This is a genomic window from Pseudoalteromonas rubra, assembly GCF_005887095.1.
Taxonomy (GTDB): Bacteria; Pseudomonadota; Gammaproteobacteria; order Enterobacterales; family Alteromonadaceae; genus Pseudoalteromonas; species Pseudoalteromonas rubra_E.
Map to the genome: position 1 here is coordinate 1 of NZ_PNCI01000025.1, position 57,671 is coordinate 57,671.

52 protein-coding genes and 2 pseudogenes (1 of these 54 running past the window's edge) are annotated in these 57,671 nt (G+C 47.1%); 21 read left to right on the plus strand and 33 right to left on the minus strand.

Translation table 11 applies throughout. The features are described from left to right. Window positions 1–65: 65 nt before the first annotated feature. A complete protein-coding gene (locus CWB99_RS11575; protein WP_138549614.1) occupies window positions 66–1,040 on the minus strand; it encodes a helix-turn-helix transcriptional regulator in 975 nt (324 codons plus the stop codon). Between the two features lie 264 nt (window positions 1,041–1,304). Next, on the minus strand, window positions 1,305–3,413 hold the full coding sequence (locus tag CWB99_RS11580) for a neutral/alkaline non-lysosomal ceramidase N-terminal domain-containing protein (RefSeq protein ID WP_249331852.1): 2,109 nt from the start codon (window positions 3,411–3,413) through the stop codon (window positions 1,305–1,307). 429 nt (window positions 3,414–3,842) lie between these two features. Here CWB99_RS11580 and CWB99_RS11585 point away from each other — a divergent pair, with 429 nt between their 5' ends. Then, a complete protein-coding gene (locus CWB99_RS11585) occupies window positions 3,843–4,229 on the plus strand; it encodes a DUF4267 domain-containing protein (protein ID WP_138549612.1) in 387 nt (128 codons plus the stop codon). 63 nt (window positions 4,230–4,292) lie between these two features. Here the strand turns inward: CWB99_RS11585 and CWB99_RS11590 are convergent, their stop codons facing one another. Further along, on the minus strand, window positions 4,293–5,426 hold the full coding sequence (locus CWB99_RS11590) for a fibronectin type III domain-containing protein (RefSeq protein WP_138549611.1): 1,134 nt from the start codon (window positions 5,424–5,426) through the stop codon (window positions 4,293–4,295). 281 nt (window positions 5,427–5,707) lie between these two features. Between CWB99_RS11590 and CWB99_RS11595 the strand changes: the two genes are divergently transcribed. The 11 genes and pseudogenes from CWB99_RS11595 to CWB99_RS11645 all read left to right on the plus strand — a co-directional run bounded on the left by CWB99_RS11595 (window position 5,708) and on the right by CWB99_RS11645 (window position 19,437). After that, complete coding sequence (locus CWB99_RS11595; protein ID WP_138549610.1) at window positions 5,708–6,178, plus strand: GNAT family N-acetyltransferase; 471 nt, start codon at window positions 5,708–5,710, stop codon at window positions 6,176–6,178. Window positions 6,179–6,192: 14 nt separating this feature from the next. After that, window positions 6,193–6,381, plus strand: a pseudogene (locus CWB99_RS11600) (VOC family protein); the annotation flags it as partial. 100 nt (window positions 6,382–6,481) lie between these two features. Beyond that, window positions 6,482–8,200 carry a type I restriction-modification system subunit M gene (locus CWB99_RS11605; protein WP_138549608.1) on the plus strand — a complete coding sequence of 573 codons (1,719 nt, stop codon included), beginning with the start codon at window positions 6,482–6,484 and terminating at the stop codon, window positions 8,198–8,200. Then, window positions 8,190–9,239 (plus strand): PDDEXK nuclease domain-containing protein, encoded by a 1,050-nt coding sequence (locus CWB99_RS11610; protein WP_138549607.1) that lies wholly within the window; start codon window positions 8,190–8,192, stop codon window positions 9,237–9,239. The genes CWB99_RS11605 and CWB99_RS11610 overlap by 11 nt, the downstream gene beginning before the upstream one ends. 59 nt (window positions 9,240–9,298) lie before the next feature. Beyond that, window positions 9,299–10,534: a restriction endonuclease subunit S gene (locus CWB99_RS11615; protein WP_138549606.1), complete on the plus strand. Its 1,236-nt coding sequence runs from the start codon at window positions 9,299–9,301 to the stop codon at window positions 10,532–10,534. A gap of 14 nt (window positions 10,535–10,548) precedes the next feature. Beyond that, the gene (locus CWB99_RS11620) at window positions 10,549–11,838 is read left to right on the plus strand and encodes an FRG domain-containing protein (RefSeq protein WP_138549605.1); all 1,290 of its coding nucleotides are present in this window, start codon (window positions 10,549–10,551) and stop codon (window positions 11,836–11,838) included. Window positions 11,839–11,910: 72 nt separating this feature from the next. Beyond that, window positions 11,911–12,840, plus strand: coding sequence for a COG2958 family protein (locus tag CWB99_RS11625; RefSeq protein ID WP_138549604.1), 930 nt, complete (start codon window positions 11,911–11,913; stop codon window positions 12,838–12,840). A 41-nt stretch (window positions 12,841–12,881) separates the two neighbouring features. Further along, window positions 12,882–16,082: pseudogene (locus tag CWB99_RS11630) on the plus strand (type I restriction endonuclease subunit R); the annotation flags it as partial. 138 nt (window positions 16,083–16,220) lie between these two features. Further along, entirely contained in the window at window positions 16,221–18,254 is a 2,034-nt protein-coding gene (locus tag CWB99_RS11635) for a S9 family peptidase (protein WP_138549603.1), read from the plus strand. Window positions 18,255–18,305: 51 nt separating this feature from the next. After that, complete coding sequence (locus CWB99_RS11640) at window positions 18,306–19,064, plus strand: alpha/beta hydrolase (RefSeq protein WP_138549602.1); 759 nt, start codon at window positions 18,306–18,308, stop codon at window positions 19,062–19,064. Between the two features lie 82 nt (window positions 19,065–19,146). Beyond that, window positions 19,147–19,437, plus strand: coding sequence for an energy transducer TonB (locus CWB99_RS11645; protein ID WP_138549601.1), 291 nt, complete (start codon window positions 19,147–19,149; stop codon window positions 19,435–19,437). A 90-nt stretch (window positions 19,438–19,527) separates the two neighbouring features. Here CWB99_RS11645 and CWB99_RS11650 read toward each other — a convergent pair whose 3' ends face one another. Beyond that, the gene (locus tag CWB99_RS11650) at window positions 19,528–19,881 is read right to left on the minus strand and encodes a MerR family transcriptional regulator (RefSeq protein WP_138549600.1); all 354 of its coding nucleotides are present in this window, start codon (window positions 19,879–19,881) and stop codon (window positions 19,528–19,530) included. A gap of 81 nt (window positions 19,882–19,962) precedes the next feature. On the opposite strand from CWB99_RS11650, the gene CWB99_RS11655 reads away from it, so the two are divergent. Beyond that, window positions 19,963–20,778, plus strand: a complete 816-nt coding sequence (locus CWB99_RS11655) for an aminotransferase class IV family protein (protein ID WP_138549599.1) — start codon at window positions 19,963–19,965, stop codon at window positions 20,776–20,778. 41 nt (window positions 20,779–20,819) lie between these two features. Here CWB99_RS11655 and CWB99_RS11660 read toward each other — a convergent pair whose 3' ends face one another. From CWB99_RS11660 to CWB99_RS11685, 6 genes are all read right to left on the minus strand, one after another. After that, window positions 20,820–21,113 carry a hypothetical protein gene (locus CWB99_RS11660; RefSeq protein ID WP_138549598.1) on the minus strand — a complete coding sequence of 98 codons (294 nt, stop codon included), beginning with the start codon at window positions 21,111–21,113 and terminating at the stop codon, window positions 20,820–20,822. Between the two features lie 171 nt (window positions 21,114–21,284). Beyond that, the gene (locus tag CWB99_RS11665) at window positions 21,285–23,447 is read right to left on the minus strand and encodes a S9 family peptidase (protein ID WP_138549597.1); all 2,163 of its coding nucleotides are present in this window, start codon (window positions 23,445–23,447) and stop codon (window positions 21,285–21,287) included. Between the two features lie 204 nt (window positions 23,448–23,651). Beyond that, complete coding sequence (locus CWB99_RS11670; RefSeq protein ID WP_138549596.1) at window positions 23,652–23,843, minus strand: hypothetical protein; 192 nt, start codon at window positions 23,841–23,843, stop codon at window positions 23,652–23,654. 39 nt (window positions 23,844–23,882) lie between these two features. After that, window positions 23,883–24,053, minus strand: a complete 171-nt coding sequence (locus CWB99_RS11675) for a DUF1328 family protein (RefSeq protein ID WP_138549595.1) — start codon at window positions 24,051–24,053, stop codon at window positions 23,883–23,885. A gap of 70 nt (window positions 24,054–24,123) precedes the next feature. Then, window positions 24,124–24,570: a PA2169 family four-helix-bundle protein gene (locus CWB99_RS11680; protein ID WP_138549594.1), complete on the minus strand. Its 447-nt coding sequence runs from the start codon at window positions 24,568–24,570 to the stop codon at window positions 24,124–24,126. A 147-nt stretch (window positions 24,571–24,717) separates the two neighbouring features. After that, complete coding sequence (locus CWB99_RS11685) at window positions 24,718–25,668, minus strand: mechanosensitive ion channel family protein (protein WP_138549593.1); 951 nt, start codon at window positions 25,666–25,668, stop codon at window positions 24,718–24,720. Between the two features lie 250 nt (window positions 25,669–25,918). On the opposite strand from CWB99_RS11685, the gene CWB99_RS11690 reads away from it, so the two are divergent. Continuing rightward, a complete protein-coding gene (locus CWB99_RS11690) occupies window positions 25,919–26,479 on the plus strand; it encodes a BON domain-containing protein (RefSeq protein WP_138549592.1) in 561 nt (186 codons plus the stop codon). Between the two features lie 49 nt (window positions 26,480–26,528). On the opposite strand, the gene CWB99_RS11695 is transcribed toward CWB99_RS11690, so the two are convergent. The 8 genes from CWB99_RS11695 to CWB99_RS11730 all read right to left on the minus strand — a co-directional run bounded on the left by CWB99_RS11695 (window position 26,529) and on the right by CWB99_RS11730 (window position 35,460). Then, the gene (locus CWB99_RS11695; RefSeq protein WP_138549591.1) at window positions 26,529–28,478 is read right to left on the minus strand and encodes a response regulator; all 1,950 of its coding nucleotides are present in this window, start codon (window positions 28,476–28,478) and stop codon (window positions 26,529–26,531) included. 9 nt (window positions 28,479–28,487) lie between these two features. After that, the gene (locus CWB99_RS11700) at window positions 28,488–28,934 is read right to left on the minus strand and encodes a response regulator (protein ID WP_138544164.1); all 447 of its coding nucleotides are present in this window, start codon (window positions 28,932–28,934) and stop codon (window positions 28,488–28,490) included. Beyond that, window positions 28,906–30,414: a sensor histidine kinase gene (locus CWB99_RS11705; RefSeq protein WP_138549590.1), complete on the minus strand. Its 1,509-nt coding sequence runs from the start codon at window positions 30,412–30,414 to the stop codon at window positions 28,906–28,908. The genes CWB99_RS11700 and CWB99_RS11705 overlap by 29 nt, the downstream gene beginning before the upstream one ends. An 11-nt stretch (window positions 30,415–30,425) precedes the next feature. After that, on the minus strand, window positions 30,426–30,626 hold the full coding sequence (locus tag CWB99_RS11710) for a histidine kinase (protein WP_138549589.1): 201 nt from the start codon (window positions 30,624–30,626) through the stop codon (window positions 30,426–30,428). Window positions 30,627–30,639: 13 nt separating this feature from the next. Continuing rightward, window positions 30,640–32,025: a sigma-54-dependent transcriptional regulator gene (locus tag CWB99_RS11715; RefSeq protein WP_138549588.1), complete on the minus strand. Its 1,386-nt coding sequence runs from the start codon at window positions 32,023–32,025 to the stop codon at window positions 30,640–30,642. Between the two features lie 12 nt (window positions 32,026–32,037). Continuing rightward, window positions 32,038–33,675, minus strand: a complete 1,638-nt coding sequence (locus CWB99_RS11720) for a diacylglycerol kinase family protein (RefSeq protein WP_138549587.1) — start codon at window positions 33,673–33,675, stop codon at window positions 32,038–32,040. Between the two features lie 259 nt (window positions 33,676–33,934). Next, complete coding sequence (locus CWB99_RS11725) at window positions 33,935–34,924, minus strand: tetratricopeptide repeat protein (protein WP_138549586.1); 990 nt, start codon at window positions 34,922–34,924, stop codon at window positions 33,935–33,937. Between the two features lie 80 nt (window positions 34,925–35,004). Then, window positions 35,005–35,460: a DUF6326 family protein gene (locus CWB99_RS11730; RefSeq protein WP_138549585.1), complete on the minus strand. Its 456-nt coding sequence runs from the start codon at window positions 35,458–35,460 to the stop codon at window positions 35,005–35,007. A gap of 197 nt (window positions 35,461–35,657) precedes the next feature. On the opposite strand from CWB99_RS11730, the gene CWB99_RS11735 reads away from it, so the two are divergent. Continuing rightward, window positions 35,658–36,827, plus strand: coding sequence for a helix-turn-helix domain-containing protein (locus tag CWB99_RS11735; protein WP_138549584.1), 1,170 nt, complete (start codon window positions 35,658–35,660; stop codon window positions 36,825–36,827). Between the two features lie 113 nt (window positions 36,828–36,940). Here the strand turns inward: CWB99_RS11735 and CWB99_RS11740 are convergent, their stop codons facing one another. The 7 genes from CWB99_RS11740 to CWB99_RS11765 form a co-directional block, all read right to left on the minus strand. Next, window positions 36,941–37,279, minus strand: a complete 339-nt coding sequence (locus tag CWB99_RS11740; RefSeq protein ID WP_138549583.1) for a hypothetical protein — start codon at window positions 37,277–37,279, stop codon at window positions 36,941–36,943. 145 nt (window positions 37,280–37,424) lie between these two features. Further along, the gene (locus CWB99_RS11745) at window positions 37,425–37,844 is read right to left on the minus strand and encodes a GNAT family N-acetyltransferase (protein ID WP_138549582.1); all 420 of its coding nucleotides are present in this window, start codon (window positions 37,842–37,844) and stop codon (window positions 37,425–37,427) included. After that, window positions 37,831–39,786, minus strand: coding sequence for a methyl-accepting chemotaxis protein (locus CWB99_RS11750; protein WP_138549581.1), 1,956 nt, complete (start codon window positions 39,784–39,786; stop codon window positions 37,831–37,833). Before CWB99_RS11750 ends, CWB99_RS11745 begins: the two co-directional genes overlap by 14 nt. Before the next feature lie 206 nt (window positions 39,787–39,992). Then, window positions 39,993–40,151: a hypothetical protein gene (locus tag CWB99_RS24045; protein WP_171045324.1), complete on the minus strand. Its 159-nt coding sequence runs from the start codon at window positions 40,149–40,151 to the stop codon at window positions 39,993–39,995. A 170-nt stretch (window positions 40,152–40,321) separates the two neighbouring features. Beyond that, the gene (locus tag CWB99_RS11755) at window positions 40,322–41,674 is read right to left on the minus strand and encodes a sigma-54-dependent transcriptional regulator (protein WP_138549580.1); all 1,353 of its coding nucleotides are present in this window, start codon (window positions 41,672–41,674) and stop codon (window positions 40,322–40,324) included. Further along, window positions 41,674–42,213 (minus strand): hypothetical protein, encoded by a 540-nt coding sequence (locus CWB99_RS11760; protein ID WP_138549579.1) that lies wholly within the window; start codon window positions 42,211–42,213, stop codon window positions 41,674–41,676. The genes CWB99_RS11755 and CWB99_RS11760 overlap by 1 nt, the downstream gene beginning before the upstream one ends. Further along, on the minus strand, window positions 42,210–43,619 hold the full coding sequence (locus tag CWB99_RS11765) for a HAMP domain-containing sensor histidine kinase (RefSeq protein WP_138549578.1): 1,410 nt from the start codon (window positions 43,617–43,619) through the stop codon (window positions 42,210–42,212). The genes CWB99_RS11760 and CWB99_RS11765 overlap by 4 nt, the downstream gene beginning before the upstream one ends. A 301-nt stretch (window positions 43,620–43,920) precedes the next feature. On the opposite strand from CWB99_RS11765, the gene CWB99_RS11770 reads away from it, so the two are divergent. The 4 genes from CWB99_RS11770 (at window position 43,921) to CWB99_RS11785 (ending at window position 44,913) form a co-directional block, all read left to right on the plus strand. Then, on the plus strand, window positions 43,921–44,142 hold the full coding sequence (locus tag CWB99_RS11770) for an EF-hand domain-containing protein (protein ID WP_138549577.1): 222 nt from the start codon (window positions 43,921–43,923) through the stop codon (window positions 44,140–44,142). Between the two features lie 26 nt (window positions 44,143–44,168). Further along, window positions 44,169–44,384, plus strand: a complete 216-nt coding sequence (locus CWB99_RS11775; RefSeq protein WP_138549576.1) for an EF-hand domain-containing protein — start codon at window positions 44,169–44,171, stop codon at window positions 44,382–44,384. A 20-nt stretch (window positions 44,385–44,404) separates the two neighbouring features. Next, on the plus strand, window positions 44,405–44,614 hold the full coding sequence (locus tag CWB99_RS11780; RefSeq protein WP_432760832.1) for an EF-hand domain-containing protein: 210 nt from the start codon (window positions 44,405–44,407) through the stop codon (window positions 44,612–44,614). A 95-nt stretch (window positions 44,615–44,709) separates the two neighbouring features. Further along, window positions 44,710–44,913, plus strand: a complete 204-nt coding sequence (locus CWB99_RS11785; protein ID WP_138549575.1) for an EF-hand domain-containing protein — start codon at window positions 44,710–44,712, stop codon at window positions 44,911–44,913. A gap of 110 nt (window positions 44,914–45,023) precedes the next feature. Here CWB99_RS11785 and CWB99_RS11790 read toward each other — a convergent pair whose 3' ends face one another. Together CWB99_RS11790 and CWB99_RS11795 are read right to left on the minus strand one after the other, a co-directional pair. Beyond that, window positions 45,024–45,581, minus strand: a complete 558-nt coding sequence (locus CWB99_RS11790; RefSeq protein WP_138549574.1) for a GNAT family N-acetyltransferase — start codon at window positions 45,579–45,581, stop codon at window positions 45,024–45,026. Window positions 45,582–45,603: 22 nt separating this feature from the next. Continuing rightward, window positions 45,604–46,770, minus strand: a complete 1,167-nt coding sequence (locus CWB99_RS11795; protein ID WP_249331854.1) for an MFS transporter — start codon at window positions 46,768–46,770, stop codon at window positions 45,604–45,606. Between the two features lie 106 nt (window positions 46,771–46,876). Here CWB99_RS11795 and CWB99_RS11800 point away from each other — a divergent pair, with 106 nt between their 5' ends. Further along, window positions 46,877–47,752 (plus strand): LysR family transcriptional regulator, encoded by an 876-nt coding sequence (locus tag CWB99_RS11800; RefSeq protein WP_138549573.1) that lies wholly within the window; start codon window positions 46,877–46,879, stop codon window positions 47,750–47,752. Between the two features lie 199 nt (window positions 47,753–47,951). On the opposite strand, the gene CWB99_RS11805 is transcribed toward CWB99_RS11800, so the two are convergent. Beyond that, window positions 47,952–48,545, minus strand: coding sequence for a hypothetical protein (locus CWB99_RS11805; RefSeq protein ID WP_138549572.1), 594 nt, complete (start codon window positions 48,543–48,545; stop codon window positions 47,952–47,954). A gap of 194 nt (window positions 48,546–48,739) precedes the next feature. Between CWB99_RS11805 and CWB99_RS11810 the strand changes: the two genes are divergently transcribed. Continuing rightward, entirely contained in the window at window positions 48,740–50,923 is a 2,184-nt protein-coding gene (locus tag CWB99_RS11810; RefSeq protein WP_138549571.1) for an OsmC domain/YcaO domain-containing protein, read from the plus strand. Window positions 50,924–51,190: 267 nt separating this feature from the next. On the opposite strand, the gene CWB99_RS11815 is transcribed toward CWB99_RS11810, so the two are convergent. The 5 genes from CWB99_RS11815 to CWB99_RS11835 form a co-directional block, all read right to left on the minus strand. Further along, window positions 51,191–52,708: a YcaO-like family protein gene (locus CWB99_RS11815; protein WP_249331856.1), complete on the minus strand. Its 1,518-nt coding sequence runs from the start codon at window positions 52,706–52,708 to the stop codon at window positions 51,191–51,193. A 487-nt stretch (window positions 52,709–53,195) separates the two neighbouring features. Next, window positions 53,196–55,010: an asparagine synthase (glutamine-hydrolyzing) gene (asnB, locus tag CWB99_RS11820; RefSeq protein ID WP_138549569.1), complete on the minus strand. Its 1,815-nt coding sequence runs from the start codon at window positions 55,008–55,010 to the stop codon at window positions 53,196–53,198. 18 nt (window positions 55,011–55,028) lie between these two features. Then, entirely contained in the window at window positions 55,029–56,939 is a 1,911-nt protein-coding gene (locus CWB99_RS11825) for a YcaO-like family protein (protein WP_138549568.1), read from the minus strand. Continuing rightward, on the minus strand, window positions 56,936–57,607 hold the full coding sequence (locus CWB99_RS11830) for a hypothetical protein (RefSeq protein WP_138549567.1): 672 nt from the start codon (window positions 57,605–57,607) through the stop codon (window positions 56,936–56,938). The genes CWB99_RS11825 and CWB99_RS11830 overlap by 4 nt, the downstream gene beginning before the upstream one ends. Before the next feature lie 32 nt (window positions 57,608–57,639). Then, a protein-coding gene (locus CWB99_RS11835) for a hypothetical protein (protein WP_138549566.1) crosses the window boundary here: on the minus strand, window positions 57,640–57,671 show its 3' end. Its footprint extends 721 nt past the window's final position; only the last 32 of its 753 coding nucleotides appear in the window; its start codon lies beyond the right edge, outside the window; its stop codon occupies window positions 57,640–57,642.

The following is a 57,671-nucleotide window of genomic DNA, read 5'->3' on the forward strand; positions in this document are numbered from 1 at the left end:
GTGTTTTTCAGTGATGACTAATTATCTCGGGGCTTCAAGAGCTACATACATCAACATTGTCAAATCTATCTCTGGCTGTCAACCAGCTGTGCAAGCTCACTGCGGCTGTTGATCCCAATCTTGTCGTAGATACGGTATAAGTGATTAGAAACGGTTGACGGAGCAACATCCAGTTGTCTGGCTACTTCTTTAAAGGTCAGGCCTTTGCACACCCATTTCACAATTTGTGCTTCGCGCTGGCTTAACAAGTCTAAGGGGCCCGGTATTCGCAGTGTTACTGTCATCAGTTCACCCTGTGCTTTAAAAGAGACTGCCAGGTTATTGATCTGCACTGTAGAGTTATCTTTGCCAATAGCAAAGGGCAGGGTAACGCCTGAGCGATTGGGAAAATACTCGTTGAGTAAGGTGACAAAGCGGGGCTGGACCTCGTGAAAACATCCATTTAAGTCGCATATCGCAGATGCGGCGTGTTCCTTGGTGTGGAGCACATTGCCTGCATGTAAGTGCAGAAAAAAGGCATGTGAGGCGGCATTGACCAGATGAAACACAAGTCGCTCCTGTAATTGGCGCTCGTACTCGGTAAATATCTGTGCTCTGTCAAAGCGGTATAAACTGAGCAGCGAATACAGGCCATTGTCCTGATCAAAATGTCCGGCAGCCAGGATACGTTCAATACCATATGGCTGAAACAATTGCTGATATAACGGAGACTGGTAAAAGTCATTATCAGCAATCACGTCCTGCATATTCACCGGCTTGCCGAGGTTATTGATCACGGCGTCTTTGATAGGGTTAATGGGCAGTGTTTTTTGCAGCTGATGGGCATAATGTTCATCCAAACCAATATGGCAAACATAATGAAAGTGAATATCTGCGCTGTTGCCACTGCCCCAAAATGCCGCATCAAAGTCGATGATCCGGGATAATTGTTCCAAAGCCCACACACGATACTCATCCGGTGGTATGCGTGCGGCTTCACGATAAAGAGTGCTGATGAAAGCTTCTGTGCTTTTTGCAGTCTGAGTGATATGTGTTGTCATAATGGCTTTTATTCACCCGGAGCAAGCGCTGAGATGTGACTACTTTGCGTCAGGCTTTTCCAGGTAGAGTAAATATTCAAGTTTTTAAAGTGATGATAGAGGGAATAAGAAATTTTGTATATCCGATGTTGTCATGATATCGCGGTGTCAATCGAGGAGGAGGCAGCGTGACGCTAGGTCGTTATTGCGGCAGAAGCTGTTGAGTGTAGTAAAAGCTGATGCATGAAAAAGGCCATGTAAAACATGGCCGGAAAATAAACGGAATTAGTTCACTGTAAAGGTGCGGCTCTGACCAGAGTAACTTCGTATCTTGCCACCCCAGCCACTTTTCCAGTGACCAGTGTGCTTAATACGGTAGGTACCTGTGGGCATGGCCGGATCGATAGTCCATTCCAGCTGCGCAAAGGAGCAGGCCATACAATCCGCGGCGGTATCGCGGATCCAGGTGAACTTAGTGCTTAGATCATTGTCAGTTAAGACGGTTGACCAGCCACCGTTTTCATAGCGCTGCACCTCCATAAAGCTCGACATGGTTTTAAAGTTATTCTGAGGGTGACCGGAGCGAAACTTTACTTTAACCGTATTACCACGCACGTAACTGCTGTTGGCATCATTCCAGGTTTGTCCGAAAGACTCCCACAACCGCTTATCATCGTAAACTACACCAATGGCATAGACTTTTTGTTTGTTGGACCAGTCCAGCGGGCTCGGACCTGAGTCGAGGGCATCGCCGTTTACCAAAGCATTGGCAAGTCCGCTAAAGATCTGCCGATATGCCGCCAGGCTGTACTGGCCAAACAAAGTGTGCGCACCTTCGTAATACTGGATCTGATATTCCTCTTTGGTCGTGATGTATCCGCCGTAGGCATTAGCCAGCCCGGCAAAAATCACAGTGGTGATGCCACGAGGAGCAAGCGCTTTTTGTAAATCGCTACGCAGGCGACGTGCCGCCATAGTAGTCATCTCACCCGGGATCCCCACAAGTGCCATCTCACCAATCTGAAAGAGCTGAAAAGGTAAGGTATCTGTATACAGGTGTGCGCCGGCGCCTAGCTGAGTGGGCAAAAAGGTGGGTTTAGGGTACTGACATACTTCGTGGGTTTTGCTGCCCAACACGTTTTTATCAAACCCGAGCAGGCCTGCAAAATCATTGATGAATTTAAACGCACCACCCACAGCACCAATCACCGTACTGCGATCCCAGCTGGTGCCTTCGTTATCCTGTGTCATGCCTTCAAATACACCCGACTGGCCAGAAGGGCCATCATAGGTCGCACCCGCAGTCATCGAAAAGCCAATCGCACCTTCACACAAAGACTGCGCTCCATTGCCCGTGTAGTGCCCTGAGATATTCAGGCCGGGCAATTTTACGTACTGAAAGCGTACGTCTAGTGCACCACTGAGCGTGTTTGTTGCATTGTTATAAAGGCTCAGCGCTTTGTTATATTGCTTGTTTGCCGATAGCGCAACATTGGCTTCATTGCTACCCGCACAACCATTTTCAGGACCGCATACATTGGGCGAAACATCGCCTTCTTCACTGTTCGCAAAGGCGGCAACAAACTGACCCGACAGTGGCCAGTTAGCCCCTTTTTGCTTTTCAAATAACTGAGCGGCAACGCCTTTGTTGTCTCCGGTTATAAGGCGCTGACTCTGGTTGCTCGACACATTATGCACGCCAAACCAGTTGATCATCCCAATCTCCTGGCCATTGCTTTTCACCAGTTTTAGCAAGGTCATGGTTTCATTAACCTGAGTGTCGTATTCGTCGGCATCTGGGTTTTGGTTGTAGGCGGTAAGGTTGCGGTTAACTGCCGCGCCGGATAATTGCCCCTGATTGATGTGAATACTGCCTAAGCCTCTGCTCAGATAGGCATTACGGATGGACAGGTAGATACCATTGACTATGGTGTTGTAATTATCCTCGTCATAACCCAGCGCACTCATATTCAGCATAATGTTGTGATCATAACCACCAGGCCCAACGTGAACATGCGTTGCGCTGAGCATCACATTATTCTGGTTAAAAAATGGCGCAATTAGCGGGTCGCTTGCGATTTTTTTGAGCACCCCCTGATGCACACCCTGGGTGATGCTTTGCAGATCTGCACTGACAAAGGTAACAAGTTGATTGGAATTTGGCTTGCCAATGACAAATGCACGAGACCAAAGGCGTGTGTGTATCCCTTTGGTGGTTTGCCCAACATCGCCATAGCCTACCATGCCCCGGTCGGCGGCAGGGCCGGTAATATCATAGATCCCTGAGCCAATGATCCAGTCACTATTTGCTTTTGTACCCAGGCTAACAAGCACCAGCGCTAAACTGCTGACTCTAATCAACCAGGTTTTATATCTTGCGTGTAAAGTAGTCATACTAATCCCCCAACCATACCTGGCAGTACGGCTGTTTTCGTTCATTGTTTAGGATAAGCGCCCATTTGGAATGGGTGCTTTTGATACTCGCGAGATTGAGGGACTATTAAATCTTGGTTATCAATGTAACGAAATAGTAATATTAACCTAACAAGCCGATACGGTGAGAGCTGACCATTTACGTTTTACGAGCGAAAATACAGTCACGGAAGCTGCCAGTCTATTTAGACAATAAATAAGCTTTGCCAGAAATCCACAACACTGCATTCCAGGCGGTAATATCATAGCCAGTTACAAAACATGTTTTGCTAATAGGAACTGTTACATTGTAAATAAGAGACGCGCGACGTGTTATGTAGAAGGGCTTTCACGGACCCTCTGTACATTTAAAGGCAGAGGTTGTGAGTTAGAGACGTTTTGGAAGAAAATATGATGAAGAAAGTAGCTTTTACACTGGTATTACTTATGGCTGTGTTACAAGGTTTTTATGCCATATTCGCCTATATCCAGCCCGTGGATTTTTCTGACATTAGGGGCACTGCGCTGGCCTCTCCACAAGACCTGGACTGGATACACATATATGCATCTCGCACCTTGTTTATTTCTCTCATTATCGGTGTTTTGTTATATTTCAGAAATTATCAAACGCTATTTTGGGCGGCACTTTTGGGCACTGTGATGCCATTAACGGATGGGTGGCTTGCGTACCAATCAGGGGCTGCTGCTGGTGTAATCGCCAAGCATATTGCAACAGTCGTTTATTTGCTTGCTACAGCTTTGGTATTGCGCACTGTAGTGAAAAGAGAAGGGAGATGAATGACTTTAGGCATTTTAATATGGGCTACCCGTTTCCTATGGTAACCCACTTGATATGAAAAGTTAGTTACTTACCACATTAGACGCAGCAGATGCACCGTAACAAACCCCGCTACTCGTGCAGGCTTTTACTCGATATTGCCGATTTCCCGAGCCCAGATTTGACCAAGACATACTCGATGTGTTTGGTGCACTGGAGTATCTAAAGTCGGTCCAGTTATTGTTGTTGTACTTTATGGAAAGTACATATTGGTAAGCGCCAGGCACATCATTCCAATCTACAACGATTGTATTGCCTATGAGCCTTGCCACTGGTGCATTGGGTGTACCAAGACGTGAACTGACTGTGGCCGTATTTGAGATGGGGGAAGGCTCTGAGCAACCGTAACTGTTACAGGCGATGACACGATAGCGACGATTTCCATCGTTTAAGTTTTGCCAACCCATGTAAGACGCTGAGGCAGGGCTTGGAATATATTTATAGTCGGTCCAGCTGTTATTATTGTACTGAATAGCAACTTTATAGGTTGCGCCACTAACAGGTTCCCAGTTTACATTCACATTGTTGCCTGAAACGGATGCATTGATCCAGCCTGGTGCATCTGGCACACCAGGTACTTCATATTCATAATCAACGCCTATGGTGTATTCGAAGTACATATAGTCTTCACACTCAGCCGGATTTCTATTGGCACATCGTAAACTGACACTGTTGTTTAGTTTTGCCTGCAGGTTGAATGACAGATTATCTAAGCGAACACCATTAAAAGGAAGGTGAACCGTTGAAGACCCTAACGAGTTTGCACCGTATGCCGACATAATGGCTTTAACCTGACCAGTTAACGGGTTAGATAAATAGGGGGAAGTTGCGCTAACCGTAAGAATATAATCGCCCAACAGCAGGCCCCGGGTCAGTATTTGTCTATTTGCATAGGCTGTAAAACTGGCGCGAATATTGGTGATGGTCGCATTGTCTGGGACTTCACAGCTCTCAGCGCCATAGGCGGAGTATTTGGCGGTCGTTACGTAGTCATTGTTGTCCCAGCTCATAGGCGGGGCGCCCGGTTGAGTTCTGGATATTTCACAATGTCCACTTTGCGTCGCTGCGGTGGCAGAGAAAGTGGGCAGGAGCCCGAGTGCCAGAGTAGCACTCATACACAGCGCTGAAGCACAGCTTGGTAATAACTTAGAGATCATACTTACTTTCCTTTTAAAGTCTGTCCTAAAAATGTGAGGCTGGTAACTCTTGTCAGCCATGAGGGAAATGCACTTTTAATAACAAAGGCCATTTGATGTTATATTAAAATATTCATCAGGCAATTGATTTAATCGGCATTCCAGATGCGAATTTTCGAAGTTGGAAAGCCTTGAATGTTCAGTACCAACAGACAAAAGGCACTGTGTTATTACATTCTTGCATGTTTGTACCAAGATTGAGACAGTGAACTTACTCAACAGCCAGACAGGGAATGACGCCATTGGAATTTTGTTTTCTCGCCGAGCGGCCTGAGTTTAAGCCGCTGGTGGCAACATGGTATTTTGAACAGTGGGGTGCCTTAGTGCCCGATGCCGCTTTGTCTTCGTTTGAAGACAAGCTCACTGAGTATCTGCAAACGGATGCTATCCCTTTAATCGTACTCTTGATGCAAGGTAATGCGCCCATTGGCGCGGCTCAGCTGCGTTTTCACGAAATGACCATTTATCCGGATAAAACGCACTGGCTGGGTGGGGTATATGTTGCCCCTCATGCAAGAGGCAACAAAGTTGCATCGGCACTGGTACAAAAAATCGAGCAGCTTGCAGCCTCTTTTGGCGTCCGGGAATTGCATTTGCAAACCGAACAGCAAGACGGCGGGCTGTACAAACGCTTAGGCTGGCAGGCGCAAGAGCAAGTTAATTATCGCGGTGTGGATGTGGTTGTGATGTGCAAACGTTTAACACATTCGTAACGATTAGAGGGAGCATGATCACAGGATTAAACCATATCACTTTAGCAGTCAGTGACTTACAGCAATCTATCCACTTTTATATGGACGTATTGGGCTTTACCGGTCACGTCAAATGGGAAACGGGTGCGTACTTATCAGTCGGTGAGCTATGGCTTTGTCTGTCGAGCGATACACCGTGCCCCAAAACGGACTATACGCACCTTTTTTGTATTTAAAACCCCGCCTTAGTTAATACTAAGGTTGACTGGGTTCGCTGATTTACTGGTATCATAGGGTCAATTTTTCGACCTCAAGAAACCCGAAATGAACGAACAAGAACAACGATTTCTCAAAGAGCTGGAAAGTAAGCTCTGGACGGCCGCAGACAAACTGCGTGCATCACTGGATGCCTCTCAATACAAACATGCGGTGCTGGGGTTAATTTTCGTTAAATACGTGTCCGACGCCTTCTCGCTGCGCCAGCAAGAACTGAAACAGGAATTTGCGGACCCGGAACACGAGTATTATCTCGACCCCGAAGGGTTCACACCGCAGGAACTTGAGCAGGAAATCGCACTTGAGCTGGAGCAGCGCGATTACTACAAAGAGAAAAACGTATTCTGGTTGCCAACTGAGTCTCGCTGGCAGTTCCTGCAAGACAACGGCCCTCTGGTCATTGGTGGCGCCGAGTTAGAGTTTGATGGCCCAAACCAGCAAAAAATCACCAAGAAGATCACGTCTGTCGGGCATCTGATTGATAACGCGCTGGAAGGCATCGAGCGCGACAACCAAAAGCTAAAAGGTGTGCTCAATAAGCACTACGCCGCTTTGAAAATTGATCAGGCAAAACTGAACGAGCTGATCAACCTTATTGCGACCATTCCGTTTCATCATAAGTCACTTAACAGTAAAGATATTCTTGGCCATATTTACGAATACTTCTTAGGTCAGTTTGCGCTTGCCGAAGGTAAAAAAGGCGGTCAGTTCTACACCCCAGCGTCTATCGTTTCACTGATTGTAGAGATGATTGAACCGTTTGAAGGCCGCGTGTATGACCCGGCAATGGGTTCCGGCGGTTTCTTTGTGCAATCTGAGAAGTTTATTGAGCGCCGCGCAAACCAAAAAGACATCGACCCGCTTACCCAAAAACAAAGGATCTCGATTTACGGTCAGGAATACAACTACACCACATGGCAGCTGGCTGCGATGAACATGGCGATTCGTGGTCTGGATTACGATTTTGGTAAAGAGCCTGCCAGTACCTACACCAATGACCAGCACCCCGATTTACGCGCTGACTTCATCATGGCAAACCCGCCTTTCAACATGAAAGAGTGGAATACGGGTGTGGATGATAACGACCCGCGCTGGCTATACGGCACACCGCCTTCAGGTAACGCCAACTTTGCCTGGATGCAGCACATGCTTTATCACCTTGCCCCGGATGGCTCTCAGGCTTTGTTACTTGCCAATGGCTCGATGAGTTCAACCACCAATAATGAAGGCGACATTCGCGCCGCCTTAGTTGAGCAGGATCTGGTCGAGTGTATGGTGGCGCTGCCCGGACAACTATTTACCAATACCCAAATCCCGGCTTGTATCTGGTTCTTAACCAAAAACAAAAATGCACGTACGGATAAGTCGGGCCGCAAGCTGCGTGATCGCACAGGCGAGGTGCTGTTTATTGATGCGCGTAACCTTGGCTATATGAAAGATCGTGTACTGCGCGACTTTACCCCAGATGATATCCAGAAAGTCGCCGATCTGTACCACGCCTGGAAAACGGGAGAAGCAGTGAACGGCGTGACTTACGAAGATCAGGCGGGCTTTTGTAAATCAGCAACCTTAGCAGAGATTAAAAAACACGATTGTGTGCTGACGCCGGGGCGTTACGTAGGTGCCGCTGAAGAAGAGGATGACGGTGTGCCTTTTGCACAGAAGATGGCAACGCTAACCGCTAAACTGAGTGAGCAGTTTGCGGAATCCGCACAGCTGGAAGCCCAAATCAAAAAGAACCTCAAAGGGCTGGGCTATGAGCTCTGAGTTAAGCAGCGCATCATTGCTAAACGACATTAAGCAAATCGTTGAGCAGGCAAGAGGGCAAGTTAAACAGGCGGTTAATTCTGCAATGGTGCAAGCCTACTGGCAAATCGGCTGTTTAATCGTTGAGCATGAACAGCAAGGCAATAACCGCGCAGAGTATGGCAAGGCGCAATTAAAGCAGCTTTCTGAGCAGCTGACCCGTGAATTTGGTAAAGGCTTTGATGTGACTAACCTGCGCAATATGCGCCGGTTTTATCTGGCGTTTGAAAAACGAGAGACAGTGTCTCTCGAATTGAGCTGGTCTCATTACAATCAGCTATCACGGATAGAAAAAGACAGCGCGCGCTTATGGTATCAGCAAGAGGCCATTGCGCAGAATTGGAGCGTGCGGGCTTTAGAAAGACAAATTGGCGCGCTGTATTATGAGCGCTTGCTCGCCAGTAAAGACAAGGCACTGGTAGAAGCTGAAGCGGCACAAAAAACAGCGCCTTTAGCTGAAACAGCCAAAGACTACCTGCGCGACCCCTACGTGCTGGACTTCTTAAACCTGCAAGATAAAACCTATCAGGAATCGGAACTTGAGCAGCGTATTATTGAAAACTTGCAGCAATTCTTACTGGAGCTGGGTAAAGGCTTTGCGTTTGTTGAGCGCCAGCAACGCATTCGCTTTGATGATGAAGACTTTTACATCGACCTGGTGTTCTACAACTTCAAGCTTAAGTGTTTCCTGCTGGTGGACCTGAAAATAGGCAAGCTCAAACATCAGGATGTGGGGCAAATGGACACCTATGTGCGTTTGTACGACAACAAACTAAAAGGCGGCGACGACAACCCCACCATAGGTCTGGTGTTGTGCAGCGAAAAGAGCGAAGCGGTAGTGAAATACTCGGTACTGTCGGACCAAAAACAGTTGTTTGCGGCCAAATACCTCCCTTACCTGCCAAGCGAAGAAGAGCTAAAACAAGAATTGCAGCGCGAGCGCGATAAAGCACAGCAAGCCTTACTGACACAGCAGGAAAAAAGCAATGAAGCAGAATAACAAGGTTGAGCTGGTGGTGATAGAAGTTGAGATCAAGAAGAACTTAGCGGGGTTGGGTTATGAGTTTTGATCTGACAACGTTAGGTGAAATTGCACTTGGTAGCGATGGAGCTGTTGATGGTCCATTTGGCTCAAACTTAAAGGCATCTAGCTATACAGAGTCAGGTATACCAGTAATTCGAGGCAGCAACTTATCGTTAGGCTTGGATGAATTTAAATCTGATGAGTTTGTCTACGTAGATGATGATACATATATTCGCTTAGCTCGTTCCGAGTGTTTACCTCAAGACATTATATTTACAAAAAAAGGGACGTTGGGGCAAACTGGTTTTGTGCCTCAAGAGCCATATTCTTCTTATTTGATTTCATCTAATCAAATGCGTTTGAGAGTAGATCCAGCGAAAGCAAATCCAAAGTATGTTTACTACTGGGTTTCTTCAAAGCAGGCGATCGATAAGATTCGAGGCGAGTCAGAATATACTGGTGTACCGAAAATTAATTTAAATTATTTGAAAAAACTGCCTATTAGTCTTCCTCCATTGTCTTATCAAAACTCTGCAGTGAAAATTTTGGATAGTTTGAATGACAAAATAGCACTCAACACTCAAACCAACCAAACCCTAGAAGAAATGGCGCAAACCATCTTCAAGTCATGGTTTGTCAATTTCGACCCCGTAAAAGCCAAGATGAATGGCGAACACCCAGAGGGTATGGATGCGGCTACTGCCTCGCTATTCCCTGACAAGCTCGTTGAGTCTGAGCTGGGGTTGATCCCCGAAGGATGGGAACCGAAGCAACTAAAAGACATCCTCGAATTGGCCTATGGCAAAGCGTTAAAGAAAACAGACCGTGTAGAAGGTAATGTGCCTGTATATGGCTCTGGCGGATTGACTGGTTACCACAACCAAAGTCTTGTTGAAGGCCCTGGAGTTATCGTTGGCCGTAAAGGGACAGTTGGTTCTGTCTACTGGGAACCTAAAGCGTTTTTTCCAATTGATACTGTATTCTATGTTAAGCCCAAAGCAGGTTATTCACTGAAGTATTGCCATTTAGTTCTGCAAAATCTTGGGTTAAAAAACATGAATACTGATGCAGCTGTCCCGGGGTTAAACCGCAAAAATGCATATCGCTTGGGTGTATTAACTCCAAGTCCAGTTGTACTCAACAAGTTTAATATTATTATGCAGTCCTTCCAATGTCAGATAGACGCTAATAATGTTCAAAGTACTAACCTGTCTTTATTGCGCGACATACTTTTGCCAGAGCTGCTTTCTGGAAATTTATTAATACCGTGACCAAGGAGGGATAAATGAGTTCGACATATACCTCGGATGAGCACTACGAGGAGCAAGATGAAAAGTATTACTTAAACCTTCCTCTGTGGCCTAAATTCGCTATTCACAATAAAACTATTGATGGAATGATACCCTCTTGCAGAGTTGAATCTTGGGAAGATTTTGATCAAGTTGTGAAACACTACTGCGATAACGATACAGAGGGAAATTATGTATTTAGAGGGCAGAAACATTACAAATGGCAATTAGAACCGACGTTAGATCGACTCGTAAATGGTGCTGTGACCAGAGATATCGCAGAGAAACAGTTGCATAACTTTCGTCTTTCAACTAGAGGACGGATCAATGATAAAGCGATATTACGTAATGATAGCGAGTTGTGGGCGCTTGGGCAACATCATGGACTAGCAACCCCTTTACTAGACTGGAGTTTATCTCCATATGTGGCTTTATTCTTTGCTTTTGAAGGTGAAGATGACCCAACATGGATTGATGACAATGGTGAAGTATCAAACTATAGTAGAACGATTTTTGTACTAAATAAATCATTTATTCAGGATCTTAACGACATAGAGAGCTCCGAAGATGGAAAAGTACTTAAGATCGTTGAACCATCTATAGATGATCATGGTCGACTCGTTAATCAGGCTGGCTTGTTTACCTTTGCTCCATACGGTGAAATTTTAGAGTCAGCATTAGAGCAGCATTTAATTGACTCAGATGTAGATACTAATGAAGTTGCAGAGTTATCGGAATACATTTGTCGCATTCATATTCCCAATGAGCCTAATACTCGTAATAAATGTTTGAAAAAACTACACAAGATGAATATTCATCACGCAAGTCTATTTCCTGATCTGATTGGAGCTTCTGGTTATTGCAATGATTTAATTCGAGAGGCATTACTTGCACGTAAAGCTAGATCAACAGATGAAGACAACTCTGCAATTGTTGAAGCACCGGCGGTCAGTGTATCAACACCATCTTGGGATAAACATAGGTTAGAGTCGACTACAACAAAGTCAATACTGCTCGAGTCTCTAATTATTGAAGAATCAATCCGAGGGAAAATTTCGCCTAGTGAGCTAAGTAATGTGGTAGATGATTTACTTGAATTTATAAACCAAAAGGCGGGAGTTGATTGGTATAAGAAAGAGCCGGTTTTAGCTCGTTTGCGAAACATCGTTCGTCGACAATTGAGAAAAACAAATTTTCCTGATGATTTTATTTCACCATCAGCAAATGCATTAATTTCAAAAGCCGCAGATATGAGCAAAGCTGTGGAAAGTATTTCTACTAAGTAACAAAGCTGTTCCCAAATTACTTTCCGGCGAAATCGAGTTAGAGCAGACTCAAGAATTAGCAGAGGTCAAATAATGGCAACCCGAGTAGAAATGATTATCGACACGCTTAAGGCGAACCCCGACAAGAAGTTTACTGCTCGGGAGTTAGCCAAAGAATTTGTGCTTCGATATCCACAAGAAATCGCTGAGAAACAAGAAAACCCGCGCTACAACACCGAAGACAAGCTGATTGCCCAGCTGGCGGCAGAAATTGGTGGGGAGCGAACACAAAGAGCGAAAGCGGTTTGTTCTCATGTTGCCACACGTGACAAACCAAGGCCCCGGGTCTACTACTGGGAGCAGGAGCCTAAACCTGCTGATAAAGAGGACGACCTTAGCGACATCGATGAATCAGACGTCGATACGCCGCTTGCGCCGTCTAGCTTAAGCGAGCAGGACCTCTACCCAATGTTGATTGAGTACCTCAGTAAGGATCTGGGTCTTTACTGTCAGCGCATTGATGAGCGTAAATCTAAAAACGCTCATGGCAGCGGTGGCAATCACTGGCTGCATTCCGATGTGGTGGCGTTGGAGCCGCTCGACCAGGGGTGGGATGAAATTGTCAGAAGCTGTGTGCGCAGCGGTAATCACAGCTCGGTGCGGCTGTGGTCTTTTGAGGTGAAGAAACACCTTACTAAAGGCAATGTGCGAAAATACTTTTTCCAGGCGGTATCGAATTCGAGCTGGGCCAATTTCGGCTACCTTGTGGCAACGGGCTTAAACAGCGACGTTGAAGGTGAGCTGCAAATGTTGTCGAGCTTGCACGGGATTGGCGTGCTGATCCTGGATACCGAATCTTTGTTTGACAGCCAGATACTCATTCCTGCTCAGGAGCGAGTCAATGTAGATTGGCAATCTGCAAACCGGATCGTGGCTGAAAATAGGGATTTTCACCATTACATTGAGCAGGTTGGCATTTACAACCAAACCGGGCGGTTAATAAAGAGCGCATGGAATAAATAATAAGGATAAAGGGTTAATGATCACAGAAGACCAACTAGAAATATCAAAATGGCTATGATTTGGCACCGGATGGTCCGCTTCATCCCGCCACGGGCGTCCCCGAGCGTGAAAACTATCAGCAGGTCTTGCTTGTGGCGCGGTTAGTGGCGGCGCTGGAAACCTTAAACCCCAATGTCCCCAGTGACACCTTAATCGAAGTGGCGAAAACGGTCGCCACAGCGCAAACGCCAGTTCTGATTAAAAACAACAAAGCGTTTCACCAATACCTCATTGAGGGTGTGCCCGTTGAATACTCGGTGCTGGAGCACGATCAGCGGGTGACTAAACACACGCATGTCCGATTAATTGATTTTGACAACCCCGAGCATAACGAATTTTTAGTGGTCAATCAGTTTACTATCTCGGGCACCAAAGGCAATCGCAGACCCGATGTGGTGGTGTTTATCAATGGCTTGCCGCTGGCGGTGATTGAACTCAAAAACCCTGTCGATGATCATGCCGACATTTGGCATGCCTACAATCAAATTCAAACTTACAAAGAAGAGATAGCGGATCTCTTTATGTTCAACGAGGCGCTGGTTATTTCTGATGGCTGGACGGCGCGAGTCGGCTCGCTGACCGCGAACAAAGAACGCTTTTTGCCATGGAAGACCATAGAGAGTGAAGACGATAAACCCCTGCTCGAATTTCAACTGGAAACCCTGGTGCGGGGCTTTTTTAAGCCAGAGCTGTTGCTTGATTATATTCGTTACTTTGTGTTGTTCGAAAACGAGGGCGGACAAGGCGACTCGGCCACCGGCACCATCATCAAGAAAATTGCGGGTTATCATCAATTCCATGCCGTGCGTGCTGCGGTAAAAGCGACGGTTATTGCGGCCACAACCGCTGACCAAATCACCGAGCCACGGGCAAATTATGCCAATACCGTGGTGCCCGGAAGTAAAAAAGCCGGCGTAGTCTGGCATACCCAGGGCAGTGGTAAAAGCATTTCGATGGTCTGCTACGCCAGCAAATTGCTGCAACAAGCACAGATGAATAACCCAACCTTAGTGGTGGTAACAGACCGCAATGACCTCGACGGCCAGCTGTTTAACACCTTCACGATGGCGCAGGAAACCCTGAAGCAAATCCCGCAACAGGCAGAAGACCGCGACTCATTGCGCGATTTACTGCTTAATCGGCAGTCCGGCGGCATCATCTTTACGACGGTACAAAAGTTTGCGCTGCTCGATGAAGAAATGGCGCATCCGGTGCTCTCGGAGCGCTCGAATATCGTGGTGGTGTCGGATGAGGCGCACCGCAGCCAGTATGGCAATAAAGCGCGCCTTGTTGATGTGAAAGACGACAATGGCAATGTGGTAGATAAGCGTTATGTGTATGGCTACTCCAAATACATGCGTGACGCGCTGCCGAATGCCGCTTTTATTGGCTTTACGGGCACGCCGATTGCGCAAGATGACAAAGACACCCGGGGTGTGTTTGGAGAGTATGTGTCTGTTTACGATATTCAGGATGCGGTGGATGATGGCGCCACTGTGCCCATTTACTACGAATCTCGCTTGGCCAAACTCGATATTAATCAGGATAAAATTGAAGCGCTTAACGAACAGGTCGAAGAGGAAATTGGCGAAGACGAAGAAACGCAAAGTCGTGAGAAAATAAAATCACAGTGGTCAGCGCTTGAAAAACTGGTGGGTGCGCAGCCGCGCATCGAGCAAGTTGCTCAGGATTTGGTCGCGCATTTTACCACCCGCTGTGAAACTTTTCCGGGCAAGGCGATGATCGTTGCCATGAGTCGCGAGATTTGCGTGGATTTATACGATGCCATTGTGGCCATCCAACCCAAGTGGCATAGCGATGATCCAAATAAAGGCGTAATCAAAATTGTGATGACAGGCAGTGCTGCCGACAAAGCCAAAATGCAGCCTCACATTCATGATAAAAAAACCAAGAAGCTATTCGAAAAACGCTATAAAGATACCAGTGATGAGCTGCAACTGGTGATTGTCCGTGATATGTGGCTAACCGGTTTTGATGCGCCTTGCTGCCATACCATGTATATCGACAAGCCAATGAAAGGCCATAACCTGATGCAGGCGATAGCGCGTGTGAACCGGGTGTTTAAGGATAAACCCGGCGGTTTGGTGGTTGACTATATTGGGATTGCCAATGAACTTAAAAACGCACTTAAGACCTATACCAACAGTCAGGGTAAAGGCAAGCCAACCGTTGATACCGCTGAAGCCTTCGCTGTCTTTATGGAAAAAGTCGATATCATCCGCGGTATGTTTGCCACCCCCGTGGATGGGGCAGTCTTTCATTATCGTCCGGACTTTGAAACCAAACCTCTACAACTGCTTCCGGGCGCCGTAAACCATATTTCAGGGCTCTGTAATCGCAACAGCAAAGGCGAAGAAGTCCGTGATGGTAAACGCCGATTCCTGGATGTGATGGCGGCATTGATGAAAGCGTTTTCTTTGTGTAATACCCTGGATGAGGTAGGCGGATATAAGAGTGAAATTGCTTTTTATGGTGCGATAAAAACAGCCTTCTTAAAGCACTCTACCGTAGACAAAAAACGTAACGACGAGCTACGCAATTCTGCCCTGAGGCAGATCCTCAATAACGCCATTGTGGCTGATGGCGTTGATGACATCTTTAAAACGGTCGGGTTAGATAAGCCGAACATAGGGTTGCTATCAGAAGAATTCCTTGAAGATGTAAAGCATATGAAGGAGAAAAACCTGGCCGTTGAACTGCTGGAAAAGTTGTTGCGGGATGAGATAAAAGCACGGATGAAAAATGATGTGGTGCAGGAGAAAAAGTATTCAGACCGCATTATGTCGACACTGCAAAAGTACCATAACCGCAATATCGAAACCGCTCAGGTCATTGAAGAGCTGATCCAGTGGGCCAAAGAAATGCAGGCCGACAGCGAGATGATGGATAAGCTGAACTTGTCGAGCGATGAAATTGCATTTTACCGGGCACTGGTAACCAATGAAGCGTCTGTAAGAACGCTGGGCGACGATAACCTGCGTCAACTGGCTATCGAACTGACTCAGCAACTACGTAAATCAGCAACGGTTGATTGGCAAAAACGCGAAAGTGTGCGGGCAAGAATGCGTAACCTGGTGCGCCGTTTACTGCGGCGCTGGAAATACCCGCCAAATATGGCCGAAGAGGCGATAAAACTCGTGCTTGAACAAGCCGAGGTGTTGGCTGATGGTTGGTATAACTGATTGCCAGAGCGAAGCTTAGTTGTGTGACTTTATAACACATCGGGTTTTTATCTGCTTTTATCGCGTATCAAGTGACATCTGTGGCGTACTGCATAACTATGTGGCTCTTATTAAAAAGACAACAATAGGAGGCTGTCCATGCCTTTTGGACTGAAACGTACTTTGCAATGCTCCTTGCTGGCATTTGCAACACTACCCGTATTGGCGCAGGCAAATGCCGGGCTACAGGCTGAAGATATTTTTGAGCTGGAATATGCAAGCGATCCACAAATATCGCCCAACGGTGAGCAGGTGGTGTACGTACGCAACAGCAACGATGTAATGAAAGACGCCAAAAGACAAAACCTGTGGCTGGTGGATGCCAAAACAGGCGTCCAGTCTCCGTTGTTCTCAGACGAAAACCGCTATTACCAGCCGCGCTGGTCGCCTGATGGCAGTAAAATTGCTTTTCTGAGCGATGTGTCTGGCAGCACTCAGGTGCACGTGCATTATATCGCGCAAAACCGCACGGCTTTGCTGACTCAGTTACAGTCTGGGATCAGTGATTTAACCTGGTCGCCAGATGGAAAATGGCTGGCTTTCAGCCAGAAAGTAGAAGAAAAGCCAGCGGTTATCGCGAAAATGCCTGCTAAGCCCAAAGGCGCACAGTGGTCAGAGTCGGCGATTGTGATTGATAAAGCCTATTATCAGGCAGATGGGCGCGGCCTGGTTAAGCCGGGGTATCGACAAATTTTTGTTTTGCCAAGTGAAGGCGGCACACCTCGTCAGCTGACTTCAGGCAATTACCATCACAGTGGAAAACTGGCCTGGCGCAGCGATTCAAAGGGCATAGTGTTCTCGGCAAATCGTATTGCTGACTGGGAATATAAGCGCTTAGAGGGCGATCTGTTTGAAGTTGACTTCGCGGGTAAGATCACGCAATTGACCAATGCACCGGGTCGTGAGCACTCCCCGAGTTTTTCGGAAAATGGCAAGCAGCTGGCATTTTTGAGTTCTTCGGGCGAGCTGAACCCGTACCGCAATCACAAACTGAACATTATGAACTGGCAAAGCAAAGAATCGCGCATGATAGCGAAAGACTTTGACCGTTCAATCCAAAATCCAAGCTGGATAGGCAGCGCTAAACTGGCCATCGCTTATGACGACCACGGTATGCGCAAGCTGGCCACCATTACCACCAAAGGCAAAATTAAAGATCTCACCGATACGCTGTCGGGCACCACGCTGGGCCGTCCCTATCTGAGCGGTCAGTTCAGTGCTAACTTTGATGGTGAAATCGCCTTTACCAAAGGTTCAAGCTCGCGTCCGGCGGATGTGGCAGTGACAACCAGTAAAGGCAAAGTGAAATCGCTGACAGCCCTGAATGAGGACTTACTGGCGCACAAAACATTGGGCAAAGTACACGAAATCACTTATAAATCATCATTCGATGGTGAACCCATCCAGGGCTGGTATATCACGCCACCGGATTTTGATCCGAGCAAAAAGTACCCACTATTGATGGAGATCCACGGTGGTCCACACCTGGCTTATGGTCCACATTTCTCGGCAGAATTACAGCGCTATGCAGCGCAGGGTTACGTAGTGTTTTACGATAATCACCGCGGTAGTAGCTCATACGGTGAGCGCTTTGCCATGTTGCTCAAATATAAGTACAGCTCAAAAGAAGACTTTGCCGATCACAATTCGGGCGTAGACGCCATGATTGCCAAAGGCTTTATCGACCAGAATAACCTGTTTATCGCCGGTGGCTCGGCGGGTGGTATTGCGACTGCCTATGCAATTGGCCTGACCGATCGCTTTAACGCAGCCGTAGTGGTTAAGCCGGTGATCAACTGGTTGAGTAAAGTACTGACGGCCGACAGTGGCCTGGTGCAGATCCCCACTCAGTTCCCGGGGATGCCGTGGGAGCATGTTGACCATTACTGGGAGCGCTCACCTTTGTCTCTGGTTGGCAATGTCACCACGCCGACTATGCTGATGACGGGCGAGGAAGACTTGCGTACCCCAATGGCTGAAACAGAGCAGTTTTATCAGGCACTAAAACATCGTAAAATTGACTCTGTGCTGGTGAGAATCCCGGGTGCACCGCATGGTATCGCCGGGCGTCCTTCGCGGATGATCAGCAAAATAGAGCACACTCTTGCGTGGTTCGAAAAATATAAAAAATAACGAAAAAGCCGCGCAGTGCGGCTTTTTTAACGATGTAGTTCAGGAGTTTCAATGACGTTTTTAAAAGGATTTGCTCTGGTAACTGCCTGCTGGCTGAGTACAGCCGCGGCCGACGTTCAACCTGCCAGCATTTACGACAAAGCCCGTGACAGGGCCATTCCGGTTGAGATCACCTACCCGGAATCTCACACAAAATGCAGTGAAAAAGCCCCTTGTCCGGTGGCGTTTCTCGGCGCGGGCTACGGTATGTCGCATACCGATTACACCTTCTTAGCCAAAGTGCTGAATAAGCATGGGTATCTGGTGGTTGCAATCGGGCATGAGTTGCCGGGCGATCCGCCGCTTTCTGTCTCTGGTAATTTGTTTGAAACGCGCAGCGAGAACTGGCAGCGTGGTGCAAAAACACTGGCGTTTTTGCAAAGCGAACTAAAAAGCAAAATGACGCACTACGACTTCGATAACCTAACATTGATTGGTCATTCTAATGGAGGCGATATCTCTGCCTGGCTGGGTAATGAAGGTAAGCCTTACATAGAACAGATTATTACGTTAGATCACCGTCGTGTGCCACTGCCAAAAACTAAGAATATAAAGGTACTGTCGATACGCGCCAGTGATTTTCCGGCAGATCCCGGCGTGTTGCCCAGTGAGGCAGAGCAAGCCGAGTTTGGTAGCTGTGTGGTGACCATTCCTAAAGCGCGGCATAATGATATCGCCGACTTTGGCCCTGTCTGGTTAAAAGACAAGATAGTGAAGCTTATTCGCCTGCATCTGGCCGGAGACTCGTGTTCACAATTGCAAAAAGCGTAATGGCCTGATAGAAAGTACAGTGGTAGTGTGCAAGTCACACTGCCACTTTCAAAACTCATCATAATAATAAGAGCAACTTCATATGAAATACTTATTGACCGCCCTGTTTATCCTGGTTTTTATCGGCGGCTGCACGTCAACTCAGCAGTCAGATCCTCAGATAAAAAATGGCTATGTCCAGATGCAATTCGATATTAACGAGCAAGGCAGGCCCGAGAACATCCGCATTATTGAGTCAAGCCACAATGGCTTATTTGATCAAGAAGCCATACGCTCACTAAAAGAATGGAAATATAACCCTAAGATTGAGGATGGCATACCGGTCAGGCAAACCAACCAAAAGGTGCAGCTGGATTTTGATATTAAGAATTAAGCAGACAATTCGCAAACGAGTTTATTTCGTTTTGTTCCGCGCATAGGCAATACGGCGCTTGATTTAACAGAAATTGATATGGGCGCTGACTTACCCCTGCTCAATCTCTGCTAAAAACTGGCTGAGTATTGCTTTGCTTTCAGCCAGTCGCGCGACTTTCTCATCAACGGCTTTGATTTCGCTGTGTAACAGGTTTCTAAGCTCGTCACAGGGCTCAAAAATGGGCCTGTCGCCGCGAATACAAGGTAAAAACTGTAAAATGGTATTGAGTGTCATGCCTGCCGCGCTCAGTAACTGAATACGGGTCAGCGTTTGTACATCGTTTGATGTGTAATTGCGATAGCCTGACGGGGAGCGGCTGGGGTGAAGCAAGCCTTGCTCTTCGTAGTACCGCAGCATGCGAATGCTGATCCCTGTTCGTTTCGATAATTCGCCGATTTTCATTCTACCCCCTTGACTCTAACAGTGCTGTCAGGGTTTATAGTACTGGCTTCCAAAAAGGGTTTCAAACCGGGAGTTAATTGTATGAAAGAAAACACCTTTGCATCGCAGACTGTGGTCAACGGCACGCTACTTCAGGAGCCACAGATGAGCCAGCTGGCCTTCTCTGGTTTTGCACATTTTACCGCTATGCAGGTACGTGATGGCAGGGTAAAGGGCATGGATCTGCATCTGAACAGGTTACGTCATGCTTCAGTCGAATTGTTTGGTCAGGCATTGTCTGATGCCGAAATCCTGACATCTGTTCGTGCTGCCATCGCTGCGGCGGGCACGGACTTGTCTTTAACGGTTACCTTGTATTCTTCTCATGGTGAGTTCACCCTGGAAAGTATGAACAGCCAGCCGAATGTACTGGTTCGCACGGGTGAGCCTGCGAATGGACCGAGCGGACCGCTGAAACTGCTGGCTACCGAATATAGGCGGCCGTTACCTGAAATAAAACATGTCGGTGAGATCAGTAAAACTTACTATCTCCACAAGGCTGCGCAGCAGGGCTATGATGATGCGGTATTCATAACTGGTACCGGTTGTCTGAGTGAAGGGACCATCTGGAATCTGGCCTTTTGGGATGGTGAAACGGTGATTTGGCCACAGGCTCCAAAACTGCAAGGCACCATGATGAGTATGGTCCAGCGGCAACTACGCTTACTTAATATCGAGCAGCGCACCGAGCCTGTGACATTGGCGAGTTTGCCATCGCTGCGCGGCGCTGTGGTGATGAACTCCTGGACACCGGGCGTGGCGGTGTCAGAAATTTCAGGCCACAGTCTGAGTGAGTCTCAGTCCTTATCTGCGCTTCTTCATCGGGCATATCAGGCGGAGCCCGCTCAGGCAATCTAGTGCGCTGAACCCCCGTTGCGTTAGCAGTTCGGGGCTTGTGCTTATTCGTCATTGAGTTCACTAAGCTGCTGTTCGACGCGCGCCAGTAAAGGTCCAAACCTTTTCTCGGCGGCGCGTTTATTCCAAAAGTAGATCCCCACCATGCCAAACAGCACGATCAGGTAATACAATTGCATGTGCGTAACGAGTTGAATAATCCCCTGGTCATCCATATTGGCGCCCAGCGTGATCAGCATGACACTGACAAAAATGGGCGCTATGTACCACCATACTATGCTCTCCAGGAGTTGCTTTTGCTGAGCCAGCATTTGTTCGAATGAAGGTTGTGTGTTCACTATGTCCCTGCTTTTTGTTGTTGATGTTATTAGGTTAGTAGTGCTCAGGACCTGAATGTGTCACAGACTGTCAAAAAAAGTGCAGCGAATTTGTATGGAAGGGGCATGCCATAACCTTAGATACGGGCTATGGCATGTATCCCCGGTTGAACACCCGGGGAAGCGTATGTATTACAGTTTGCCTTCAGCCAGGCCAATGATAAAGCCGTAACTTAGTGCGATATCATGAATGCGCTTAAAGCGACCTGATGCGCCACCGTGCCCGGCAGACATATCGGTTTTTAACAATAAAGTGTTGTTGTCCGTTTTATATTCGCGAAGCTTGGCAACCCACTTGGCAGGTTCAAAGTACTGCACCTGAGAGTCATGCAAACCGGTCGTCACTAGCATATTTGGGTAGTTCTGCGCACTGACCTGATCATAAGGCGAGTAAGAGCGCATATAGTCAAAATAGACTTTGTCATTCGGGTTACCCCATTCGTCGTACTCGTTGGTAGTCAGAGGCAATGACTCATCCAGCATAGTGTTGATCACGTCAACAAAAGGTACCGTGGCATGTACGCCATGGTACAGTTCCGGTTCCTGATTGATGACAGCTCCCATTAACAGGCCGCCAGCGCTGCCACCACGCGCGTAAAGGCGTTTTGGATCGCCGTACCCCAACTTAGTCAATTCCTTGGTGACGTCGATGAAGTCATTAAAGGTATTCTTCTTATTGAGTTTTTTACCATCTTCATACCAAGGTCTGCCCAATGCCTGAGAGCCTCGAATATGAGCAATGGCATAAACAAAGCCCCGGTCTAGCAAGCTCAAAGTACTGACTCGGAAGTTAGGATCACGGGTTGAACCGTACGAACCATAACCATATTGCAGCAGTGGATTGGTGCCGTCTTTTTTGAACATGGCTTTTTTGTAGACCAGTGTGACGGGGACTTTCACGCCATCTCTGGCAGTAACAAACAGACGCTTGGAAGCGTAGTCATCGGCGTTGAAATCGCCCAGTACTTTGGTTTGCTTACGCTGCGTTTTTTCCAGTGTTTTCAGGTCTATGTCATAGATGGTTTCAGGCGTTGTCATGCTCTCGTAGCTTACCCTGACAAAACTGCTGCCCAACTCCCGATTACCAGTCATCTCTGCCATGTAGGCCGGATCACTAAACGACAGAGTTTGGTGCGTACGAGTCTTTAAATCCAGTACGTTCAGGGTGCCAACACCTTCTACCCGCGATTGGTAAACCAGGTGATTGTCAAACAGCTCAACGTCTTCCAGCTTAGCCTCAGGGTTGTGGGCAATAATGGTTTTCCATTTACGCTTATCCGACAATTCATCTTTGTGCGCTTTCATGAGCTTAAAGTTGACGGCATTGTCGTTGGTATAGACAAAATAGTAATCGCCCTGCTTGAGCACATTGTATTCATGCCCTTTGGTTCTGGGCAGCAGGCGATACGGCCGCGCTTGTCCATTATTGGCATCAATAACGGACAAACCCTTGGCTTCGGTACTGTGGTGGATGATGTAAATCTCACTACCATCTTTACTTCTTTCCAGGTAGGTGTAGTAAGTATTGTCTTTTTCTTCATACACAAGTTCATCCTGTGACTGGTCCTGGCCCAGTACATGACGATAGACCTGATAACCCAGCAAGGTCACAGGGTCTTTTTTGATGTAGTAAATACTGCGGTTGTCATTGCCCCACTGGATACTGTCGGCTGCGCCTTCTAATTTGTCAGTGTAAATCTCTCCAGTTTCAAGGTCTTTCACACTGATAGTATAGATGCGACGACTTAGCGTATCTTCTGCAAAAGCCATGAGCTTGCCATTCGGGCTGACGCTTAGTGCACCGAGGCCATAGTAAGACTGGCCCTCAGCCCGTTGATTGGCATCAAAAAGCTGAGTTGGTTCGGTACCGTCCGCATGTTTACTGCGGTAGTAAATGCGATATTCCTGGTTGCCCCTTACTTCACTGAAGTAGTAGTAGTCACCGCGTTTATACGGCACACTGCGGTCATCTTTCGCGATTTTACTTTTTATTTCTTCAAATAAGTCTTTGCGTAATGACTCTATGGGGGCCAGCTTTGCATCTGCATAGCGGTTTTCCTGCTCAAGATGAGACAGCACTTTCTCTGAGCTACGGGTGTCGTCGCGTAACCAGTGATAGTTATCAACCAGTTCATAGCCATGGATCTGGGTGACGTGAGGAATTTTTTGTGCAACTGGAGGCTGAACTTGCTGCTGGCTTGCCTGAGTGTCTGTGTTTTGCTCTGTCACGGTCTGGCTGCACGCGCTGGCCAGCATAATCGCACCTGCAATGGCGCTGAATTTGAGAATTGTCATGTCTGTCCTTTTTGACATTCGGGGTATGCCCCGGTTGGTCAGTAAAATGAGCGGGTGCTCAAATGTATTTAACTTGATTGTTGTCGGATTGTAATCTCATCTTTAACAAAAGTACAAAGAGCCTGAGACAAGCGGGGAGGTTTGACGGGTAGGTGTATTGATTTGGCAAGGGCCAGCTCTGTGGCGAGCTGGCATACCCTGATGTTAGCAGTTTTCGTTTTCTGCATTGAGGTTTTCTTTGGCTTTTTCACACAGGTCTTCAGCCTTGTTTTGTACATCTGTTATGGCCTCGTCTACGCGCTCACCAGCGTCCTCGGCAGGGCCATCAGAACAACCAGCCAGGCCTAAAATAGTGATAAAAAAAGTTGCCTGAAGTGCAGTAATCATGTGTTTCATAATGTGCTCCTTAATATTTAATGAAGTAACGTGTGGCTGCTATGCGTTTGGCTTTTTAATCACAGGCAGCACAAACGACAGCAAAACCAGGGCAATAAAAACAAAGAACAATATCTGTGCAATGCCCGCAGCAGCCCCGGCAATGCCACCAAAACCCAGAATGGCACTGAGCAGTGCAAGGACTAAAAATCCGAGTGACCAACGTAACATGTGAACCTCCTGTCTGTGTTTGATCGGGCAGGGCCAGTGCCCTGCAAAGTCTGTGATATGACGTTTATAACTAGGCGGTAAACGCCTGAAGCGCTTTCATTTCGTCATGGCAAGCCTGCATGCGAACCTGGATCTGTCTTAGGTCCTGAACACACTGAGGCGGTAATTGTTGCTCTAAGGCATCGGCCACTTTTTCCAGCACCTTATCCTCTACTTCTTCTAACTGCGCGATATAAGTGTGTGTTTTGTCAGTACTCAATACACCCAGCACCTTAGTGTAATGCTCGCGCAGCGTGACTAGCATGTCAGAGTCGGTTTCGCGCTCGCCTTCATCAATCAGCACGTAGGTTTGCAGTTTCGAAATAGCCTGCACCTTTTCAGTGATCATGGTGTTGAAAATGGCACTGATGCGCTCGTCGTCCACTTTGTCTTTGGCGTCTTTGTAAAACTCTACGCCACCATTGAGCACCTTGACTAACTCCTTCAAAGGTTCCATATCATAGTTCGAATGTGTCATCGTTTAGCTCCTTACTAGATTGCTTAAGTTTGTCTGTTGTTTAAACTAATGCACTGCCCGTGCCAGATTTAAACTTTATTAATATCAATGGCTTGAGCGTTTTGTGTTGCATCGGACGATGCAAGCTTTACCTTGTGTCTGTAACTTTTACGCTTCACTACTGGGTACTTCTTTCTCACCTTGCTGTGTGTGAGCACGCTGGCGCATATTGATTTGCATGTCCCCCAGGTTTGCACCGCCTTTGGCATTAAAATCCAGCGTACGAATAGGAAAGGGAATAAGAATATCGTTTTCTTCCAGGGTTTTGTGGATCGCAATAATGGCTTTGTGGCGCATCTGCATAAAGCCAATCTCACCCGGGTAGTCAATCCAGAACCACACCAGCAGATTGACAGAGCTGTCACCAAACCCGCAGGCATAGACATCGGTTTCGTGTTGTTTAATGACGCCATCCAGCTCGTTTATGGCCTCCACTATCACAGATTCGGCCTGCTCGATATCATCGGCATAAGAGATCCCGACTTCTATTTCTATCCGTCGGGTGGCCAGGCGGGAGTAGTTAATCAATTCATTTTTAAACAGGATTTTGTTGGGCACTATGGCCAGCTGACCATAAAAGTTCTCAATTAAAGTATTGCGCAGGTTAATCCGGCGGACGGTGCCGAAGGTGTCGCCGGCTTCTACTACATCACCAACCCGAAAAGGTTTGCGAATGCCCATTACCACTCCGGCTATCATGTTTTCGGTCATATCCTGAAAGGCAAAACCGATTGCCAGTCCTATGATGCCAGCACCGGCAAGTAGTGACGCCACCGCTTTTGATAGCCCCATAATATCCAGGGCAAAGAAAAACCCGATCGCAACCAGGATCATACGGCAGATCCCCGTAATCAGCCCGGCTATCTGGTTTGACTCAAACAAGCGTTTAAGCAAGGTCAGCAGCCAGCGAGCAAGGAATTTAGACAGAATCACAAACACAATAAGAATGAGTGTTGCAATGACCAAGTTGGGTAAATTCTTAATTGTCAGTTCGGCCCAGTGCACGAGCTTTTCATTGATCAGCGACCAGAAGTCTTGTGGGGTAAAAGTAAATGACATAACGCCTCCTTATATGTATCTGGTGATAGCAGCAGGGAGCGTGCCATTGGACTATATATTTAATTTCAATGGGTTAGTAAAAAGTGTGATGGTCTGTGTAGAATTTTCCAGTAAATAGTTCCACACCGGTATGTAAAATATACAGGCAAAAGGCAGGGGAAATTATCTAACCATATGATTTTAAATGGCTAAATAGGTTGGCACGTAAGCTGCACCTGTCAAAGTGAACTCATCCACAAGGAGAATGATTATGAAACGCACAATTCTAACACTTGCTTTTGCTACGGCTTTTTCAACTTCTGCGGTTAATGCTGCTGACAATCAGTGGGAAAAAGAGGCCAGCGACGCCTGGATAGACGGTAAAGCCGAAGCTACTTTACTGTTCAATGGCAACCTGAATTCGTTCGACATCAACACAGATGTGAAAAACGGCGTGGTGGTCCTCACAGGTAAGGTTGACCACAGCGTTGATAAAAAACTGGCAACTGAACTGTTGATCGGTATTGACGGTGTAAAAGAGGTAGACAACCGGTTGACTGTGGTATCAGAGGACAAAGATAAAGATGGCAAAGGCGATGCAGAGTCTGACTTTGTTGATGCCAAAATCGCGACGGTGATTAAAACCCGTCTGCTGTTTGATACTGACATCAGCGGTACCGACATCGACGTCGATGTCGACAATCAAACCGTGACGCTTACCGGTGAAGTTGAGTCAGACGCTGAAAAGCAGCTGGTGGTAAATATTGCAGCGAACGCAGACGATGTAAAACGTGTTAACAACAAGCTGACCGTTGTTGATGAACGCTCATAGAGCAACGCAGTTACTCCCTTGACTTACAGGCACGCTTAGCGTGCCTTTTTTATGCGTTTTGCACAATGGCGGTCAGGTCGGGGAGTGAGACAGGTTTAAGTAACACCTGGCTGACCGGGTAAGAGAGCAGGGCGTCGGGGTCGGGTTCACTGCCGCTGACCACCACCAGTTTAGCCGGGATCTGACGCTTGTGAACTGCTGCAACCAGCGCCAGCCCGGAGCCATCGGGTAAATTTAAATCCAGCATTACCACATTAAAATCAGCGTGTTTGTCCAGCTCGCTCAGGCCCTCAGCGCAGCTGCCGGCAGCGATGACCTCACATTCCAGAGACTCCAGCAAAAGCTTCATTAAGTTGCGCGCATCCGGGTCATCTTCAACCAATAAAATTCGCTTGTTTTTGATGTTTGAGTCGCTGGGCTGTGTGGTGAGCGTGTCTTGTACGGGTTGTGCGGACAAATAATCCTGTAAACAGGATTCAAGCTGAGTAACGTTAATGGGTTTGGTCAGGGTATCGTTAAAGCCAAGGGCTTTAAGGGTATCCAGGTTACCCTTCTGGGCTGCGGCTGTTAGTGAGATAATGGGTGTACTAATACCCCGAGCGCGCAATTTAACTATGGCGTCTTTGCCGTTTAATATCGGCATGTGCAAGTCCATAAACACCAGGTCAAAGGCCGCATCAGTTTGAGTGAGTAAGTCACAAGCTACTTTGCCATTTTCCGCATAGCTGACCTGGGCACCGGTGGCTGTAATCAGCTGTCCCAGCAACTGGCGAATTTCGGGCAAATCTTCAACGATGAGCACCTTGCCGGATAAATTCGTTATCTTTGTTGAAGGCCTATTTACAGTGGTGGCGAGCAGATCTAGCTGACCAAGCTGTCCGGAACATTGACCCGACCCGATAGTAAAGCTAAAAGTACTGCCGCTGCCCACGCTTGACTCAACCTGTAAACTCCCCCCGAGTAGGCGGATCAGGGCTGAGCTGATGGCCAATCCAAGGCCGGCGCCTTCCTCAGAGCGCGTGGTACTGTCCTGGACCTGCTCAAAGGGCTTAAAAATATGTGTCAGTTTGTCCTGAGGAATACCAATGCCGGTATCCTCAATCGAAAAACTGAGCTTACCTTCAGCGGCTGGCCGTACCTCAATTGAAACCTGCCCGCTTGGTGTGAATTTTATGGCGTTATAAACCAGGTTGATGAGCACCTGTTTCAGACGTTTTTCGTCAGACTCAATATAAGCGGGTAAGGGCGCGTCGGTGTGAATCGCAAACTTAATGCCCTTTTTATCCGCAGCAATGGAAAACAGGCTGTGCAGATCGGCAAGTAACGAGGCCAGGCAGATCTCACTGGGCTCAACTTGCAGGCTGTTGGCGTTGATTTTCGACAAATCCAGCACGTCATTGAGCAGGTTCAGCAAGTGCTGGCTGTTATTGTGAATGATAGACAGCTCAGGTTTGATATTGTCCAGCTCGCTGCGGGTTAGCAACAGATCGGTATAGCCCATGATAGAGGTCAGTGGGGTGCGCAACTCGTGACTCAGATGCGCCAGAAAGCGGTCTTTGGCGCGGCTGGTGGCCTGTGCCCGCAGCCGCTCCAGGCGCTCACTTTCAAGCTCCCGACGGGACAGGGCATAGCGGATCGCGCGGATAAAGCGCGGGCTGCTGATCTCAGACTTAAGTAAGAAATCTTCTGCGCCCAGTGCCAGTGCATCTGCGTCCAGCACCTCATCGGCCTGGCCTGTGAGCATCATAAACGAGGTATTGATGGGCAGTGCTTTGGCGGCTTCAAGAATGGTCAGACCGGTATGTCCGCCAAGCTGGTGGTCAAGCAGGCAGAGGTCGAACTGATCAGATCCCAGTGCCTGAAGCACTTCGTCATGTTCACTGAGCCAGGTGACATCAAACTGATAGTTGGGCACTTGTTGTAAGTAATCCAGTGCCAGTACATAGTCGTCTTCATCATCCTCTACCAGCAGTAGCTTAACCACCTGCGCATTTTGCATCTGTTTCTCCTAGGGTAATTCGACGATTTCAATCCAATACTTGCCCAGTTGACGCATTAGCTCGACCAGTCCATCGAAGTTTACGGGCTTGGAAATATACGACGCGGCACCGAGATCATAGCCCCTGAGTTTGTCTTCTTCTTCCTTAGAGGTGGTGAGGATCACCACAGGGATTGAGCGCAGTGTCGGATCCGCCTTGATCTTTTGTAGCGCTTCACGACCGTCCATTCGTGGCATGTTGAGATCCAGCAAAATAATGCTTGGCCGGGGATAAGCCGTTTTATCTTCAAACGGCGGCTCATTGTTCAGATAAGCTAACAGCTCAACACCATCGTGCACAAAATTTAGATTGTTCAGTACCCGGCTTTCTTGCAGGGCATCCTGGGTCAGCAAACGATCGTCTTCATCGTCGTCTGCCATCAAAATATTAATGCGTCTGGTTGATAAGCTGCTCATCGGCGGTGTCCTTTAATGTGAGAGTGGAAGCAAGGTCAGGCAACAGGATGCGAAAAGTGGTGCCCTGGCCTTCAATACTGTGTGCGCTGATCTGCCCGCCATGACGTTCGACTATGCGTCGGCATACGGCAAGACCAATACCCGTACCTTCATAAGATTTACGGGTATGCAGGCGTTGAAACGGGGTAAAGATTTTTTCGCTATACTCGGCGGCAAAGCCAATACCGTTGTCAGTGAGATCAATCTCCAGCCAGTCGCATTCAATGTCTTCAAGTAGCTTGCTGGGGGCAGTGGTTTTGCACATGGTTATGGCAATTTGTGGCGGCACGCCTTCGCGGCGGAATTTAATGGCGTTAGATAACAAGTTTAAAAACAACTGGTGAAGCTGGATTGGGTCGCCTTCAATGGTCGGTAATGGGTCAACCTGAATGCGGGCATTGGCGTCGCTGATGGTTATCTCCAGGTCATCCAGCACAGTCTCCATGAGTGGATTAAGTGCGACATCTTCGAACTCTTTTCCTTTGGTCGTCACTCTGGACAAAGAGAGCAGATCGGTGATTAATACTGACATCCGTTTGGCAGCGTTGTCCATTCTGGACAGGTAATCCTTGCCTTTTTCATCAAGCAGCGCTTCGTAATTGGCCTTGATACGATCAGAAAACGCGCGAATTTTTCGTAGAGGCTCCTGTAAGTCATGAGAAGCGATAAACGCAAAGTCTTCGAGCTCGCGATTGCTGCGGGTCAGTTCATCCGCGTAAAGCTCCAGTGCCTGAGTGCGCTCTTTCACTTTGTCTTCGAGTTGCTCATTGTAGCGTTCAAGCTGCTCTTTTGAACGACGAACACTGTGCAGGTGTTTAATTAAAAACCCCAAAAACAGGGTGCTGATCAGGGTGCTTAACACCGTGAACCAGATCAGGTTGTCTTTTGCGGTTTCCCGTGCCTGCGTCAGACGCGCCATCAACAGGTTTCGGATCTCGGTTTCTTCAGTCATGATGGTGGCGTACAGGGTGCGCAAGTCAATCCCGGTACTTCGCACATCGTCCAGCATTCTGTGTGGTTCAAGCTGCTCATTGTCCCTTGCCAGTGCTACACTGGCAGACAAAGACTCAAATTTAATCCGGGCATGCTGAATATAACGTTCCAGGCGTTGCTGCTGAGGAGGGCTTTCCGAGCGGATTGTCTGGGCTTCACTCAGGCTATGTTCAAATTTTTGCAGTGCAATTTTATAGGGAGCCAGATCGCTTTCGCGTTGGGAAATGAGATAGCCTCGCTGCCCGGATTCTGCATTAAGAATGTCAATGTGCAATTGATCGACCCTAAGCATGACTTCGCCGGTATTTTGAAGACTGCGTTGAATTCTGGCGATTTCATCGGTGTTTTTTAATCCCAAAGTGGCCACTAATATGACCCCCGCCAGGATCAACAGCGGGATTAGCCACACCATACTTTGTATATACCGGGAGTGATTGAATGTATGCACAGTCGTTCCTGTCAATCTTGTGTCATCAAGGTTTGTAGCAATTCGCTACACGCCTTACTGGCTTTAATGATATCCTCGGCTGATTGCTGAATTTCGGCTTCTGAACCTGGCTTCTGGCTCAGGATCTTAATCAACTCTGCGTGCATAGAAATATGGTTGAGTGGCTTTCTGGCATCATGAATGAGTGTGGCGATATCAGGTTTGTCTGTCATCTTTCCCCTCGCTTTACTTTGTTTCTTCGGGTGTTGATTGCTCGTATGCATTCAGGCGGTTGTACAGTGTTTTGGTGCTGATCCCCAGCATTTTTGCGGCCAAAGTTTTATTGCCATCGACCGACTCCAGGGTCTGATAAATTAGCTTTCGTTCGACCTCTTCGATGGTTTCGCCGACTTTAACTGGTGCGGACGGGGTTGTGGCTGATGTGGCAGGCGCCCGGGGTGGTACTTGATTGTCAGACGCCTGAGCACTTGCGAATGGCGAGCTGACAATCTCGTCTATCGTTAGTGTGGTTGTATCGGGATCTGCCATAATAAATGCGCGATGAATACAGTGTTTCAGCTCTCGAATATTGCCTGGCCAGCTATGTGCCGACAGTACAGTATGAGCCTGCTCGGTGAGTTGATATTGTGTTTTATATTCATCATTGAGCTGGTGGACAAAAAATTCACTCAGCAGCGGTATATCCTGAGGACGTGCCCGAAGCGGTGGGATTTCAATGGGGAATACGGCCAGACGAAAATAAATGTCTTCACGCAGCACGTTCTTTTGCGCGATTTCGGCCAGTGTTCGATTGGTCGCAGACACCACTCGACAATTGACTTCAATGGGTTTAGCCCCTCCCACCCGGGTAATGGTTTGCGTTTCCAGTGCCCTGAGTAGATTAGGCTGCATTTCAATGGGCATTTCTGTGACTTCATCCAGAAATAAAGTGCCATTTTGTGCCAGCTCAAATACGCCTTTCTTTTGGTTGATTGCGCCGGTAAAAGCCCCTTTTTCATGACCGAACAATTCGCTGCCGATCAGATCTTTGGCAATTGCGCCACAGTTCACCGACACCTGCTCACCGCTGCACTGACTGGCGTTGTGGATGGCCTGAGCAACCACTTCTTTACCTGAACCACTTTCTCCCATTAACAATACATTGGCATTGGTTTTCGCGACCCGCTCTATCATAGTCACCAGTTTTTTCATGGCGGGAGAGTGGCCGATCAGGCAGCCAAAATGGCGTTCAAAGGGATCCGACTGGGCATGGTGAGTGGCGGTTTTGGTGTTGAGAACGCGCTTAACGTCATCGGCTTCTATGGGTTTGGTCAGGTAATTGATTTGCTCATCGCACATGCTGGCCAGTGCCGCCTTAACCGAAGGATGGCCTGTTATCAGGGTTATTTGTGCCGTGAGTTTGAGGCTACGTATATGATCTATAAGATGTAAACCACTGCCATCGGGAAGCATAAAGTCGAGAAACAGATGGTCAAAACGCATATCAGCAAGCCACTGTTTTGCTTCGCCTATACTGCCAGCGGTGTATACGTCACAGCCTATAAACTCAATGATCCGAGCGGCGATAGTCGTAAATTCATGGTCATCATCAACCAGCAGAACGGTCTTCATTTGGGATCCTTGTTAGCTTGAACGTGTCGACTCTGGGGCCATGATCCACAAGGAAGCCTGATTCACTTCAATGTTAAGGCTGTCGGCACTTTTTACTTCACCATCAATACTATACTGTATTTGCTCTGAGTCTGCGTGTAAAGTGACTCGCTGGCAGCGGGTGTGTGAAACGGCGCTCTCTTGTGCTGCAGAAGGGCCAGATATCCCGGTTGCGATCAACTGTGCCACACTCAGAGCACGGGACGCAGACTCTGGTTCATGATGGATCAGTGTCAAATCCAGCAAGCCATCCTGATAATCCGGTTCACCACCGCCTTGCGCCAGCACTGTGGTAATGGGGGCTGCGTTCGCCACCGCCAGACTGGCAATATCCAGGCTTTGTGCAGGTTGATTATCAATGCGCAATGTCACGCGCTGCTTTTGTCCATCGGAGACGGCATTAATAAAGCCACTGATGTAGGCCAGCTGGCCACTGCGGTTTTTCTCGCCGCGATTGGCGTGCTCAATCATCTGCGCTTCAAACCCAAAGGCGGCAACCAGTAGCCCCGTTTCGCCGTTGCAGGTCATGGTATCTATTTGTATGTAATGTTCACTTAACAGCACCTCACAGGCGCTACTGATTGGATCCACTTTACTGCGTATCCCCAGCAGTACATGTGCCAGTGCATTGGCTGTTCCAAGCGGAATAAACCCCAGTTTACATTCACTGTTGACCAGTGCATGAGCAACGGCGGTCAGTGTGCCATCACCGCCGCAGGCAATCAGGCGCTCGGCGTCTTGGCTTAGCTCAACGGCCAGTGCTGCTACATCCGTGTCCTGTTCGGTAAAATGCAGAACAAGGGTGTACTTGCTACACAGCAGGCCAATCACCTGATTGTCGTACAGGTGCCATTTTCCGCCGCCAGAAACGGGATTAATGACCAAATCGAGGCGCGAACTCGGCGTATCGCGCAGATCGTGCATCAGTGCTTTAAGGCGATGGTGCTGATAGCGATTTAAACGTGCTGTCTGACGTTTACTGTTGATAAACTGCATGGCATCAGCCACGGACAAGGACGGGTCTTGCAGCATCAGGTAGGCGGCAACGACAAACACCGAGCGACCTCGGCCCAGCGCACAGTGGACGACCACTTTTTTGTTGAGCTGATGCATCACTCTAAGCCAGCTTAGCGCATGTCGCAATTGGGCGTCACTGGGGGTTTGATGATCTAAAATGGGTATATTCAGATAGTACAGACCCTGCTCTTCCGCAGACCAGTTCAGACCGTCGAACTCGGCCGTAACATCCAGTATTGCTTCAACTTGCTTGGATTGCAGCATAGGAATGTCGCTGGGAAACAAACGACAAGCCAAAAACAAATTGTCTTTCACCTCTTGTACAGGTGGCACACTGTCCTGGTATCGTTGCCAGGCATTATAAAGCTGCGCCCCTAAAAAATAGGGCAGCAGCAATACTTTGATATAAAATGGCACTTGCCCAGTGGTGCGTTTACGAAACAGTTCTGGCCTGTCCAGCGCATAGGCTACGTAGACGCAGGCAACAGACGCGCTGAGCCACAGAGATGGCAACAGCACTAAGCTGTCCAGACTCAATGTGGTTAGTAGCAGGGTGAACAGCAGTAAAACAAGGTAGTAATGCGCAGTGCTCATGAATACTCCTTAATTGACAGACTGATAAACACTATTCAATTTTCATTCCGCCCCTCAGGCTACGAAAACAGCTTATCCAGACTTCAGCGTAGGAGAGTTTTACAGAGTGTGTAAAATTTACCGATTCATATTGGCGCATAACAAACTTGCAGCTCTGACATGAGATGTGAATGAGTTGGAAGAAGGGTCACAGAGAAATAACTTTACCTGCCAATGAGCTACAAACAGGGGCCTTGGCCCCCATCTGTGACAACAAGGATCATGCACTGGCCAGTTTCTTCAACGCAGAGCGGGCTTTTTTCTTGAGGCGCTCACTCAGTGTTTCAGTAATGACTTCGTTCAAAAGCTGTTTTGCAACTGCGGTTTTGCTGCGGTCTATCGCTATTTCGGCAAGCCTGAATTTAACTTGGCTTTTATCTGGCATATCGTAGTGGTGCGACGCTTCATCCAGATACTGCCGTAATGCCGCTTCACCCTCATCATGGTGTTTACCTAGTTGCTTGCTGAGTACACCAATAAGCACCAGCGAATGGTTCCTGGCCTTTTCCTGCAGAGTGGTCGCTGTTTTCATGGCTGCGGCTTTGCGGAACTGGTTTAAGGCTTCTTCGCTCTGGTCGCGCTCGTGATATACCTGACCCAGGGTATAAAAGAATCGAGGTTCTGCAGCAAAGCGCTTCTGTCCGATGGCAATTAAGCGAGCGAACTCATCTTGTTCACCTGTTTTACCAAGCAGGTGCAAGCGTGTCAGGAAGGCTTCAAAAGGGGCGATTTTTTCTAATTCGTTAATATGTGTCAGAGCGGCCTGTTCATCGCCTCCAAACATGGAAGGGGCATTGATATAAAACTTGATCAGTGCAGTGCGATATTCTGTATTATCCGGGGCCAATTCCACAGCTTTGATGAACGATGCTTTGAGCTTTTTAATATAACCAGAGACACTGAAAATACTTGCCTGCTCGGCCATTTTGGCGATCACTTCAACATGGGCAAAATAGAGCTCTGGATTGTTTGGGTGCTGAGCGAGTGCATCTTCTATATGTTGCAGCGCGACTTCATCCTGATCACTTTTTAGCGCAATACGTGCCAGAAGCAGCGGCTTATGATAATCAGAGGTCTGCTGTTGCAGCAAAAGAGACTGTGCAAGGCGTAGATTGCCTTTTTCAAATTCTGCCCGTCCCTGTTCAATACTGGCAGTGGCTGTAGTGCTGCAAATAAGCAGTGCAAGGGGCATCAGTAGTGTGTTATTCATGTGTATGTTTCCTTCTAAGTATCTAAAATAAATAGTGTTACTTTTTAACTTGTCGCTCAGTGAACGCACCGGTTTGCGACTTAATTGATGGGGCTTCCGATTGGGTGTGCGGCAGGGGCATGCCAACGGATGGCCGTCCAGGCAATAGTCAAAAGTAAGCTAAGTTGAATGGCGGCCAGAAACAGGTAAAAAGGATCGGTTTCCACACCGCCCAGTACAAACACAAAGGTAAGCGGGACGGCCACAAGGTTACATAGCCGGTTTATTCGGTAGCCGATAAACTGGGATAAAAAAATCATCATAATGGGAATTTCGATGAGTATGGCGCTGACCAGTAGCAGTGGCTGTGATAGTTTGACCGAGCCGGAATAGCCACTCATCAATGTCTCAATTACACCAGGCGTGATAAAAGCCGAGACAAAGGCCAGGATATCGGCATAAATCATATTGAGCATCACCAGCAACCAAAGCGTTGCAAGTTTAATGCGAATACGGCCATCGGATATTTCGCCAGCGGTTGAATTTGGGTTTGTCATACGTGATTCCTTAGTTCATATTGGGGTCCATGTAAAAAGATTTGCCCGGCTGTATCCAGGTAGCACTCAGGCTAACTGCTCTGAGCTAAGGCGTCGTCTCAGCGTAAAGGCGCGGACAGTTTTGCAAAAAATAAAAATTAAAAGTAAATAAAACAATTAATTATGGATAACTTTGTTTCAAGTGTCAGGGGAGAATAGTGGCTGAACCTATTGTGTTGGTACTTACGGCGATGCTAATTGGGCAAATCGCCTTGAGTGTACCTGTGTTGCTGATCAAACAGTCAACACGCGCTTATCGAATATCGCTGGTGGTATTTCTCAGTGCCTGTGGCGTGCTGGCCTTGAATGCAATCGTGCCAGCTATAATACCCGACTGGTATCAGGCTTATACGGTTATTGGTTTTCCTATGCTCTTTGTGCTTTGCCCTGCGTTACGTTTGTACATTCAGGGAGTCACCACACAAAAAAGCTGGACTCAGTACACACTGAATCTGAAAAAGTTTGTTTTGTTATGGCCCGCAATAGTGGTTGCGAGCATTATTGCTACCTTGCCATCACAACAGCATCAGGCACTATTTGTTACCGATGAAATACCTACTGGGTTGCATGCTGTGGTACTGGCTGGTGCGATGCTGGCCCTGATATGTGCCTGGCTGGTTGAATGTGGATGGACCATGGTGGTAATAACAAAACGTCTGATGGTATTCAGGGCTGAACTAAAAGCCCACTATTCTAACCTTGATGACCCCAGGATATTCGCGACAAAACGGCTTATTTTTATGACCATGTGTATCTGGGTGTTAGCGCTGAGCTGCGCTTTTCTGTCCAGCCTGTTTGGACATGCCATATTGACGCTTGGGGCTGAAATACTGACTGCATTGATACTGATCTGGAGCCTGACCTTTTTTGCTATGCAACAAACCACGCCATTGCTTATTCCTGCGCTGGATTGTGAGGTAGGCAGTGTGAATGCCCTGGATACACCAAGTAGTCAAGGTACAGTCAATAAGTATCATAAATCGGCTCTGGATACGGACCGCTCCGCCCGGATAGTCAAAAAAGTTACCTCAGCGATGCAAGATGAGAAGCTGTATCTGGATGCCGATCTGACGCTGCAAAAGCTTTCCGATGCAAGCGGCGTATCAGCCAACTACCTTTCTCAGGTGTTAAACGAAACACTGAAAATGAACTTCTTTGACTTTGTGAATCACTGGCGCATCGAGGCGGCGAAAGCGCGTTTACTGGCTGGCAAAGAGTCAGTGTTGCATATTGCGCTTGAGGTTGGGTTTAACGCTCGCTCTTCATTTTATAAGGCATTTAAAAAGGAAACGGGCCTGACGCCAAGGGAGTTTAGGCTAAACCGTTGATTATTGTTACAGCAGCGAAAACGGCTGGTGAGTGTTCGAACAGGTAAAATGGAAGCATTTTCTTCTGATGATACAAAACAGCCCTATTTTCTTAGGGCTGTAAAGTGACTGGATTATTGAAAATTGACTTCGGTTAACGCAATTCTCTGTCGATTGTTAAGGCAATCCCCATTGCCAAACGCAACCCAGATCTGAACTTGTTGGCCAGAGGCGGCTGCGGTTAACAATGAAGAGAAAATGTGGTCGTATGATTTGGCATCGCGACTGATCGCGAAAGCGTCAGTTTCAGTACAACTAGTGTTTTTGTGCTGTACTGGAGCCGTTGTGTAAACGTATGTATAACCTGTTGCGTCACTTACCCGAATAGACTTTACGGTATAGGTTCCTGCCAAGGGGTTGGCAAAACTCAACGACGTCATCAGCGTGAGAGCTAAAAAAAGTAACTTTTTCATAGTATTTCCATTGAAAACTGATCGATTGGCTTAGTAAACGAAAATCCCAAAAGGAATCGTTGCTTGATGCATAAAATTAAGGTTGCGACAAACCCCATTTGGGGAAATGTGCAGTGTGAAGGATACATGAAAATGGATTTGAAAATTAGTAAAACTTACACATTCCCAGCCCCAGCGATTGGCCATCACGCAATGCGTAGCCGTAGCGCTGGTAGAAAGCCTCTTTGCCGTGTGCCGCCAGCAATGCTGCGGTTGCGCCACTGTGACAATGTGTCGATAAGTATTGCTCAATGTTATCCATAACGATATGGCCCAGTCCACCCCCCTGATGATCCGGGTGCACAATGACGTCCTGGATGTAAAAGTACATATATCCATCGCCAACTACCCGACCACAGGCAACCAGTTGCTGGCCCTTGCGACACTGAACCCAGTACAGTGAAGCCGCAATACTGGCTACAACTTGCTCAGAAGGTGGGTTTTGCCAACCGACACTGGCGCGCAGCGCGCTGAACTCAGTGGCTGCGGGCGGTGTATGTGAAATCTCCAGCTCAGTCGTCAACATCAAATCTGTCCACCAGTTGGTCAAGGTTATTTGCCAGTTCAACTAATTGCGTTGCCCCGGCATGTAGCGCATCGGCTGAGTCTCCCACTTGCTGCACCGACTGACTGACGCCCTGGATACGAGACTGAGTTTCCTCGGCGGCCTCACCCTGAGCGTTGGCCTGACGGGAAATATCAGCAATGATGGTCTTAACGCGAGAGACCGAGCTGGCGATGTCGTCGAATGCCTGATGAGCCAGTTCCGACTGTTCGATGGCTTGCTTAGACTCATCAACACTGGCGGTCATGCGCTCAGAAACACTGCGGGTTTGTTCAATCAGTTTAGTCAGGACTTGTTCAATGTCCTGAGTTGCATCATGAGAACGCTGAGCCAGAGTTCGTACTTCATCGGCCACGACAGCAAAACCACGACCTTGTTCGCCGGCACGAGCGGCTTCAATGGCTGCATTCAAAGCAAGTAAGTTGGTTTGCTCGGCAATGGTACGGATCACCTCCAAAATGTTGGTGATGTTATTACTTTCGTTTTCGAGCTTGCTCATGGCGGTGGCCGAGTCGCCAAGTGAATCATTGAGTTTGGCCACCTGACTCACTGTACTTTGGATCATTTGGTTACCGGTTTGAGTGTGTTGTTCTGTGGTCGAAATTTCGTTGAGTGCATCGCCACAGTTATCACTGACCGTCATCGCCATACTCGCCATGGATTGCGTGGTATCCGTGGCGGTTTGTGAGGTTTTTTCCTGATGGCGGCACTGGTCCCGGATGTCGTTTATCCGTGACTGAGAAGTTTGCGCTTCACCATTGAGTGTTCTGGCGTTGTTCTGGATGTCCTTAACCAACGCATTTATTGAGTTTAGAAACTGATTAAACCAGGTTGCCAGCTCGCTGATCTCATCATTACCTATCACCTGTAGTCGTTTGGATAAGTTGCCCTCGCCCTGGGCTATTTCTTTGAGGCCATCTGAAACCATTTCTATGGGATAGACAATTTTGTTGGCCAGCACAATGGCGATGACGACGAACAAGGCCAGCATTATCACTGCGATGATGCTGATGCTGTAAGTCATGTTGTAAGACGAGGAGAGGATCTCATCTTCTTCAATGATGGCAATAAAGGTCCAACCGAGTTCCTCAGAGCGATAAAACTTGGCATTGAAGGTTTTATCCTGGTGTTCCAGTGTAATGAAAGGTGCATCCCCCGCATTTCGGATAGCCTGATATCGGGCGTCACTCAAATCGCGAATGTTTTTAAAGTTATTTTCGGTGTTTTTAGGGTCTGCCAGCACAGTGCCCTGATTGTCGAGTAACAACAAATAGCCAGTGTTGCCCAGTTTAATGTTGCTGACAATATCGGTCAGTGTCGACAAGGTCACATCCAGCGACTGAACGCCGAGCATTTGGCCGTTTTTCATGATCCCGGTAGCAACGGAAACCATTGCCTGTCCGGTAACGCCCTGATAAGGCTCAGTGATCACCACCTGGGATGGATTGGAGCTGACCTGCTGATACCAGGGCCTTTTACGCGGATCATAGTTGCCCAAAGGCTCAGCAGGATACTGAATAAAGCCACCATCACGGGTACCCAAATAAACGAATAGCAACTCGGGGTGAGTTTTGCCAAAGGTGGTGTACAGGTCAAAAATCTCTGCTTCTGCCTGGCCTGAGGTCTCCGGCGTCATCATTTTCTCTGCACCAAAATAGGTGGTGGTGTCCTTGCTGACGGATTGCACAGTTTTACTTTGCGCTAAGAATCGGGCATTACTTTTCATCTGGTCAAAGAAAATGATAAACGCGTTTTCTATTTGTCGTATCTCGTTGACTGATGTCTCTAAGAATCGGTCCAGTGACTCTTGTTTGGTGCGCGAGATACTCATGATGGATATTGCAAGAATTGGAATGATAACGGTCATTACAAAGCTTAAAATCAGCTTTTTACGCATTCTCATGGGCAACCACCTCGGTTTTTATTGTAATAATAGTGTAGTTGTGAACGAAGCAGATTGCTCCGAATTAGCCCAATTTATGAGCTTTGAATTAATATTACAAACTTCGTGCGGTTGAACAAGAGAGAAGTGGCAAAAGGTTGGCCCCTTTGCAATCGATGTAGAGCTCTAAAAGCAGAACTCTACTTTGATGCGACGATGCTAGCGGATCATCTGGGGCAATAGTGATACAACGAAAACATGTCACAGATTTTGCCAGATAATGACGCGGTTGCTTCACCACCGCCAACCTGTGGCGTGGCTTGCTGTGGTAGTGAATGAGACTGCGTCAGGCGCTTCAAACTCGTTTTTTTTACTTTTATTTTCATGCTGTAACCCTGTTAAATAGTGATAGAAATGATGCTGTCCTTGACTAAGAATGCTTGCCAGGTGTAACCAGCATCCAAGCAAATCCCTTATCAAATGGTACAGGCGCTCCTTGCGTCCTCCATAGCTATTTAAACGCATGTACAATAATTAATCAAATGTTTTTACTAAACTATTTTATATCGTGCTTTTTCATTAACTTATAAAAGTCAGAGCGGTTTCGTTGTGCCAGTTTAGCGGCTTGCGGCACATTATGCTGACACAAGGCCAGCACCTTAAGTATATAATCTCGCTCAAACTGACGCTTGGCATCATTAAGCCCGATAAACGCCTGGCGGTCGTCCTGCGCCGGCAAGGCATTGAGTACACTGTCCTCAGAAATATGGCTGCCTGGCGTCATCGCCACGCAGTACTCAATCACATTGTGTAACTGGCGGATATTGCCGGGCCAGGCATAGTTTAACAGGGCGGTCATGGCATCCGGCGAGAGCCGTTTGGGGGTTTTACTCAACTGACTCAAAAACAGGTTAGCCAGCAAGGGAATGTCTTCAACACGCTCTTTGAGCGAGGGCAGCGATAACTGCACAACGTTAAGCCGATAATAAAGATCTTCTCTGAATTTCCCTTCGCTGACCGCCTGCGCAATGTTTTTGTGGCTGGCCGAGAGAATACGCACGTTCACGGTTTGCTCCTGATGCCCGCCAATTGGGCGGACGGTTTTTTCCTGCAAAACCCGCAACAGTTTTACCTGCAAGTCGAGCGGCATATCGCCGATTTCATCCAGCAGCAGAGTGCCCTGATCGGCGCTCTGAATGAGTCCCTGTTTATCTGCAATGGCGCCGGTAAACGCGCCTTTTTTATGACCAAATAATTCGGATTCCAGCAAGTGTGCTGGCAGGGCGCCACAGTTTATGGCGATAAACGGCCCCTGGGCATGGCTACTTGCCCGGTGAATAGCCCGCGCGGTGACTTCTTTACCTGTGCCGCTTTCGCCCTGGATCAGAATATTGGCCTGACTGGGGGCGATGGCTTTAATTTGTTGCACCAGCTGGCGCATGCTCGCACTTTGGTGATATAAACCGTGGAAATTATCTGGATCTGGCGCGTGTAACGTACTTTTTTCAGGCAGCGCTTTGTTGATGGCTGCAAGCAGCTCGTCACTGTCGATGGGCTTAGTGATAAAGGCGGTGATCCCCTGCTGAATGGCATCAACGGCATCGGGGATGGAGCCATGTGCGGTCATCATGATCACGGGCAGGCCCGGGTAGTTCGCCTGTAATTTCTGGTTAAGGGCCAGACCGTCCATATTATCCATACGCAAGTCTGTGAGCACCAAATCGATGGATGTATTTGCAAGTTGTCGCAGTGCTGCATGCCCGCTGCTGGCCAGCGTTACCTGAAAGCCATGACTTTCCAGCCGCATTCCCAGCAGCTCGCTCAGGGCCGGGTCGTCGTCTACCAGCAAAACAGAGGTGCTGTGTGTTGCAGGCTGAGGATCTGTGGTCTCGATTTCTGTGTAAGACATTATTGCTGCTCCTTGGGTGTCTGAGGGGACTCATTCAGGGGCACGTCCTGAAGTCTTTGTTGTTCTATATCGGCAAGCTCCTGCTTGAGGGTCATCAGGGCCTGATTGGTTTGGCTCAGCTGTGATTGGATCTGGCTCAGTTTGGCATTGCTGCGATGCAGGCGGATTTTTTGTCCCCGCAGCACCTGAGTGTGTTGTTTCAGGGTGTTAAACCACAGCTGATAGTGCTCCGGCCAGAGCTGACTTTGCTCAAGCGCGGTGATCAGTTGTAACTGTCTGGTGGTCGACACTGTATTGCAGTAGTCGTGCATAAAGGTTTCAATGGCAGCCTGACCGATATAGCGCGCCGATTGGTTGTGCTGTGGCGGCAACCCCTGCTGGCAAACCTGCAAATAACGTTCGAGCAGAACTGTCAGTGGTGCATAGTCCGGACTCACCGTTTTGCTTGGCCCGATAAAGCTACTTTTGTGTGCATTGGGACTCAGCTGGCAGCCACTCAGGCTGACAACGAGCACTAAGCTCAACAATGGGATTCTCATTTGCTTATTCCTTGTTTTGGCAAAGTTAAACTAAATTCACAGCCCGGGTGGGTATTTTGCCACCCTAACTGGCCACCAATCTGGTTCACACATTCCTCGACAATGGCCAGTCCTAGTCCGCTGCCTGCAATCGGGTCACTGTGTTTGCCTCTGACAAAGGGTTTAAACAGGTGATTGGCTTCTTGTGGGTCGAGCCCAGGCCCATCGTCCCGGACACTGATTTGCCAGTGGTCTGGCGTGTCTGTCAGATCTATGCTGATTTGGGTCTTGGTATACTGAATGGCGTTGCCAAGCAGGTGTGTCAGTGCCAGTTTTACAGGCATTTCGGGCAATTGAGTGAGCGCTGGGTTAAAGCGCCAGTCAATCTGAATACCTGCGCCTTGTAGTCGCTGTGCAAAGTGTTCTTCAAGCTGTTCTTTGATTGCCAGGGCGCTACAACGCGCCTGTTGACTATGCGGATGGCTGGCAGCGCTAAATGTGAGTAGATCTTCAATCAGTTGAGTGAGCTTTGTCACTGAGGTGCTCAGAATGCCGGTTACGCGCCGCTGCTTGTCGTTGAGCTGCCCCAGGTGAGGTGTATTCAGTAACTCAGTGCCTTCTTTGATGGAGGCCAGCGGGGTTTTTAACTCGTGCGATACATGGCGCAAAAAGGTCTCTTTTTGTTGCTTGCTGGCGGTCAGCTCATTGCGAACCTGTTCAAGACGTTCCCCCAACTGTGTGAACTCATGGCTTCCCGATAATCGAATGGGAGTAGCAAATTGACCGTCACCAACGACTGCAATGGCCTTCTCCAGCTGAAATAACTGGCGGGAGATCCGTTTGATCAGCCAGATACTGAGTCCGATCAAAACAGGTAACAGCATGCTCAGTCCGATTAAAAAGCGTTGCCGGATCTTACTTTGTTGTGCCAGCGCTTCGTTGAGCGTGTGATCGAGGGCCTGCTGGAGCGATTGTGACTCTTGGGCCAGGACATTGACCATGGCTGATAAGGTTTTACTGTTGGGTGCCTGAGCCTGTGACAGGGGCTGTTGCCAATTTGCAACGGCTGCGCTTTTTTCCAGCTTTATCAGTAGTGTTTTGAGCGAATTTTTACGCTTTTGCCAGGTTTCGTTGATACTTTTTTGCAATTTTTCGCTTTGTAGCAGCTGATTGTTCAGCTGGGCCTTTTCGAGCGCCTGCAGCGCGTTTCTCAGCTCATTAAACTCTGATGTAACCTTCTGATTATTAGCATAAATATCCTGTACTACTCGTTGCTGATAGGCAACCGATTGAATAAACCACAGGGTGAGCAGCAACAGGGGCACCAAGGCCAGTAGCAGCGCCATCAGTGCCTGTTTCCACAACGCCTGAGAAAAAAATTGTTTGAGCGGCTCACGAGCGCGCGGTTCTGAGCTGGCATGCTGCATAAAATATCTGGTTTTTTAGTGTGTTTTCGGCCTGCTGTTGCCAAATAGCAACAAGTGTAAGTTATTGATTTTTTAAAGTTGAGCCAAAAACGCAGGTTAAACAGTGTTGCCATTTAGCAACAAACTACCTTAATCCCACCTGAACTTTTTTACCTACCTTCAATTAACTCATTGAAAATAAAGAACTAAATAAAGCTGGCACCAAAGTTGGAATAGTCTTGTCAAACGCAGCCAACAAACTCCAAGCGGTTTCTCGGCAGCTGAATTAACAGCAAACATTCAAAAACAGAAGGAAAGTAACATGAAAACATCTATGACATTGATTGCGGCTTTGGGTCTGACTGTACTGGCAACCGGTGCGATTGCAGGCAGCGACTTCGAAAAGTATGACACAGATGGTGATGGCGCTATCAGTCTGAGTGAATCAAAAGCCAATCCCAGATTGATGGGACAGTTTAAAGATCTGGATAGCAACGGCGATGGTCAGCTGAGCAGAAGTGAATTCTCAGGCTTCAATAACTAATAGATGCTCATACAGGAGAAGCTATTATGCAGCTAAAACATGTATTTGCACTGACAATCGGTATGCTCACCAGCGCATTTGCGTTTGCCTCTGAGGTAGATTTTGCGCTACTGGACGCCAACAGCGATGGGTTGATCAGTATGTCAGAAGCGAAACAGGTCCCTCAGGTAGCTGAGGCGTTCAGACGCCTGGACAAAAATCGCGACGGTGCGCTGAGCGCCAAAGAATTTAGTCACTTTTAAGCCAATTTAGTGAGGAAATTATGATGAACAAACTTATGTTAAGCACAGTATTGATGCTAGCCAGCCTGGGCGCACATGCAGCAAGCAGCTCATTTTCATCCTTTGATGCCGATGGTGATGGGTTTATTTCAAAATCTGAAGCGGCAGGCTCAGAAACGTTAACAGTCATATTCGACAAGCTAGACAGCAATGGCGACGGTAAGCTTTCCGAGCAGGAATTTCGCCAGTAGCTGAATGAGGGCAATAAACCAAGTGGCGCCATTGTCGCGTCACTTCCCTCAAGGTTAGATAAAACAGATTAAAATCTTACGCTAAGGAGCTAAGTATGAATAAGTTAATGATCACAGCAGCCCTAATGATGGCCAGCCTGGGTGCACACGCAGCAAGCACATTCTCATCGTTCGACAAAAATGACGATGGATTTATCAGTAAGTCGGAAGCGGCAGTATCAACTGAATTGAGTTCTGAATTCGATAAACTCGACAGCAATGGCGATGGCAAACTGTCTAAGCAGGAGTTTCGCCTGTAACTGCCTGACATAACACAGGCACACTCCCAATTTTGTATTTTTTTTACGCAACAGTCTTCATGGATCCTTCCATGAGCCAAGGCTCCTGATAAGGGAGCCTTTTTAGTTTGTCAGGCCGTTGCTGCCATTTTATACTCACTGCGCAGCAGACCATACATATAGCCATCACAATAGCCATGGCTGAATTTGAAGTGCTGGCGCAAATGCGCCTCCTGTTGCATACCCAACTTTTGCATCAGTCGCCACGAAGCCTGATTTTCAACTGCGCAGAATGCACAGATCTTGTTTAGCCCAAACTGCGTAAAGGCAGTCTCTATAAGCCCGTTTGCAGCCTCAAAGGCGTAGCCCTGGCCGATATATTTTTCATTCAGACGATATCCGATCTCAGCTGTTTTAGCGTTGTGACACAAAAACTTATACATGAGCTCGCCAACCAGAACATTGTCTTCGCGTCTGATAATGGCCAGCAGTAGCCGTTCTTGTTCCTTTGCCTGCCAGGGGGCGCTGGCCCGGTCAATGCGAGCCTGGGCATCTGCCAGTGTGGCCGGATCGCCAATATATTTGGATGTACCCGGGTTACGTCTGCTTTCGTAAACGCCATGCAGATCACTTTGTTGCAATGGCCGAATGGTAAGGCGGGCCGTGTTAAAATGGAGTTTTTCGAACATGAATGATCCCAAAAAGTATACGTTAAGTGTGTTCAAAATGTGGTCGCTGAATGCGGATAGTACGCCAGCTTAATAACAACAGCGCGGCGCACACTGCTATCAACAGTGAGAGAGTTTGTGTGTTGTCTGGCAGCCACAGATTAACCAGCCAGGCAATCACAGAAAAAATCAGTAACTCGATGGCCCCGACCAGCGCATTTGCTGTGCCCGCCTGATTGGGGTGGAGCAAGCCGATTAAGTGCATATAGCTGGGAAAGTACCCGCCAAACACCAGCATGATGGCGGCATACGCCAGCAGTATGGCAAGTGCGCTGTCGCTGGCCAGCAGAAAAGTCAGTGCGCTCATAAGTAATACCGGCCACAGCCACAAGACAATTTTCATATAGCTGACATGACGCTGCAAAACCTTAGCAAACACGGCGCCCAGCAACAGACCCACCATGGGCAGCATCATGGCCTGCCCGGTCTGGCTTGTGGTGAAGCCAAAGCGCTCCTGAAGTAAAAATGGTAAGTGCAATTGAAGCGTTAAATACAAAAAGGTGGGCACCCATTTGAAGCTTGCCAGGGAGAGAAACACCTGACATCTGACCATACTTTGGTAGTGCCGGATGAGGCTCATCGGGTTAATTGCAATAGGCTGAGGTGCTCGGGTCTTGAGCAGGCTCAGGCCAAATAATGTGATAAACAAATAGTAAGTGATGAGCACTAGAGATAAACCCTGCCAGCCAAACCAGCTGCTAAGCATGCCACCGAGTAACGGCGCAATAATGGCGGTGACACTGGCTGAGATGGCCACCGTCGCCATGGCACTTTTGAGCTTTGCGCCAGATAGATGCTGGGCAAGTAAAGTGCGGCTTATCAACACAGGTGACGCGGAGCCTGCGCCTTGTAATATTCGACCAATTAAAAAGGTGCTGCTATCTGGTGCAACGGCGCATAACAGGGTACCGACCAGCAGAATGATTTGCCCGGCAATAAACAATGGCCGATCACCATATTTATCGCGCAGCGGACCGACAACCAGTTGCGCCGCCCCAAGGGTAATAAAGTAGCTGATTATCATGGCCTGGCTCATGCTGTTTGATAGTAACAGGCTATCTGCTATATCAGGCAAAACAGGCATATATACCTGGCTGACCAGCTGAGAGCAGGACATCAGTAAAACAGCGAGCATAGTAAACAAGTACACAGGCACTCCTGGCGCAGAGGATTTGACCCAGGCACTATACGCCGCTTTCATTGTCCTAAAAATAAGGTAATAATTAAAATACTATTTCCTGTAAGGAATTAATTAAGTGGATTGGTTAACGGCAACACGGAGTTTTTGCGTTCTGGCAGAGCTGGGGAGCTTTACCAAAGCGGCGGAACATCAGGGTGTATCAGCGTCTGCTATGAGTAAGCGCATTGACTGGCTGGAAAGGCACTTGGGACAAAGTTTGTTTATTCGCACCACCCGACAGGTCAACCTGACGGAGCAGGGGCAGCACTTCTTTCCTCGTGCCAGAGATTGGCTGGCGCAATTTGAAGCTCTGGTTGAAAGCGCTCAGTCTGATCCATGCGAGCTGCAGGGAAGCCTGAAGATTGCCGCCACACAGGCAGTGGGCAGTAGTGTGTTAATGCCTAAAATAGAGCAGTTTCTGGCGCAATACCCGAAGATCACGATTCATCTGAATGTTCTGGCACCAGGAGAGCCACCAGATCTTCAGCACGATGTGGTGATCACCAGGTACAATGAGTCATTTGATTCAGTGTCACACAAGGGCACTCGTTTGTTCGACTATCAGATGCAGTTATTCGGTGCGCCTGAATATCTGGCACGCTGTGATGAGATAGCCAGTGTTGACGACCTGGCGCAGCACAAAATGTTGCTGAGCAGCTATTATCACAAAATTGGTGGGGTAGTGCTGGAAGATGGCCAGCTGTTTGAATTCACAAATTATAATTTTGTGACCGATCATCTGGATGCCATTTTAAAGGCCGCTGTGCAGGGAATAGGCCTGTTATTTATCGCGCCAAGCTATATTGAACGGGAACTAAGCTCCGGGGCATTGGTCCCCATCTTGCCGGGTATTCGTTCCGAGGTAAAACAACTCTGGGCTTATTACCCCAAGGCCAGCTATACCCCACGTAAAACCCGGTTGTTTATTGAGCACCTTAAGGCTGCGTTGTAAAACTGTGGAGAAGAACGTTCCTTGGTTTAAAAATGACCACCCATCGCGTCATCCCGGCCAACGAGCCGGGAACCATTTAGCTGTAAAGGTAACCAGGAGCGGACGGCCAGTAGAACCGCATCCAGAGCAGCGTTCAGAGGCACACATACGTCATACGCGATGACAGAGCTGGCCGACGAAATAACACCGGCCGAGCGAGTTAAAAACGGTAAGTCAGGCCCACATTCAACTGAAACTGATTGAGCACATCGCCGTCAAAATGCCACGCACAGACATCCTCATCACTGCCATTACAGCTAATCTTAGAGGAGTTTTTGATAGACGAAGCCAGCCAGCGTATCTCTGTCAGAGCGCTGAACCCGGCACCCAAATCATATTTAAGACCGCCATAAAAACCCGCGGCAAAAAAATGGTCGGGCTCTTCGAAGTTAGGTGTTACTTTATTCACACCAATCTGCGCTCCAATGTAGCTGTCCAGATTATCCGTAATATCCACATCTATGGCGCTTTGAAACATCAAATACTCCATATCCACCTTGTAGATAGGGGAGTCTTCGAACTCAGTTTCGACCATACTGTAAAAAAAGCCGTAGCGTTTTTTATCCAAATAACGGTCAAAGCTGATCCCAAAGTGGTTTTTATCGGCCAGCTCAACCAGTGCTTTTTGACTGGTATGTAAATCCTGACTACTGTTTTGGCCACCGTAAAGAGTGACGCCAAAGCCCATATTAGATGCCATAGCTGAGCCTGAGAACAGCCCTAAACCAAGTGCTAACCACACATAGCTGCGCATAATAAATCCTTGTTATCTCGTGTGTTGTTGGATGAGTTTAATTGCCAAGAAAGTAACATGCCTGTGCATCTAATAACAGGCATTTAGCGACTTAATTTACTTTGGTTTGTAGATTTGTTGCATCAGCATTGGCGCCGCCTTGCAACCTCAAGTACAATGTGGGTTTTCGATTGCAATACACCGGAACCTTCCCCATGGAAATCAAAGTAAATTATCTCGATAATCTTCGAATTGACGCTCGATTCGACGATTTTTCTGTCATTGCCGATCAGCCTATTCGCTATAAAGGCGATGGCTCAGCCCCCAGCCCGTTCGATTATTTTTTGGCTTCGTCTGCGCTGTGTGCGGCTTACTTTGTGAAAGTGTATTGTAATGCGCGCGACATTCCGACCGACGGCATTCGCGTGGCACAGAACAACATTGTTGACCCCGAAAACCGCTATAACCAGATCTTTAAAATTCAGGTAGAGCTGCCAGAGAGCATTTCTGAAAAAGATCGTCAGGGCATTTTGCGCTCCATCGACCGCTGTACTGTGAAAAAAGTGATCCAGACCGGCCCTGAGTTTCAGGTTGAAGCGGTAGAGAGCCTGGATGACGATGCACAGGCTATGCTGATGGTAAACACCGATTCAGATGCCAGTACCTTCATTCTGGGTAAAGACCTGCCACTGGAGCAGACCATTGCCAACATGACTGGCATTTTGTCTGATCTGGGCATGAAAATCGAAGTGGCATCGTGGCGAAATATTGTGCCTAACGTCTGGTCTTTGCACATTCGTGATGCCGCATCACCTATGTGTTTTACCAATGGTAAAGGTGCGACTAAAGAAAGCGCGCTTTGCTCAGCACTGGGCGAGTTTATTGAGCGCCTGAACTGTAACTTTTTCTATAACGATCAGTTCTTTGGTGAAGAAATTGCCAATGCTGAGTTTGTCCATTACCCCAATGAAAAGTGGTTTGAACCGGGTGACAACGATGAACTGCCAAGCGAGATCCTTGATGGCTACACGCGCGAAATCTACGATCCGGAAGGCGAGCTGCGTGGCTCAAACCTGATAGACACCAATTCGGGCAATGTCGAGCGTGGTATTTGCTCTATTCCTTACACGCGCCACAGCGACGGTGAAACGGTTTACTTCCCGTCCAACCTGATTGAAAACCTGTTCCTGAGCAACGGCATGAGCGCGGGTAACAACCTGTTTGAAGCCAAAGTACAGTGTTTGTCTGAGATCTTTGAGCGCGCGGTGAAAAAGCAGATCATTGAACAGGAAATTGTGCTGCCAGACGTACCTGAAGATGTACTGGCCAAGTTCCCGGGCATTGTGGCGGGCATTAAAGGGCTTGAAGAGCAGGGCTTCCCGATTGTGGTAAAAGACGCCTCTCTGGGCGGCCAGTTCCCGGTCATGTGTGTGACCCTGATGAACCCCAAAACCGGCGGCGTGTTTGCCTCTTTTGGTGCGCACCCAAGCCTGGAAGTTGCGCTGGAGCGCAGCCTGACTGAGTTGTTGCAGGGCCGCAGCTTTGAAGGTCTGAACGACGTACCAAAACCCACCTTTAACAGCATGGCAGTGTCTGAGCCGGAGAACTTTGTAGAGCACTTTATTGATTCTACTGGTGTAATCTCCTGGCGTTTCTTTAGTGCCAAGCACGATTATGAGTTTGTGGAGTGGGACTTCACAGGCACCAACGAAGAAGAGTGCGACAAACTGTTCGCCATTTTGAAAGACTTAGGTAAAGAAGCTTATATCGCTGAGTTTACCGATATGGGCACCGCCTGCCGTATTTTGGTACCTGGTTACTCAGAGGTTTACCCGGCCGAAGACCTGATCTGGGATAACACCAACAAAGCCCTGCAATACCGCGAAGACATTCTGAACATTCACTCGCTGGAAGACGAAGCGCTGGCCGATTTGGTTAATCGCCTGGAAGAAAGCCAGCTTGATAACTACATCGACATCATCACCTTGATCGGCGTAGAGTTCGATGAAAACACCGTTTGGGGCCAGCTGACCATTTTGGAGCTGAAGATCCTCATCTATCTGGCGCTGGGCGACATTGAAGCCGCTATTGAGCTGGTCGAAACCTTCCTGCAATACAACGACAACACCGTTGAACGCGGCTTGTTCTATCAGGCAATGCACGCGACGCTGGAAGTAGCGTTAGACGAAGAGCTGGAAATTGAAGACTACATCCACAGCTTTACTCGCATGTTCGGCAAAGAAGTGATGGACGCCGTGATTGGTTCAATCAACGGCGATGTGAAATTCTATGGCCTGACACCAACCAACATGCAACTGGAAGGCCTGGACAAGCACCTGCGCTTAATCGACAGCTACAAAAAGCTCCACTCTGCACGCGCTAAGTTTGCCAAGGGGTAAATAGCTAAGTGCTATTAAAGCCCGCAGAGTTAACTACCTGCGGGCTTTAATTGTGCATAGTGAGCAAGAGTGCAGAATTTGGTTTGGTGGGGAGCGCCGAGTCGGAACTCTGGGGATATGTGAACAGAGTTTCTCGTTACAAATACGCTCCTTTTCGCTTCAAATGCGCTCACTGTATACAGTCATACCGGCCTTGAGCCGGTATCTTTTCAATAGCGAGTGTGGTGCTTCAATTTGGGTTACTCTCACCCACCAGGGCCAACGTAATTAGATATACAACCCCTGCTGATTAATCGTCTGCTCTGTCAATGCTTCCTCCTGCCAACCTAGTTTTACTGGTGTCTGGTAAAATCTTGGGTTGCCTAGTTGTGGCCAGATATGGCACAGTCCTGGTACAAAGACTTTAACCGTACTCAGCGGAATGGGCGAGCGGGAATAGTCCAGTACCAGTGTTTCCATATCCAGGCTGTGTAGATGTTCAACAATGGCCAGAATGTCATCTTTCAGGTCACCGCTTTGAGTCAGTTTATAACTTCCCCTTGGGGCCTGCTCGTTTGGTAAAAGAAAGCTGTCATCTGTAATGGCATCAAAATCAAACGGTGCACCATTTTGGTCGCGGATAGGAATAAGCTGACATAACTCAGTGAGCGCTCTTTGTGCCGCCATTTCTGGTTTTAAATGACAGCCAAATCCAAATACATACCCCTGGGTTGCTTTGTTACGGCCAATCGCTGCCATTACGGGCACGCCGGTATCCACAGTGAGGTCCAGCACCCAGTAGTCGTGTTCAGCGGTGATGGTTTCGTGCAGCGGTGCCAGATAATCCGGGTCCAGACCGTTTAACTCAAACTGTGGGCGCGGCAGGCGGTTGTACCACCAGATAGCGGTTGCATCACGCTCAAGCAACTCAAATAAAGCCTGTAAAATGGCCTCTTCCAGATTATTACCAGCGGCACAGCCATTGGAATGCCATTTACCAAAGCGGTCTTCCTCAAACGGCGTGTTGGCAAAGCAGCAAACGGTAGGTACGTAAACCTTTTCATCGCGCGTGAGCGACCACAGTGCAGTCCAATTGACGGCTTCCCCAGTGTAACGCAACGCAGCTTGCTTGCGTTGAGATTCTGAATCATTTGGGTCCGAGAAACGTGCATACTGCTGCTCGCTGTAGGGTAACAACTGTTCAAAGTCATAACTACGCACATCAAGTTGTTGAGCCTGCGCCACCTGACTGGGTTCATCGCCGATATACTGAGCGTTCTTGCGCTCTATTGCTTCACACAGAGCGCTGGCTTTGGATTGTTCGTGCGTGACGCCTTTGCCGAGCGTTTGTTGGGCAAAATCGGCACCACTAATTAGCTTCGGAGCTTTCATTGGGCATTTGTAAAATCCTGAAGTGAATATCTTAATTGAGTCCAAAGGAGAGGACAGTTTAGTTTCAGGAAAAATATAACCCAGTTGACGGCCAATAAATGGTGCAAGTTTTTTAAGTGTGTCTTCTGCTTTATACGCTCTTGAACCACCATCAGCGTCATAGGTGATTGGAGTGCTTTTAAGAGATAATTCAGATGTGCTCTCAGAGTGCGGTATACGCTTCAAATTATCAAAATTATACTTGGCAGATGAGCCATGCTGAATATCAAAAACCAATGCTTCAATGCAATCGAGGGTATTAACTAGCGAGCATAGCTGTTGTGGTATTTTTGGGAAAGACAGCAAGCGACCTTTTCCTTTACCAAACTTGTCCATAAAGAGGTCGAGTGGCCGGTTGGCAAAAACCCATGCCAAGTAACTCTCTAATTTGTCGTTACATGTTAAAACTGGTGAGATATAAATGCTATTTTTATATACCTCACAAAGCCTCAGGGGGAAATGCTCCTGTAGATGTGTTGCTTTCCTGATATCTTCGATTAGTACGCAAGGGTTCTGCAAGTGTGGTGATATGCGCTGCCAGTTCTCTGTGAAACTTTGTATAAAACAATTTGATCCATACATTTCACCGATAAGTTCTGGTTGCGTATCTTGTAGATCAACCTCTTCAACTAGCCAGCCTCTTTTAGTCGCGTTTTCTACTTGATAATAAAAGTGTGCCAGAAGTTCGACAGGAACTTTTTTCGCCAGCTCATCAATACTTGTCAGGTGTTTAAAGTGTGAGAACAAAGGAAAATTTTCAGCATCTAAAACAAACTCATTAGTTTGGCTGTTAAGCAGAACATTATCATGCTTATCCGTAAAGATGCTGAATTTGCCATTAAACTTGAGTTTCATAATATAGTTACGCTTCTAAATTAAAGTGTTTTTGCAAAAACAGAATACTTAGGAAGTGACAAACAACAATGTCTTCTGAAAAGTCTAGATGAGTCTGATTTTTTACAACAGACTCAAAAAAAGTAATGACTTTATCTATATCGTAAATACCCAATTGTGATTCTCTGCTAGACAATTCATATAATTCATCTAGCAGATAAAGTGTAATGTTTTTGGTTAAATTAGTAGGAGCTAAAAAAGGTTTTTTTATTTGCTCTACATGTAAATGAGGGAAATTAACAGTAAATGCATCTCTCAAAATTCTCTTATTTTTGCCGTTGCAATACTTGAAGGCAGTTGGGAGTGAGTGAATGAAAGCTACTAACGTGTTATCCAGAAAAGGCTGACGGCCTTCAATCGAGTTTGCCAGTTCAGTTTTATCTCCCAGAGCAAGCAAGTTATAGTCTTGATATACAGTGTTGTAGTGGAGCCATTGGCTGTATCCAATGGGGGAAGTGACTATTTCACTGCGAGGTGCGACTAAATGTGTTGTGTAACAAGCGTCAAAAAAGTTTTCTGAGCGCAGTGATTTAAATAACTGAGCGTTTGACGTAGCACTTATAGTTGCGCAGGGCGTAAAATTCAATGCAGTCTCAAGTTTGACTTGGCCTTCAAAAAGCGGAGTAGGTCCACTTTGTTGTGTTAAAGGGGAGCTCAAATCATATTGAAAAAACTGATAGCCAAGCAATGATTCATCTGCCCCTTCTCCTGTTAGCGCAATTCTAATTCCGCTTTCTTGTACTTTACGGCTCAACAGGTATTTGGCGGCAACATTTAAATTTGGCACTATCGATTCTGCATGATAAATAGATTTTTCAAAAGAACCAATGAGATCGTTGTGCTCTAGTGGAAGTGTATGGTGTTTAATTCCAATCTGCTTAGCAAATTTTTCAGCTGCCAAGCTTTCATCCAAAGGGCTATTGGGAAATCCGATGCTGAATGATTCAGCTTTGTCACTCAGTCTAGCTGATAAAGCGCTGATGTATGATGAGTCTATGCCCGAGCTTAAGTAACAAGCGAAACGCTCTTGAGGTATTCTTTTGCTAACGGCTTGCTCAAACTGCTGGCTAAACTCTTGCGTTGCCTGTTCGTAAGAAATATCACACGGTTCAAATAAATCGGGGTTAAAAGGGGATTGCTCGCAAAATGGATAGCTTTTTAGCTCATTATTTGTGTACTCAACTATATGACCAGGAGGGACAGAAAAAACTCCTTTTACAAATGTTTCTTTGGCACCTACTAAAAATCGTTCTTTTGCAACTAAATAGTGCCCATTCCATACCGCTGGTACACCCGCAGATAGCAAAGCTTTAATTTCTGATGCGGCTATAAAATAATCATTATTATGGTAGTAATAGAGTGGCTTGCTGCCATTTCTGTCTCGGGCAAGGTAGATCTTTTCAGTTTTTCGATTGTATAAACATAGTGCAAACTCACCCTCTAGTTCATCGAGATAATTAACACCATATAGCTCAACGCCTCTTAATGCTATTTCACTATCCGACTTTGACGTAAAAGGTGCTCCTGACTTTTCGAGATGCGCAGCATCATTGTATATTTCTCCATTCACAGCGCAAACCCATGCGCTGTACTCAGAAAGTATAGGCTGATGAGCACTTGACCCCCCGTTTATTGCTAGTCGTTTATGACCTATAAAAACTCCCTCAATTTCATCATAATAAAAACCCTGTTGATCTGGACCTCGATGATTCAATAGCTCTAAAGATTTTATGAGGTCATTTTTTTTATTTCGATTGCTAATAGAGGCTAATATTCCACACATGAGTTATTATATACCACTTTATATTAGAAGCTCTAATTTGTTTAGTTCACTTTCATTTCTTGCCTTTTCTATAAGCCCCATTTTCACAGGTACAGTATAGAGCCTTTCTGAACCTAAGTAAGGGAAAAAGTGGCATAACGTGGGGGCGATAACTTTCACAGCATAAAGTGGTAGATTGTCTTTGGATTGGTCTACATAGTATAAATTCACACCGACACGCTTAAGCTTATTTACTATAAAATTCAAAGAATCTGAAATAGTTTTGAAGTTGTATTGAGGCGATATTTCTGAGTTCTTGTTCTCTGAGCTGCCGATGATATAACTTTCCAATTTAATATCAGAAAAACTGAAAGGGGATGTATTTATATCTTTAATTTCATGAACCTGAAAAAGCTCCGTTATTGCTCTCTGTTTTGCTATTGTTAGGTCTAAATGGCATCCAAATGAGAGTGTTACTTCACTGTTTTCAGTATTTAATGAAATAGCAGCTACAACAGGAATACCGATATCGGAAGTTAGATCAAGCAACCAGAGGTTGTATTTTTCACCAAAAAACAGCTCAATCTGGCTTATTAATTCCTCACCAAGGTCGTCTAAGCTTAGTCTAGGTACTATTGATTTGTTGTACCACCATATAGCAACGGCATCTCTTTCTATTAGTTCCAATGTACCCTGTAGTAAAGCCTCTTTCACACTATTTCCCGCGGCTCCTCCATTATGATAGAACTTCACAAAGCGAGACGGATATGGCGTATTTTTGTAGACAAAGTTTATAGGAACCCAGTACTCTTGGTCGAATAGATCTTTGCACTTTGTCCAATGAATTGGCTGATCTAAGTACTCCTCCACCTCATATATTGACTGAGTGCCTTGAGCTATTCGTTGTGCAAATTTTTTGTATTGAGCTTGGCTGAATGGTGTTAACTCAACTAGCTTTAGGCAGTTTTCTAATTCACTTTGCTTTGCTTCTATAGCATCGATAGAGTAGTCAAAATTTGATGAAATGCGTTCAATTGCTTCGCAAAGTGAGCTTATTTTTGATTGCTTGTCATCTATACCTTTCCCCATTGCTGTGTAGTATAAAGATTCATTGCTGATACAGTCTGGGTCTAAAGGGTTTTCGCAAAAAGTAGAAAAGTAGGTTTTACTCCCATCTTTGTCCGCACTGTTGTTTATTTTTCCATGGAAACAAAGGCACCCGAATATAGGGTCTGCTATCACTTCAATATTTTTTAATGTCTCTTCCTTACTGACTACTCTGAAGCCGGAGTACTTGTTAACCACTTTATCCAGAGCTGGTTTGATCTTTTTTATCGGGCTCCATGTCTTCAATTCATCACTCTCAGAAACATATGACCAACCATAGCTAGATATACAGATGAGTTTATTCAATGACTCATTGGAAACATTTAGGTCTCTTGTAAAATCAACCCCTTTTTTAAATAACCTTCTTCTTAAAGGTCTAGTGTTAAGGTAAATTTCTCGAGATGTATTTATCAGGCTAAGCACTTCTGCCTTGTTTCTTCCTATAATTACCTGTGGAAATTGAGTTGTGGGAATTATGACGCGAACTACTTCATGGCTCATAACTAACCCATCAATTCTGGGATCTGTTATTTCGTTGGCTATGATGTCATATGCATTTATGCATCTTTGACTTGTAAGTGAGCTTGTTGATAGAGATGTTAGATTGACTCCTGTAAGGAAGGTCTCAGACGTGCTTTGTCTTGTATCTTGCTCAAAAATTAAGTCGCTATCAAGTAGCATTTTCTCAATATCCTCGCATTCAACCCAGATCCCATTTTCAGCTATTTGCAAATCAGAATGCATTTTTAGTGGAACCAAGTACTCCCTATCTTTGTGTATTATGTATAGATTTTTATCTTCTTTAAAAAGAAAAACTTCTGGGTTTATAGAGTAATGCTTCATAAAATGGGGGAAATTGAAAAGTTTGTTATTCTATTTGTAAGGCCATAGCTGTTTTTTTGCACCAAAACTTCACTGTCTACACCTCGGACATAGAAGTTAAGCAAAACCTGATGCTGGTTAGTCGTATTTTTACCAAAGCCTTTAAATACTTCTCTGTTCACTATAAGAGATTGACCTTGCTTGATTTCAATCCTCTTTGTTTGCTTGAGGGTAGCAGAGTCTTGGCAAATATTGTCAAATGCATTAAATCTACTCATCAGGTTATCTGAGAGATATGCCTCTACGGGGGACAGTGCTAGAGAAAACGAAAAATGTTCCCCTGTTATGAAATCAACAATATCATTATCGCGGTGAAAGTTCACAGAGCAAATGTTTTGTCCGTTATCTGGTGGGATAAAAATAACTGAACTAGCCCATAACTGCAGAACCTTACTGCTAAAGTGTTCAGGGAAGCAATTTTTGTTTAGTTTAGTTATGAGTTTTTGTGTTTCTGGACATATCTGATGAACCTGGTCTACCTTCGCCACTTTTGTATCCATTTCATCTAGCCACCATTTTCTCAGTGGTTCACCGTGGTTAAGGAACTTTTTTGTAATGTAATATTCATACAGTGCGTTTAATTCTGCAGAATTAAGGTCGAACAAGTTCGGTAATAGTGCAAATTTCATTAAAAAGTTGGGAGCTTTCGCTCCCTCCTGAATCAAGTAGTGAAAGGGTAGATTTTACCAAGCG

Coding starts and splice junctions, on each gene's coding strand:
- CWB99_RS11650 (WP_138549600.1), bottom strand. CDS start 19,881: ATGAAAATCGGCGAATTATCGAAACGAACAGGGATCAGCATTCGCATG.
- CWB99_RS11750 (WP_138549581.1), bottom strand. CDS start 39,786: ATGAGAATGCGTAAAAAGCTGATTTTAAGCTTTGTAATGACCGTTATC.
- CWB99_RS11575 (WP_138549614.1), bottom strand. CDS start 1,040: ATGACAACACATATCACTCAGACTGCAAAAAGCACAGAAGCTTTCATC.
- CWB99_RS11670 (WP_138549596.1), bottom strand. CDS start 23,843: ATGAAACACATGATTACTGCACTTCAGGCAACTTTTTTTATCACTATT.
- CWB99_RS11775 (WP_138549576.1), top strand. CDS start 44,169: ATGCAGCTAAAACATGTATTTGCACTGACAATCGGTATGCTCACCAGC.
- CWB99_RS11785 (WP_138549575.1), top strand. CDS start 44,710: ATGAATAAGTTAATGATCACAGCAGCCCTAATGATGGCCAGCCTGGGT.
- CWB99_RS11605 (WP_138549608.1), top strand. CDS start 6,482: ATGAACGAACAAGAACAACGATTTCTCAAAGAGCTGGAAAGTAAGCTC.
- CWB99_RS11760 (WP_138549579.1), bottom strand. CDS start 42,213: ATGAGAATCCCATTGTTGAGCTTAGTGCTCGTTGTCAGCCTGAGTGGC.
- CWB99_RS11685 (WP_138549593.1), bottom strand. CDS start 25,668: ATGTCATTTACTTTTACCCCACAAGACTTCTGGTCGCTGATCAATGAA.
- CWB99_RS11740 (WP_138549583.1), bottom strand. CDS start 37,279: ATGAAAAAGTTACTTTTTTTAGCTCTCACGCTGATGACGTCGTTGAGT.
- CWB99_RS11695 (WP_138549591.1), bottom strand. CDS start 28,478: ATGCAAAATGCGCAGGTGGTTAAGCTACTGCTGGTAGAGGATGATGAA.
- CWB99_RS11665 (WP_138549597.1), bottom strand. CDS start 23,447: ATGACAATTCTCAAATTCAGCGCCATTGCAGGTGCGATTATGCTGGCC.
- CWB99_RS11810 (WP_138549571.1), top strand. CDS start 48,740: ATGGAAATCAAAGTAAATTATCTCGATAATCTTCGAATTGACGCTCGA.
- CWB99_RS11635 (WP_138549603.1), top strand. CDS start 16,221: ATGCCTTTTGGACTGAAACGTACTTTGCAATGCTCCTTGCTGGCATTT.
- CWB99_RS11715 (WP_138549588.1), bottom strand. CDS start 32,025: ATGAAGACCGTTCTGCTGGTTGATGATGACCATGAATTTACGACTATC.
- CWB99_RS24045 (WP_171045324.1), bottom strand. CDS start 40,151: ATGAAAATAAAAGTAAAAAAAACGAGTTTGAAGCGCCTGACGCAGTCT.
- asnB (WP_138549569.1), bottom strand. CDS start 55,010: ATGTGTGGAATATTAGCCTCTATTAGCAATCGAAATAAAAAAAATGAC.
- CWB99_RS11805 (WP_138549572.1), bottom strand. CDS start 48,545: ATGCGCAGCTATGTGTGGTTAGCACTTGGTTTAGGGCTGTTCTCAGGC.
- CWB99_RS11770 (WP_138549577.1), top strand. CDS start 43,921: ATGAAAACATCTATGACATTGATTGCGGCTTTGGGTCTGACTGTACTG.
- CWB99_RS11610 (WP_138549607.1), top strand. CDS start 8,190: ATGAGCTCTGAGTTAAGCAGCGCATCATTGCTAAACGACATTAAGCAA.
- CWB99_RS11615 (WP_138549606.1), top strand. CDS start 9,299: ATGAGTTTTGATCTGACAACGTTAGGTGAAATTGCACTTGGTAGCGAT.
- CWB99_RS11825 (WP_138549568.1), bottom strand. CDS start 56,939: ATGAAGCATTACTCTATAAACCCAGAAGTTTTTCTTTTTAAAGAAGAT.
- CWB99_RS11680 (WP_138549594.1), bottom strand. CDS start 24,570: ATGACACATTCGAACTATGATATGGAACCTTTGAAGGAGTTAGTCAAG.
- CWB99_RS11655 (WP_138549599.1), top strand. CDS start 19,963: ATGAAAGAAAACACCTTTGCATCGCAGACTGTGGTCAACGGCACGCTA.
- CWB99_RS11720 (WP_138549587.1), bottom strand. CDS start 33,675: ATGAGCACTGCGCATTACTACCTTGTTTTACTGCTGTTCACCCTGCTA.
- CWB99_RS11640 (WP_138549602.1), top strand. CDS start 18,306: ATGACGTTTTTAAAAGGATTTGCTCTGGTAACTGCCTGCTGGCTGAGT.
- CWB99_RS11625 (WP_138549604.1), top strand. CDS start 11,911: ATGGCAACCCGAGTAGAAATGATTATCGACACGCTTAAGGCGAACCCC.
- CWB99_RS11745 (WP_138549582.1), bottom strand. CDS start 37,844: ATGTTGACGACTGAGCTGGAGATTTCACATACACCGCCCGCAGCCACT.
- CWB99_RS11580 (WP_249331852.1), bottom strand. CDS start 3,413: ATGACTACTTTACACGCAAGATATAAAACCTGGTTGATTAGAGTCAGC.
- CWB99_RS11585 (WP_138549612.1), top strand. CDS start 3,843: ATGATGAAGAAAGTAGCTTTTACACTGGTATTACTTATGGCTGTGTTA.
- CWB99_RS11755 (WP_138549580.1), bottom strand. CDS start 41,674: ATGTCTTACACAGAAATCGAGACCACAGATCCTCAGCCTGCAACACAC.
- CWB99_RS11620 (WP_138549605.1), top strand. CDS start 10,549: ATGAGTTCGACATATACCTCGGATGAGCACTACGAGGAGCAAGATGAA.
- CWB99_RS11830 (WP_138549567.1), bottom strand. CDS start 57,607: ATGAAATTTGCACTATTACCGAACTTGTTCGACCTTAATTCTGCAGAA.
- CWB99_RS11725 (WP_138549586.1), bottom strand. CDS start 34,924: ATGAATAACACACTACTGATGCCCCTTGCACTGCTTATTTGCAGCACT.
- CWB99_RS11690 (WP_138549592.1), top strand. CDS start 25,919: ATGAAACGCACAATTCTAACACTTGCTTTTGCTACGGCTTTTTCAACT.
- CWB99_RS11730 (WP_138549585.1), bottom strand. CDS start 35,460: ATGACAAACCCAAATTCAACCGCTGGCGAAATATCCGATGGCCGTATT.
- CWB99_RS11590 (WP_138549611.1), bottom strand. CDS start 5,426: ATGATCTCTAAGTTATTACCAAGCTGTGCTTCAGCGCTGTGTATGAGT.
- CWB99_RS11780 (WP_432760832.1), top strand. CDS start 44,405: ATGATGAACAAACTTATGTTAAGCACAGTATTGATGCTAGCCAGCCTG.
- CWB99_RS11790 (WP_138549574.1), bottom strand. CDS start 45,581: ATGTTCGAAAAACTCCATTTTAACACGGCCCGCCTTACCATTCGGCCA.
- CWB99_RS11645 (WP_138549601.1), top strand. CDS start 19,147: ATGAAATACTTATTGACCGCCCTGTTTATCCTGGTTTTTATCGGCGGC.
- CWB99_RS11765 (WP_138549578.1), bottom strand. CDS start 43,619: ATGCAGCATGCCAGCTCAGAACCGCGCGCTCGTGAGCCGCTCAAACAA.
- CWB99_RS11700 (WP_138544164.1), bottom strand. CDS start 28,934: ATGAGCAGCTTATCAACCAGACGCATTAATATTTTGATGGCAGACGAC.
- CWB99_RS11710 (WP_138549589.1), bottom strand. CDS start 30,626: ATGACAGACAAACCTGATATCGCCACACTCATTCATGATGCCAGAAAG.
- CWB99_RS11675 (WP_138549595.1), bottom strand. CDS start 24,053: ATGTTACGTTGGTCACTCGGATTTTTAGTCCTTGCACTGCTCAGTGCC.